The organism is Agrobacterium sp. SORGH_AS 787, from assembly GCF_030819035.1.
GTDB lineage: Bacteria > Pseudomonadota > Alphaproteobacteria > Rhizobiales > Rhizobiaceae > Agrobacterium > Agrobacterium larrymoorei_B.
In genome coordinates this window covers 1,050,515-1,107,609 of the sequence record NZ_JAUTBG010000001.1, presented here as the reverse complement: position 1 = coordinate 1,107,609, position 57,095 = coordinate 1,050,515, and the positions used below count along the sequence as shown (strand labels likewise).

The window sequence follows — 57,095 nt, the reverse complement described above, 5'->3', positions numbered from 1 at the left end:
CCCGAGTCGAGGATCGTGCAGCCTGCGTTAAGATAGACCCTTTCCCCCAGGCTGATATTGACGCCGTAGCTGCAATGGAACGGCGCTTCGATGAAAGCAGTGTCAGCGACCGACTTCAAAAGACGGCGAAGCAACGCGCCTATCGACCCGCGCTCATCCGGTGGAAGCGTATTGTGCTGATGAACAGCGAAACGCGCCTTGATCCGAAGTGCGTCCAACTCGCCATCAAGGCATGAATACCATTCCCCGGAAGCCATTTTTTCGCGTTCGCTCAACATGGAAATCGTCCTCAAAAAGCATCGATGAAATGGACTGGCAGACGCAGCGGCAGAACAGCGACGATGTCGAAACGCGAGGATAGATTATGCGCATCGTGACGCCGCGCCAGCCACAAATCGGCAGATCCACGAATGCGCTGTTGCGATTGAAAACTTACCGCATCCACAGCGTCCTTTTCCGAGCGACGGGCCTTCACTTCGATAAAGGCGACGACATCCTTGCGCCGGGCAATGAGATCGATTTCACCAAGTGGGGTGCGATAGCGCAGCGCTAGAATCCGGTAGCCTTTAAGCATGAGATAAAGTGCCGCCCAGTATTCGGCAGCGTGGCCCCGCTTTTCCGCGCGGCGTCTTTTCACATGCCGTGCGTCAGCCGCCATTGCTATCCTTCATGTCGAGCAGTCGCTGATAGAGTTCCTTGCGCGGCAGGCCCGTAAGTTTCGCCGCCTCCGCGGCCGCCTTGGCCGCCGGCATGGTGGACACCAGATCCTTCAACAGCTTTTCGACATCTTCAATATCGGGGATATCGTCATAGGATGGCGGCTCGACGAGAAGGACGATCTCACCCTTCACCGTGCGATCTTCGTCGTAATAGTCGGCAAGCTCGCCCAAAGTTCCGCGGCGGAATTCCTCAAAGGTCTTTGTCAGTTCGCGACAAACCACAGCACGGCGCTCGCGCCCTAGCACCTCGGCAGCGACGCGGACGGACGCGCCGATGCGATGCGGGGATTCGAAAAAGATCAGCGTTGCCGGAATTTTGGAAAGCTCGGCAAAGCGATCGCGCTTGCCACGATCCTTCACGGGGAGGAACCCGGCAAACAGGAAAGCGTCGCTCGGCATGCCCGATCCGACGAGGGCGGCAAGCGGTGCGGACGCGCCGGGAATGGGCACGACGCGAAAGCCCGCTTCGAGCGCCAACTGTCCGAGCCGGTAACCGGGGTCGGACACAAGCGGCGTTCCGGCATCGGAAACGAGAGCGACCGACTTGCCCGCCTCCAGAGCCGCAATCAACCTCGGCCCAACCTCCTGGGCATTATGCTCATGATAAGCGTAAGGGCGGTTGCGGATGCCGTAGCGCTCTAAAAGAATGCGGGTGACGCGTGTGTCCTCACAGGCGAGAACATCGGCGGAGCTCAAAGTTTCGAGTGCCCGCAAGGTGATATCGCCCAGATTGCCGATGGGGGTGGCCACGAGATAGAGCGCGTTCTCCAAAGGCCGCGCTGGGACCGAAACGCCTGCGATACGAAAGCTCTTGCCCGAAGACGTCTCCGTCTGGTCATGGTTGATTTCGTCTGTCACGGGTCAGTCCAATCTATTTTGCCATTCCACGGAAGCACTTATGGGCAATTGGAAGCGGCGGAACAAGCGCAAGATGTCACTCTTATCTGTGGATCATGCGCGATAGCGTGGAATAGGGAGGACTAGCGAATGTAGGCCTCTTGCATTTTGCACGATAACTCTGCCATTTTGCCTGTCCCATTATCCGGCATCAGGCCGGGAAAGACTATCTTGCCGATCCGGCACCGCCGGGTCGCAACGGTTGAAAGCGGTAGCGTCCATGCGTATTACTCTCGAGCGGTCCAACCTTTTGAAGTCGCTGAACCACGTGCATCGCGTGGTCGAACGGCGCAACACCATTCCGATCCTGTCGAACATTCTACTGCGCGCCTCCGGCGCCAATCTGGACATGAAGGCGACCGACCTCGATCTGGAAGTCACAGAAGCGACACCGGCCATGGTGGAACAGGCAGGTGCGACGACCGTACCGGCCCATCTGCTTTATGAAATCGTCCGCAAGCTGCCGGACGGTTCGGAAGTGCTGCTCGCGACCAATCCCGACGGCTCGTCGATGACGGTGGCGTCCGGACGCTCCAAGTTCTCGCTCCAGTGCCTGCCGGAAACGGATTTCCCCGACCTGACCGCGGGCACCTTCAGCCACAGCTTCAAGCTGAAGGCCACCGATCTCAAGATGCTGATCGATCGCACGCAGTTCGCCATTTCCACCGAAGAAACCCGCTACTATTTGAACGGCATCTTCTTCCACACGATCGAAAGCGGTGGCGAACTGAAGCTGCGCGCCGTTGCGACGGACGGCCACCGTCTCGCGCGCGCCGATGTCGATGCGCCGTCCGGCTCCGAGGGCATGCCGGGCATCATCATTCCGCGCAAGACCGTGGGTGAGCTGCAGAAGCTCGTCGATAATCCCGAACTCGAAGTGGCCGTCGAAGTGTCCGACGCCAAGATTCGTCTGACCATCGGCGATATCGTCATGACGTCAAAACTCATCGACGGCACCTTCCCCGACTATCAGCGGGTGATCCCGACCGGTAACGACAAGGAAATGCGCGTCGATTGCGGCAGCTTCGCCAAGGCCGTGGACCGCGTATCCACCATTTCTTCGGAACGGGGACGCGCGGTCAAGCTGGCCTTGACCGACGGGCAATTGACGCTGACCGTCAACAACCCGGATTCAGGAAGTGCGACGGAAGAAGTAGCGGTCGGTTACGAGAACGACCCAATGGAAATCGGCTTCAATGCCAAATATCTCCTGGATATCACCGCGCAATTGTCGGGCGAAGATGCGATCTTCCTGCTGGCCGATGCAGGCTCGCCCACGCTGGTGCGTGATACAGCGGGGGATGATGCGCTCTACGTCCTGATGCCGATGCGGGTCTAAGACAACATTCCTGAAAAAAGCCGGCGGAATTTTCCTCCGGCTTTTTTTCGCTCCAGAGGTGAGATAAGTTTTTCCAAATGCGACATTTTGATTTTGATTTGCGCCGTTCGAGACAAGATGTCGCCATAGTTTCAACAAATGGTATTTGACGACAAATAAGGGGACAAGACATGGGACTGAGCCTGAAAGAACGCTTCGGCCGGAAATTCGAAGAAGAGATCCGCTTCTTCAAAGGAATGGTCAATCAGCCGAAAAAAGTCGGCGCGATCGTTCCAACCTCCGGCATCACCGCGCGGCGGATGGCGAGCGTCATCAACCCTCACTCAGGCCTGCCCGTTCTTGAACTCGGACCCGGAACCGGTGTCATCACCAAAGCCATCCTCGGCAGGGGCCTCAGGCCCGACCAGGTGACGGCCATCGAATATTCGACGGATTTCTATCAGCAGCTTCTACGCAGCTATCCCGGCGTCAACTTCATCAATGGCGATGCTTTCGATCTGGATAAGACGCTGGGCGACCAGAAGGACCAGATGTTCGACTGTGTGATTTCCGCCGTTCCCATGCTGAACTTTCCGATGGCCGCCAGAATCAAGCTGCTGGACGAGCTGCTGAACCGCATTCCGCATGGCCGCCCTGTTGTTCAGATTTCCTACGGCCCGGTCTCACCGATCGTGGCGCAGCCTCATCTTTATCATATTCGCCATTTCGACTTCGTGGTGCGCAACATTCCGCCTGCGCAGCTGTGGACCTATACCCGCAGCTAGTCTACTCTTTGGGGATGTACGCTCTCTACATAACCCATCCGCAGGTTCGCATCGATCCGAAGGTTCCCGTTCCTGAATGGGGACTATCGGACATAGGAGCAGAGAGGGCGAAAAGGGCCTTCTCGCAGCCTTGGGTTCGCAACTTGCGCCGTATCGTCAGCAGCACCGAGACGAAAGCGATCGAAACGGCGCAATATCTTGGCCGTGCGAGTGGTCTTGAGGTTGAGCGCGTTGATGATATGCACGAGAACGACCGGAGCGCGACCGGTTTTCTTCCGCCTGACCTGTTTGAAAAAGCTGCCGACTGGTTCTTCGCCCACCCGCACGCAAGCTACAAAGGCTGGGAAACCGCAGCCGACGCACAGGCTCGCATTGTAAAGTCAGTGGAAACCATCCTCGCCGCCCACGATCCCAGCCAGCCCATTGCCTTTATCGGTCATGGCGCAGTCGGAACACTTCTCAAGAGCCACCTCAGCCACGATGTGATCCGACGCAGCACCGACCAGCCGCCCGGCGGTGGCAATCTTTTCAGATTCGACCTTGCGGACCGGAAAGTGACATGCGACTGGACGCCCATCGAAAACTGGCAGGGGTGAAGATGATGACCACGAACGAGCGCCTGATCGTTGGCCTGGATGTTGCAACCGTCAAGGAGGCCGAGGCGATCGTTACCGCCATTGGCGACGATGTCATTTTCTACAAGATCGGTTATCAGCTGGTCTTTGCCGGTGGACTGGAATTTGCTCGCGAGCTTGCCCAAAGCGGCAAAAAAATCTTCCTCGACATGAAGCTGCTGGATATCGACAACACCGTCGCTTCCGGCGTGGAAAACATCGCCAAGATGGGCATGTCGATGCTGACCCTGCACGCCTATCCAAAGGCCATGCGCGCCGCCGTTGCCGCAGCCAAGGGCTCGGACCTCACCCTTCTCGGCGTCACGGTTCTGACCTCCATGGACAATGCCGACTTAGTGGAGGCAGGCTACCAGGGTGATGCCCGCTCGCTGGTTCTCAAGCGCGCCGAACAAGCGAGAGAAGCGGGCATGGGCGGCATCGTCTGCTCTGCCGAAGAATCCGCCGCCGTCCGCGACATCCTCGGACCCGACATGGCGGTTGTGACCCCTGGCATTCGCCCAACCGGTGCAGACGCTGGAGACCAGAAGCGTGTGGTCACACCTTTCGACGCCATTCAGGGCGGATCTAGCCATCTGGTCGTCGGACGCCCTATCGTCAAGGCGACCGATCCGAAGGCAGCCGCACGCGCCATTCTGGACGAAATGCTGCGCGCCAGCTTCCCAGCCAATCGATAAGGACGAAAACCATGACCAAAGCCTACTGGATCGCACGCGTGGATGTTCGCGATGCCGAGCGCTACAAGGATTATGTCGCGACAGCCAAGCCAGCCTTCGAACGCTACGGTGCAAAGTTTATCGCTCGCGGCGGTGCATTCACGGAGCTGGAAGGCCAGGCACGCGCCCGCAATGTCATCATCGAGTTCCCTTCGATGCAGCACGCCGTCGATTGCTATAACTCGCAAGAGTATCAGGCCGCAGCGAAAATCCGCCAGGAAGTGGCCGATGCGGAAATGGTGGTCGTCGAGGGAATCTAACGACGCCAAAGGCTGCTTTTTCAACGGCCATCCTGCTCAGCGCTGTTCTCTCTTCCCGTGCGCCCGGCTTTCAGCTAAGACACCAGAATATATCCATTAACGCTTCGCAGGAGCCGTCTCATGCCCTTGGCCAACCTTCCTCCTCTCGTCACCGTTTTTGGCGGCTCGGGCTTCGTCGGGCGGCATGTGGTGCGCACGCTGGCAAAACGCGGCTATCGCATCCGCGTTGCAGTTCGCCGCCCGGATCTTGCCGGTTTCCTGCAGCCGCTCGGCAATGTCGGCCAGATTTCCTTCGCCCAGGCCAATCTGCGTTACAAGGACTCGATCGTTCGGGCTGTCGAAGATGCCGATCATGTCGTCAACTGCGTCGGCCTGCTGTTCGAAAATGGCCGCAACACCTTTGATGCCGTGCAGGAATTCGGCGCGCGCGCCGTTGCAGAAGCTGCCAAGGCGGCAGGTGCGACGCTGACCCATATTTCGGCAATCGGCGCCGATGCGAATTCTTCGATCGGATATGCCCGCACCAAGGGCCGTGCCGAAGCCGCGATCCGCTCCATTTTGCCCGACGCCATTGTTCTGCGCCCGTCCATCGTCTTCGGCCCTGAAGACAACTTCTTCAACAAGTTTGCCGGCATGGCGCGCACGCTTCCCTTCCTCCCTTTGATCGGTGGCGGCAAGACGAAGTTCCAGCCCGTCTATGTCGAGGATGTCGCGGAAGCCGTCGCCCGCAGCGTCGATGGTCAGTTGAAGCCCGGCGCCACCTACGAGCTTGGCGGCCAGGACGTCTTGACCTTCCGCCAATGTCTTGAGGCGGTGCTGGAAGCAACATACCGCGAACGCCCGATGGTCAACCTGCCCTTTGGCATTGCGTCATTGATGGGTTCGGTCGCCTCTCTCATTCCTCTGATCAAGCCTCCCTTCACCTCCGACCAGATTGCCCTGTTGAAGAAGGACAATGTGGTGTCGGCAGAAGCGGCAAAGGCTGGCCTGACGTTGGAAGGAATGGGGATCACGCCCGTTCGCATCACCTCGGTTCTCTCGTCTTATCTGGTCAGCTACCGCCCGCACGGCCAGTTCAGCAACGCCGGAAAGGCTGCTTAAGGCGTCACCCGTCCTTTGGAAGCAGGAACGGTGCTCTCGCTGTTCGCGCCAACGCCTCGTGCGTGCCCGGCGTCGATTCCGATTTAGGGCATGTCGCGCAAAAGTGCGCAGCGGTTTTGCGATCACGACATGCAATAACAAAGACCTAGAGCGTATGAGCGAATCTGAAAGATCGCGACACGCTTTAGGGCCTATGCACGGGGCTTTTTTCAAGCGCATTGCAACCAAAAATTACGTCGACCGTTATGATCCCAACGAACTGGGCAACGTTGAATTCGTTGCCACGTTCAAGGGGTGGGAATGTCGCGGAAACGCGTGGGGAATGCCGCAAGCGTGGCGCAAGGGCAACGGTGGAAAAGTCTTCACATTAACCCGGTGTTCAGCAACGTCAGTTATTGGTAAACGCCACAATCACGACACATCCTCCATCGAACAACCAACCAGCGGCGTGACCGCTCGTATTTTAATTTTGAAAGGCAATGAGAAATGGGCAGGTCTATCGCACTCTTTTTTGCGTGTGCGGCGTTGGTTGTTCTGGCAGGTTCGTTCATGGCTCCGGGCACGGTTGCCGCAGGCAAGACCGGTTGCTCTCCCGCCTATGGGGTTGACCCATGTGCAACGAGCTCCATCTCTGCACAGTGAGGCTGGTGGCCTGATGGCCGTTGCATGAAAAGGCTAAGCGCCCGGAGAAAAAATCCAGGGCGCTTTTTTATTGCAGCCGCTCACCACCCACCCACAGACTGTGGTGCAACGCAGCATTAAAGTTACGTTAAAAAAGCTTTGTCTATTATTTCCTGCCAAAGCCGCACTTTGAGCTTGTTTCCACCACAGATAAGCAACCGCAAGAAACACAAACCCTGAGCGCAAATGCCAACTCTTTATCATTCCTCTATGTCGACAGCGTCGCGGTTCGTCCGGCTGATCCTTGCCGAATATGGCTTCCAGATCGATCTCGTCGAGGAGCAGCCTTGGGAAAAAAGGCGGGAATTTTTAGCGCTCAATCCGGCTGGCACCTTGCCCGTCTATCTGGATGACAATATGCGCTCACTCTGCGGGCCTTATGTGCTTGCAGAGTTTCTGGATGAGGCGCATGGCGTGCTGAAGCGCGATCGTCGTCTTTTGGCGGAAGAGCCGTTTCAGCGCGCTGAGATACGCCGTTTGACCGAGTGGTTTTTGCAGAAGATGGAAAACGACGTCACCAAGCCCTTGGTGCGCGAGCGTGTCTACAAATTGCAGATGACGGCAGCCCAAGGCGGAGGTCCACCGGACTCGAAACTCCTGCGCACCGCGCGCTCGAACATTCGCCAGCATATGAAGTATCTCGAATGGCTTGCCGGGTCGCGTACCTGGATTGCTGGCGATCGTTTGAGCTATGCCGATCTCGCCGCGGCTGCATCGGTTTCCATTCTCGACTATCTCGGAGAGATCAACTGGCTCGAAGCGCCGATTGCCAAGGAATGGTACCAGCGGGTCAAATCGCGCCCATCCTTCCGGCCGCTTTTGGCAGAACGGGTACCACGTCTAGCGCCCTCCTCCCATTATGCCGATCTCGATTTCTAATCCTGTCGCGAGGCATTATAGATAACGTCTCAGTCGGCGCAGTGCCGGCAGGCGTTCCAGGAGAGAAGCAATCGACACGGTCTTGCAGAAGCAGGAGCTGCGTGCCCGCAAGCTGACGGATTTCGTTCGCGCGGAAGCAACGGCGCTTGGCTTCGACCTCTGTCGCATCACCTCGCCGGAGGCCATTCCGCTGGCTCCTGAACGCTTGCAGCAGTTTTTGGAAAACGGCTACCACGGCACCATGGGGTGGATGGCGGAAACGGCGGAGCGGCGAGCTTCTCCCAAGACCCTGTGGGGCGATGTCCGCTCCATCGTCATGTTCGGCTTGAATTATGGACCGGAGGAAGACCCGCGCACAATCCTCGAAAAGCCGGACAAGGCCGCGATCTCTGTCTACGCCCGCAACCGCGACTATCATGATGTGATCAAAGGACGGCTGAAGGAGATCGCAACGCGCTTCGCGGCCCGTGCGGGCGAGGACGTCAAGGTCTTCGTCGATACCGCGCCTGTCATGGAAAAGCCGCTGGCGGCGGCTGCCGGTCTTGGCTGGCAAGGCAAGCACACCAATCTCGTCAGCCGCTCCTTCGGCTCATGGCTCTTTCTCGGCAGCATGTTCACCACCGCCGAACTCTGTCTTGACGAGCCTGAGCGTGATCACTGCGGCTCCTGTCGCGCCTGTCTCGATGCCTGCCCGACCAATGCCTTTCCGGCGCCTTACAAGCTCGATGCGCGGCGCTGCATCTCGTATCTGACGATTGAGCATAAAGGGCCGATACCGCACGAATTCAGGCCGATGATCGGCAACCGCATCTACGGCTGCGATGATTGCCTTGCGGCCTGTCCCTGGAACAAGTTTGCGGCAAGCGCTTCAGAGATGAAGTTGCAGGCCCGCGAGGATCTCAAGGAGCCTCGGATCGATTTTCTTCTTGGGCTCGATGATGCGACCTTTCGGGCCTTCTTCAGCGGGTCGCCGGTCAAGCGGATTGGCCGTAACCGCTTCGTCCGCAACGTTCTGATCGCAGCCGGCAATTCGAAGGATTGTCGCTTTATCGAACAGTGCAAACAACTCACAGCGGATGCGTCGCCGGACGTGCGCGGCATGGCTGTGTGGGCGCTGTCGCAGTTGATGGACAGGCAAAGCTTCCATGCTTACGCTGCGGCGCACACGGCTGAAGACGATTCGGACGTGCAGGAAGAATGGCGTATCGCAGGGGTATAGATGTCGCAGCTGATGATTTTCGGTGCTGGATATTCCGGCAGAGCGATCGCCAAAAGTCTTCAGGACAGCATGGTGCGGGTGTGCGGTACCACGCGAAGCGCCGAACAGGCCGATAAGCTACGCAGCCTCGGCATCACCCCCTTTATCTTCGACGGCGAGACGCTTGACGGCGCTATACGGAGCGAACTCTCAACAGTCACGCATCTGGTCCAATCGATTGCTCCCGGCAGGACGGGTGATCCCCCGATGCGCCTGTGCGGCGGGGATCTGAAGTCGCTTATGCCCCAGCTGGAGTGGGTCGCCTATCTTTCCACGGTCGGCGTTTACGGCAATCACGACGGTGCCTGGGTGGATGAGGAAACGCCTTGCAAGCCTGTCTCCGCGCGCTCGCTGGAGCGAGTAGAGGCCGAACAGGCGTGGACAAAAGCGGCGGATGACGCTTTCGTGCCTCTTTGTATTCTGCGTCTCTCGGGCATATATGGACCGGGGCGCAATGGCTTCATGAACCTGGAGAAGGGAACCGCCCGGCGCCTTATCAAGCAGGATCAGGTGTTCAATCGCATCCGTGTCGAGGACATAGGGGCGGCAAGCGCCTTTCTCGTTTCACGCAACGCCAGCGGCATCTTCAACGTGACCGACGACGAACCGGCGCCGCCACAGGATGTGGTGACATTCGCCGCAGAGCTGATGGGGATCGAACCTCCCCCAGAACAATCTTTCGAGACTGCGGAATTGAGCCCCATGGCCCGGTCCTTCTATGGCGAGAACAAACGGGTCTCGAACGGCAAGCTCCGCGACATGGGCTTTTCGTTTCGCTTTCCAGATTACCGCGCATCGCTGCGCCAATTATGGGAGAGCGGGGCGTGGAAAGATGAATGGACGTTCATCTAAGAAGGGTGAAAAATCCATGCAAACGGCCTTTTGAGGATGTTTATCATCGTCAAATTTGTCTTTAACGTTTTATTAATGTGCAAATTTAGGAGAATTTTTCAGCTTTTAGAAAATTATTTCACCCGGCTTTTGTGAACTCGAGAGTGTAATACGCCTGCGGCAACCCCTCTATGCTTGCAGTTTGATTCTAAACAAATTTTTCCAAAACCATAGACGGCTATCTAAAATCGAGTCTCCCATTATCGATCACGAATGTTACAGTCTGTAACAGTTCGTGATTGGATCAAGGCAAGTTTTTGCCATTTTTCCGCGGCCCTAAACTCTCCGCAATTCATTCGGCGCGGGGCCGAGTATCAGGGAAGCACAGTTTGACGACTATCCGACGCATGACTATTGCGGCAGCAACTATCGCCGCCTGCTGTTTTATCGCTCCTCTTCAAGCCAATGCTGCAAATGGTTGCGGCGGCGCATCTTGGTATGCTCTCACCTCCAAGACTGCTTCCGGCGAGAGGATGAACCCTTCCAATCTGACTGCGGCGCATCGCTCCTTGCGGTTCGGCACCAAGGTCAAGGTGACCAATGCCCGCAATGGCAAAGCCGTTGTCGTTCGCATCAATGACCGTGGCCCGTTCATCAAGGGTCGTGTTCTGGACCTGTCCAGGGCTGCAGCCAAGAACCTCGGCATGGTCAGCTCCGGCACCGCCAAGGTTTGCTACGAGATCGTCGCCGCCAAGTAAGACTTGTTTTGCCGCATGTCGTTCTCGCGAAATCGTTTTAGACATTTAACGCGAACCATGCTTTGATTTCCGAAGCGCTTTTTCGGGAATTCCAGCCTAAGCCTTGCCCTCGCCGCCATTCGCGTCTACCAACCGGGCATTCACTGAAATGAGGTAGACAATGCGTTTGGGCGGGCGTTTGGCCGGAGCAATCGAAGTGTTGGCAGATATCGAGGCGCGCAGACGCCCCGTCGCCGACGCACTGAAAGACTGGGGACTGGCGCATCGTTTCGCTGGTTCCGGCGACAGGGCCGCCATCGGCAACATCGTCTACGATGCCCTTCGCATGAAACTGTCCCACGCATGGTTGATGGATGACGATAGCGCGACCGCCCTTGGCTATGCCGTGATGCTACGCCAATGGGGTAAAACGCCGGAGCAATTGGCACAGGAATTCGAAGGCGACAAGTTTGCCCCTCCACCTCTGTCCGACAACTCACTGACTGCGCTGACCACCCGCCCGCTCGCCGACGCGCCTCTCCATATCCAAGGCGATATTCCGGAATGGGTTCAGCCATCGCTCGAAGCGGCTTTTTCCGACGACTGGCTTCGCCAGGCACAGGCGCTGAATGAACGCCCGACACTCGATCTTCGCGCCAACACGCTGAAGGCAAACCGTGACAAGGTGCTCAAGGCGCTGGAGGACAGCGGCGCGGTCGCGACCCGCATCGCTCGCCAGGGTGTGCGTATCCCAGCTGGCGAAGGTCCGTCGCGCTTGCCCAATGTCACAGCCGAGCTTTCCTTCCAGAAGGGCTGGTTCGAGGTGCAGGACGAGGGTTCTCAGATCGTCGCCGATCTCGCCGGAGCCACTGAAGGCGAACAGATCCTCGATTATTGCGCCGGCGGCGGCGGCAAGACGCTGGCTATGGCCGCGTCCATGAACAACAAAGGCCAAGTTCACGCTTTCGACGCGGACAGAAAGCGTCTGGCACCGATCATCGAGCGTCTGAAGCGGGCCGGTACGCGAAACGTTCAGGTGCATGATAGACCAGCCGGGCTGGACGCCTTCCGGGAGAAGTTTGATCGCGTACTGGTGGACGCTCCTTGCACAGGCACAGGCACGTGGCGCAGACGCCCGGATACAAAATGGCGTCTCACGCAGCGAAATATTGAAGAGCGCGTCGGTCAGCAGGCCGAAGCACTAGATCAGGCAAAGGCCTTTGTGCGCCCGGGCGGTGAACTGCTCTACGTCACATGCTCTGTGCTACCGGAAGAAAACGAGCGTCAGGTTCGTCGCTTCTGCGCCGAAAACCCGGAATTCTCCATCGTCTCAGCACTCGACCGGTGGACAAAGACCTTCGGACCGGCGGCGGCCAAGCCTTACTCCGCAGATGGTGAAACGGTAACTCTGACGCCAGCGACGACAGACACGGATGGCTTCTTTTTCTGCGCCATGACCCGCAAGGCATAGAAAGCATTTTCTCATATAAACGCTGCTGCACGGCGATGCGGTCGCCGGCAGTCCGTTTGTTGGAAATCTTCTAAACTAGAATATTTGACACCAGTTTACGATTGGTTCAGAACTCGCCTTCACAGCCTCGTTACCGCAGTGCTGGACAGGAGAGAGCATGTTTCGCAAAACCGTTCTGAGCGCCAGCATGGCGCTTCTCGCTGCATCGTCAGCATTCACCGCGGCTCCAGCCAGAGCAGCAACCGATCCCGCTGCCGTGGTCAAGCACTATGCCGAACTGGCACAGGCGAAATATCAGGATTCGTTGACCACAGCAGAGGCACTGGACAAGGCGATCGATGCGTTGATCGCCACGCCAAGCGAGGCAACGCTCAAGGCTGCACGCGACGCCTGGATCAAGGCACGCGTTCCCTATCAGCAGTCGGAAGTCTACCGTTTCGGCAACCCGATCGTTGATGAGTGGGAAGGCAAGGTCAATGCATGGCCGTTGGACGAAGGCCTCATCGATTATGTCGATAGTTCTTATGGCACGGAAAGCGATGAGAACGAGCTTTACACAGCCAACATTATCGCCAACAAACAGCTGACCGTTGGTGGCGAAGTCGTCGACGCATCGAAGATCACGCCAGAACTGATCAGAAGCCTTGCGGAAGCCGGTGAGGTGGAAGCCAACGTTACCACGGGTTATCACGCCATCGAGTTTCTGCTGTGGGGTCAGGATTTGAACGGCACCGGCCCGGGTGCAGGCAACCGCCCCTACACCGACTACGATACGAAGAACTGCACAGGCGGTAATTGCGACCGCCGCGCCGATTATCTGAAAGCCGCGTCCACCCTGCTCGTCTCAGACCTGAAGGAAATGGCCGCGAACTGGGCGCCGGACGGCGAGGCGACGAAGAATGTCGAGGCCGATCCCAAAAAGGGCCTGACCGCCATTCTCACCGGCATGGGCTCGCTGTCCTATGGCGAGCTTGCGGGCGAGCGCATGAAGCTCGGCCTGCTGTTGCACGATCCTGAAGAAGAGCATGATTGCTTCTCCGACAACACCTATAACTCGCACCTCAATGACGCGATCGGCATCGCCTCGGCCTATACCGGCGAATACACACGCGCCGACGGTACCAAGATGAGCGGGCCTTCGCTTTCCGATCTCGTTTCCGCCAGCGACAAGAAGCTGGACGACGAGATGAAAGCGAAGCTCAACAAGACTCTCGATGCCATGCACGCCATGGAAAAGCGCGCCCAGACCGTTGAGGCCTACGACCAGATGATTGGCGAAGGCAACAAGGAGGGCAACGCCGTGGTTCAGACCGCCATCGACGGCCTTCTCGACCAGACCAAGACGATCGAACGCGTCATTGCCGCTCTCGATCTCGGCAAGATCGAGCTTGAAGGCTCTCAGAGCCTCGACAATCCGAACGCTGTCTTCAAGTAAGATTGCGTATTCCAAAATCGGATGAGGCCTTCTTTCAAGGCGGCCTCATCAACTCTTTTTCTTTGTCGCAGCCGGATCATCGTGAGCCGAGGACATGAAGCGCACTGATCTGTATCGGCTCTTTACGCCCATCCTCGCCCTTCTCGTGTGCGGCCTTCCGTCACTGGCTGCCGATACAGCTCGCCGTGACATTTCCCAAAGCGATCTTAATCGCGTTCGCGCGGTCACAGCGCCCACCACCGACTTCTCCAAGGCCGAACCATTCGAGGCCATGTCTGCCGGTGCCGCGACAACCAAGGTCGCTCCGGGCAATACGTCCTTCTCCCAACCATCCGCCACCATCGACCTGGAGCAGGGCCAGAACTTCAAGCTCGGTCACGCGCTGTTCCAGAAGCTGTGGGTGTCGGCCCCCTCTTCGACACAGGCCTCCGATGGGTTGGGGCCGCTCTATAACGCCCGCTCCTGTCAGACCTGTCATATCAATGACGGGCGTGGCCGCCCGCCCCGAGACGGAGAGGACGCAGTGTCGATGATCGCCCGCTTTGCTCGCCCTGCACGCACGCCCGCCGAAGAGACGCTGTTCCAGGACCATCGCGTGCTGAACTTCCCGGATGTTACCTATGGCGCGCAACTGCAAAACCTTGCGGTGCCTGGCTTGCAGGCGGAAGGAAAATTGACCGTTGCCTATGAGGAGCGGGAGATGACGCTTGGCGACGGTGACGTGGTGTCACTGCGCAAACCGACTTATCGCGTCGATGGCTTGGCTGATGGCCCCCTCGAAGCAGCAACCTCCATCTCCCCCCGGATCGCGCAGCCCACCCTTGGCCTCGGCCTGATCGAAGCGATCGCGCAGGAAGACATTCTCGCCAACGCCGATCCTGAGGACAAAAACCGCGATGGGATATCCGGCAAGCCCGCCTGGGTTCGCGATCATCGCTCAGGCGCGCTGGCGCTCGGTCGTTTCGGCTGGAAGGCGCAGAATGCCACGGTGCGGGATCAGGCCGCCATGGCCTTCTCACACGATCTCGGCATATCGACACCTGACGCGCCGAATGCCTATGGGGATTGCACCGAGCGGCAGACGGACTGTCTCGCCATGCCGACCGGCGTACAAAAACGACTGGGAGATACCGAAGCGCCATCCCCGGTTCTCGATCTCGTGACCTTCTACACCGAAAACCTGAGTGTTCCGGCCCGACGCAATGTGGATGCCCCCAATGTCCTGCGCGGTAAGCAGATGTTCTACGACAGCGGCTGCGCGTCCTGTCACACACCTAAATTTGTGACCAGACGCAACGCCGAAGATCCGCTTCACTCCTTCCAGCTGATCTGGCCCTACTCGGATTTCCTTCTGCATGACATGGGCGATGGTTTGGCGGATGGACAGCCAGTCGGCGATGCAACGGGCAATGAATGGCGCACGCCGCCGCTCTGGGGGATCGGCTTGACGGGCGCCGTCAACGGTAACGATTTCTATCTGCATGACGGGCGGGCGCGCAGCCTGACTGAAGCCATTCTCTGGCATGGCGGTGAGGGGCAAAAAGCGCGCGACGCCTTTGCCGCCTTGCAAAAATCTGACCGGCAGGCATTGCTGACATTTCTGGAGTCTCTTTGATGGACATTTCGATGCGCAAACTTATCGCAGCCCTACCTCTGACGATGCTTCTCTTCGTCGGTACGGCTAAGGCCCAGGATGTCGAACTGATGCCGCCGCCACCGCTCGACCCAGTCAAGGTGCGTGCGACGATGGAAAAGGCGGTCGATGGCTTCATCCGCCCCGGCTATGAGACCTTCCGCGACAAGGCGAGCCTGCTGGAAGGCACGATGAAGGCGCTGTGCGCTGACCCATCGGCCGACAGGATGAAGGATGCCAAGCAGGGCTTTGCCGATACGGTCGATGCATGGTCGCATATCGAAGTCGTTCGTGTCGGTCCGGTGATCGAGCAGAACCGTTTCGAGCGCATTCTCTATTATCCGGACAAGAAGGGGCTGGGCTTGAAGCAGGTGCAGCGCTATCTCACTGACAAGGACGAGAGCGTCACGACGGCAGAAGGATTGAAGACAAAGAGTGTCGCGGCACAAGGGCTTGGCGCTCTGGAGTTCGTCCTCTACGGCACCGGTGCTGATGCGCTGGCATTGCAGAAGAACGATTTCCGCTGCCGCTATGGCGCGGCAATCGCCGGTAATCTCGCCAATATCGGAAACGAACTGGTGGCGAGCTGGACGGCTCCGGACGGCACCGCGAAAAACTGGAAGGAGCCGGGACCGGACAATCCCGTTTTTCGCGACGAGCGCGAGGCGCTGGTGGCCATGCTGGGCATTCTCGTCCACGCCTCGGAAGCGATCCGCGACCAGCGCATCGAGACCTTCTATAAGGGGCCGGACAATGTGAAATTTCCACGCACCGCCATTTACTGGCGCTCCGGCCTCACCTGGAAAAGCATCGGCGACAATATCGCTGCCGTTCAGGATCTGCTCCACACCGCGCAGATGGGCGATCTCCTGCCGCCGGATCAACGCTCGATCATCGGTTCCATCGACTTCATCGCCAAGTCCATGGTCCGCGTCTCCGGCACCATCAATCCCGATGTCGAGAAAGCCTTGGCTGACGACAAGGAGCGCGCCAAGGTCGATTACCTGCTGTTGAACGGCAAGGACCTGATCTACCGCATCAACGACCAATATGGCGGCGCCATTGGTCTAAGCTCGGGCTTTTCCTTTTCGGACGGAGACTGACGTGGACAAGGATCGGCGTCTCCTGATCGACAGGCGCAGCTTTATCAAGGCAGCAGGTATTCCCTTTCTGGCATCGCTCGCGCCGCGTTCGCTCTTCGCGCTGGAGCGCACGGATGCCGTCTTCGCCTCCGCCTTCCGGGCTCGTGACGGCGCCTATGGTGTCGCGACGTTGAGCGAGGCTGGCGAGATCATCGACAGGGTCGCCTTGCCGGCACGAGCGCACGGCATGGCTTTCAGCCCCGAGACGGGTATGACGGTCGCTTTCGCTCGCAGGCCAGGCACGTTCTTCGTCGCCTTCGATCCTGGCGGTCGCAGCACGCCGGTCGTCGTCAACACCCCGGAAGGCCGTCACTTTTACGGACATGGCCAGTTTTCACCGGATGGCACGATCCTCTATGCCAGCGAGAACGACTTCGACGGCAATCGCGGTGTGATCGGCCTTTATGATGCGCGAGACGGCTTTCGCCGCATTGGCGAATATGACGCATATGGGATTGGTACTCACGACATGACGGTGAGTGCCGATGGCACCATGATCGTGATTGCCAATGGCGGCATCGAGACCCACCCGGATTTCGGCCGCACCAAGCTCAACATCGACCGCATGGAGCCCTCCCTCGTGCTTCTGGACGCTGCGACGGGCAGCCTTATACAGAAACACGCACTTCCGGAGCGGTTGAAGCAGCTTTCCACCCGCCACGTCGATCTCGGCAATGACGGTCGAATCTGGTTTGCCTGCCAGTATGAAGGCCCGCGCAATGACGTGCCGCCACTCGCCGGCCATTTCTCCAAGGGCGAAGATCTACGCTTCGTTTCTCTTCCCGATGAAACGACCGCCCGACTTGCCAACTATGTCGGCGCCATCGCCGTCAACCGAGAGGCAGGCATAGTCGGGCTAACGTCTCCCAACGGCAACGCCTTCGTGACACTGAACGAGAAGAACGGCGCGGTACTGACGCAGACGACACTCCGGGAAGCGGCAGGCGTCGCCGCATCGGATCACGGCGTCATTGCGTCCTCCTATGATGGGGAATTTGCGGGCAGGGTGAGCGGGGTTTCATGGGATCAGCATATTGCGCGAATCTCACGCTAATTTGTTGAAATAGCGCGGGAACCAAAGCCTGTTGCCACCATTCTTCCGGCATGAAGCACGCGCTCGTCGTCTATCTCGTCTTTATCGTTGTCGTTGTTACATGTGGCGCGTTGATTGGCATCAACAACGTGCCGGGCGACTGGTACCAGTCGCTGAACAAGCCGCCATTCAATCCTCCCAACTGGATTTTTGGTCCCGTCTGGACAACGCTGTATGTGATGATTGCGATCGCCGGCGCGCGCACGTGGCTTCAGAGCCGCATGGGCGGACGCATGCAGCTTTGGGGCAGCCAGATGCTGCTGAATTTCCTTTGGTCGCCGATGTTCTTCGGCATGCAGAGCCCGGCCGCAGGCCTGATCATCATCGTTCCGATGCTCGTCTGCATCATCGCCTTCATCATCATGGCGTCCAGCCGCGACCGCCTGTCCATGTGGCTCTTCCTCCCCTATGCCGCTTGGGTCTCTTTCGCCACGCTGCTGAATGCAAGCATCCTCTACTTGAACTAATCGCAAGACTGTTCCACTCCGCGACAACCATTGAAAGCGTCGGAGTGGAAACCTTAGCCGAAACTGGCTAAGATCGCTTCGAGAGCCATGGGAGGCGGCGATCGAAAGCCGAAAATCTATGAATGTTTCGGATCACATAAAAGAAATCGAGCATGCCGCGGATGGCCGGAACACTGGCCGCGATGCAGTCGTGTTGGAATCCTGGCGACGCTGCCTCGATACCTACCAGTTGGATCCGGCAAAAGCGCGTGAGGCCGTGATCGTGTCGGAGACGCGCCTGCGCGAACATCGTCAGCGCTCTGAAGATCTTGTGCATATTGCCCGCTCCGCCCTGGAGGGGCTTTACCGGCAGGTGGCGGAGCAGAATTACGTGCTTCTTCTGTCCGATCGGCAGGGAGTGACGGTCGAATTCCTCGGCGATCCCTCCTTCAACAACAATTTGCGCAAGGCAGGACTTTACCTCGGATCGGAATGGTCCGAGCCCCGCGCTGGCACTTGCGCTGTGGGAGCCTGTATTGCGACCGGCGAAGCGCTGACCATTCACCAGACCGACCATTTCGATGTCACGCATACGCCGCTCTCCTGCACGGCCGCGCCCGTCTACGATACGCAATGTGTTCTTGCGGCGGTGTTGGATATCTCGCTTTTGAGTTCTCCCATCCTCAAGACAAGTCAGAACATGGCTCGGCACCTCGTGTCTTCGACGGTGCGGAGAATAGAACTGGCAAACCTGATGGCCAGCAGCCGGCATGATCTCGTCCTGCGTTTTGCGGGCGCGCCGGAGTTTTTGGATATCGATCCGGAAGCGGCACTCTCCGTCGATGGCGCCGGCCGGATCACCGGCATGACCCATGGCGCTGCCCGCTTCCTTGCCGCATCGAGAGGTCTCGATTGGCGGAGGTCGGAAGACATTCTCGGACAACGCGTCGAAGAGTTTTTCGAAGCCGACCTCGATGAGCTTGCCTCGCATACCCGTTCCAGCCTTCCACAGGACAGGCAGATCATGGTGAAGGGCGGAGCCGTATTGTACGCCCACGCAATCGAACCGCAGCAGAGCAGATCGGGCATAGCACTGACACGGTCGAAACCTCGGACGACGATTTCAAGGATCGGCGAAAGCGGACTGGCAGTCCAAAACCTTCAGCGGAAGGTGGCGAAACTTGCTCCTTCAAGACTTCCGATCCTTCTGCAGGGCGAGACCGGCACCGGCAAGGAGCATCTGGCGCGCATCATTCATGATGCAAGTGGGCTCTCCGGCCGGTTTGTCACCGTCAATTGTGCTGCTATTCCCGAACAGCTGATTGAGAGCGAGTTGTTCGGCTATCTTCCAGGCGCTTTCACCGGCGCCTTGCCAAAGGGGCGCAAGGGGCTTGTGGAAGAAGCGGATGGCGGAACGCTTTTCCTGGATGAAATTGGCGATATGCCGCTGACTGCCCAGAGCAGGCTGCTGCGTGTTCTGGCGGAAGGAGAGGTTCTCCCCGTCGGCGGATCGACGCCGCAAAAGGTCGATTTCCGGGTGATCTCCGCGTCACACCGCCCCTTGAGTGAGATGGTGCGCGCTCGAGATTTCCGCGAAGATCTTTACTACCGACTGAATGCCGCCGTTATGACCTTACCGCCGCTGAGAGAGCGCGAGGACTTTCCATGGCTTCTCGACAGGACATTGGAGAAGCACGGCGCACCAGATCGCCCGCTTGCCCTCTCCAACGCCGCGCGTGTGGCGCTCGTCCATCATCGCTGGCCCGGGAATATTCGCGAGTTGGACAATACCATCGCTTTTGCTGCAGCGCTCTGCGACGACGGTTTGATTACGGTGGACGATCTCCCTGAGCACCTGATTTTCACATCCGTGACCCCCGCGATTGACGACGGGGATTCCGATCTTCGCGCGCTGCTGGCCGCTTGCAACGGCAACATATCCGAGGCGGCCAGACGGATCGGTGTGGATCGCACGACGCTGCATCGAAGGATGCGGAAGCTCGGCATCAGTAAGCCTCACTAAGTGAGGCGTTTGCCACAACTGTTGCACCACAGCTGTGGCGGAATGCAAAACCATCCTCTAGCGAAACCCCTACAATCCCGGCATCTCAGCCAATGACTGCTTCTGGCACGGTCGTTGCACCTTCCTTGGCATTAGACGCCATGGAGGACAAAATGCGCGCCCTTAGATTTCATGCGGCCAAGGATCTGCGGATCGAAGACGTTCCCGATCCCAAACATCCCGGACCGGGACAGGTTCTGGTCCGCAACCGCTTCGTCGGCATATGCGGCACCGATCTCCACGAATATAGCTACGGTCCGATCTTTATTCCTACAGAGCCGCACCCTTTCACGGGCGCGCATGGCCCACAAATCCTGGGCCATGAATTTGGTGGCGTGGTCGAGGCGGTTGGTGAAGGCGTGACCTCCGTTCGCGCCGGTGATCGCGTATCGATCCAGCCGCTCGTCATGCCGCGATCCGGCGATTACTTCGCCGATCGCGGCCTCTTCCACCTCAGCCCTCAACTGGCCCTCGTCGGGTTGAGCTGGGATGGCGGCGGCATGGCCGAGGCCGCGCTGGTCAACGAATACAACGTCCAGAAAATTCCAGACGGCATGACCGATGAGGAGGCCGCGCTCGTCGAGCCGACGGCAGTTGCCGTCTATGCCTGCGATCGTGGCGGCGTGACCGCCGGCAACAGCGTCCTGGTGACCGGTGCGGGACCGATCGGCATGTTGACGCTTCTCGCCGCCCGCGCCGCCGGTGCGGCACAGCTTTTCGTCTCCGATCTCAACGATGCACGCCTCGAGCTGGCTCGCAGCGTTATTCCCGACGTCATCACGATCAACCCGAAGCGCGATCATGTGGGTGATGTTGTGCGCTCGGCGACCGAAGGACTGGTCGGCTGCGATGTCGCGATCGAATGCGTCGGCAACGAACATGCTTTGAAAGCCTGTGTCGATGCGGTGCGCAAGCAGGGCGTCGTTGTGCAGACGGGTCTCCACCCGCATGAAAACCCGCTCGACTGGTTCCAGGTGACCTTCCGGGATCTCGAGATCAAGGGCTCGTGGGCTTACCCGACCCATTACTGGCCACGCGTGATCCGCTTGATTGCCTCTGGCCTGTTACCCGCCACGAAGATCGTCACCAAGCGCATCACGCTGGATACCGCTGTTTCGGAGGGCTTCGATGCCTTGCTGGATCCAGCCGGTACGCATCTGAAGATCCTCATCGATCTTTCGAAGTAGCATTCTCTGTCGCAGGCCGGGAAGAGGAGCCCGGCAGGCGGCAGGCCATTGGCTTGCAGGCGGGAAGACCGCCGCTTGCCACAAGACCCAAGCAAAACCATGGAGGAGATGAATATGCTTGATGTCAGTCCCGTCACCAAAATCGACACCGCCCTTTCCAAGCTCGGCAAAGCGCTGGAAGCCGGTGACATCGATGCCGCCGTCCACATGTTTCAAGCCGATTGCTACTGGCGCGATCTGGTGACGTTCACCTGGAACCTGAAGACGCTGGAAGGCCGCGAAGAGATCCGCGGCATGCTGGAGAAGCAGCTTGCGGCCATCAAGCCTTCCGGCTTTGTCCAGGATGGCAAGGAGCCGGCGTCGGAAGGCGGTGGCGTCACCGAGGGCTGGTTCGAATTCGAGACGGCCAAGGCGCGTGGGTACGGCCACATCCGTCTGAAGGATGGGCTGATCTGGACCTTGCTGACAACAATGAGCGAGTTGAAGGGTCACGAAGAGCCGAAAGGCGTTCGCCGTCCGATGGGCGCCGAACATGGTCATGACCGCAATCGCAGGACCTGGAAGGAGAAGCGCGAAGCCGAGGCCACAGAACTCGGTTATTCTGAGCAACCCTATGTCGTCATCATCGGCGGAGGCCAGGGCGGCATTGCGCTTGGAGCGCGTCTTCGTCAACTCGGCGTTCCCGCGATCATCATCGAAAAGAACGAGCGGCCGGGCGACAGCTGGCGCAAGCGATACAAGTCACTCTGCCTGCACGATCCCGTCTGGTACGATCATCTCCCCTATATTCCATTCCCGGAAAACTGGCCGGTCTTCACTCCCAAGGACAAGGTCGGTGATTGGCTGGAGATGTACACCAAGGTCATGGAGCTGAACTACTGGGGCTCGACCACCTGCAAATCGGCGCAATATGACGAGGCTAAGGGCGAATGGACAGTCATTGTCGACCGCGCCGGTGAGGACGTCGTGCTGCGGCCGAAACAGCTCGTGCTGGCCACCGGTATGTCCGGAAAACCCAACATTCCGAAATTTCCGGGGCAGGAGATCTTCAAGGGAGAACAGCAGCACTCGTCGCAGCATCCCGGCCCGGATGCCTATGCCGGAAAGAAGGTGGTCGTCATCGGCTCCAACAACTCGGCCCATGATATTTGCGCGGCCCTTTGGGAGGCAGGTGCCGATGTCACCATGCTACAGCGGTCATCCACCCATATCGTCAAATCGGACTCGCTGATGGAAATCGGTCTCGGTGATCTTTACTCCGAACGCGCAGTGGCAAGCGGCATGACGACGCGCAAGGCCGATCTCATCTTCGCCTCGCTCCCCTACAGGATCATGCATGAGTTTCAGATCCCGATTTACAACCGGATACGGGAAAAGGACGCAGACTTTTATGCCGCACTGGAGAAAGCAGGTTTCATGCTGGACTTTGGGGATGACGAATCCGGTCTCTTCATGAAGTATCTTCGCCGCGGATCCGGCTATTACATCGACGTCGGCGCTTGCGATCTGGTGATCGACGGGTCGATCAAATTGAAGTCCGGCGTGGATGTCTCTCACCTCACGGAAAATGCCGTGGTGTTGAAGGACGGCACGGAGCTGCCGGCCGATCTGGTGGTCTACGCGACCGGTTATGGCTCGATGAATGGCTGGGCGGCAGATCTCATCTCCCGCGAGGTGGCAGACAAGGTGGGCAAATGCTGGGGCCTCGGCTCCAACACGACGAAGGACCCCGGCCCCTGGGAAGGGGAGCAGCGCAACATGTGGAAGCCGACCCAACAACAGGCGCTGTGGTTCCATGGTGGCAACCTGCATCAGTCGCGCCACTACTCGCAATATCTGTCGCTTCAACTGAAGGCGCGCCAGGTCGGGCTTGAAACCCCGGTCTATGGTCTGGAGCAGCCCCATCACCTTGCGTGATGTCAAATCGGCCTCGATCCGTCGGTTGGCAAGAACCGGCGGATCAGCCACCCTTGTCTTGCGCGTGAACGGACGCCATGTCATTTTTGCGTAAAAATGAGAGGCAGGGGAATGGCATTCACCGATCCTGGCGATTTTCGCCAGCGCATTGAAAAGAGCTTTGCACGCCAAGGCGTCGTTCAGGCAATCAGGGCCGAGCTTTCGCGTATCGAGCACAGGCTGGTCGAAATCGAACTGCCTTTTCACCCCAAGCTCACTCAGCAACACGGGATATTGCATGCGGGCGTCATCGCCGCCGCACTCGATACCGCCTGCACCTATGCCGCCTACACTATCGTCGAGCCCGAAGCGTCCCTGCTGACGATCGAGTTCAAGGTCAATCTGATGTCCCCGGGGCGCGGCGAGCGTTTTCTCTTCCGCGGTGAAATCACCAAGCCCGGCAGCAACATCATCGTTGCCGACGGGCGCGCCTACGCGATCTCCGACGGACCGGCCAAGCTGATCGCGTCCATGACAGGCACAATGATGGTTTTGAAGGGCCGCGAAGGGTTCAACGAAAATGAGCTATGAACTGGTCGAGATCGACGGCAAGCGCCTTCTCTTCGTCATGGCCGCCGATGCCGAGTATGGTCCACATCTGAAAGCCCGCTTCCGGCCACTGATGACCGGCGTCGGTCCGGTGGAGGCTGCCGTTTCCCTGACGGCGACACTCAGCGATCTCAACGGTCAGGCGCGCCTGCCGCATCTCGTCGTTTCGCTTGGCTCCGCCGGGTCGCGCAAGCTGGAACAGGCGGAGGTCTACCAGGCGGTCAGCGTCTCCTATCGGGATATGGATGCCTCGGCCTTCGGCTTTGAAAGAGGGCGAACACCCTTTCTCGATCTCCCGGCAGAGGTGCCGTTACCCTTCGAAATACCCGATATCCCGACCGCCCGAGTTTCGACCGGCGCCAATGTCGTGTCCGGTACTGTCTATGATGCCATCGATGCGGATCTGGTGGAGATGGAAACCTTTGCAATCTTACGCGCGTGCCAGCGCTTTGACGTACCGCTGATCGGTTTGCGCGGCATTTCCGATGGCAAGGCGGACGTCCACCATATCGATGACTGGACCGAGTATTTGCATGTCATCGATGAGAAACTGGCCCAAGCCGTCGACAGGCTGCAGGACGCGATAATGGCCGGAGACATTCCACTCTAGCGCGCCGTGCATCCATTTGGGCGCGTAAAGGAAGCTCTGTGTTTTTTGAGCCTACGCATCGTGCTTTCCGAAAATCGGTTCTGATACTCGGGTCGATGCCGTAGCGCTTGCACTGCAGCCCATTTTCTGGCTTTTCAAGGCATCTGCCGGGTTGCCTTACGCCCGGCAATTCTTTAAAGGCTCGCCATGACCCAGATAGCCCATCCCGACAGCATCCTCATCATCGATTTCGGCAGCCAGGTGACGCAGCTGATTGCGCGCCGCATCCGCGAAGCCGGGGTCTATTGCGAAATTCACCCGTTCCAGAATGCCGCAGAGGCCTTCGAGAAAATGCAGCCGAAGGGCGTCATCTTCTCTGGCGGTCCGGCATCGGTCACGGCAGAGGGAAGCCCGCGCGCACCGCAGGCGGTGTTCGATGCAGGCATCCCGATCCTTGGCATTTGCTACGGCCAGCAGACACTCTGCACCCAGCTTGGCGGTACGGTCGAAGGCGGTCACGCTGCGGAGTTCGGCAGAGCCGATATCGAAATCAAGAAGGCAAGCCCGCTCTTCGAAGGCTTCTGGGAACTTGGCGGCCGTTATCCGGTCTGGATGAGCCACGGCGATCGCGTCACGCAATTGCCGGCCGGTTTCGAAGTGGCTGCGACCTCGGAGAACGCGCCCTTCGCCATCGCAGTCGATGAGAAGCGCCGTTACTACACCACGATGTTCCATCCTGAAGTGGTTCATACACCAGATGGCGCGAAGCTGCTCTCCAACTTCGTCCACAAGATCGTCGGTCTCAAATCCGATTGGACCATGGCGGCCTATCGCGCCGAGATGATCCGCAAGATCCGCGAGCAGGTCGGCGATGGCCGCGTGCTCTGCGCGCTGTCCGGGGGCGTCGATTCCTCGGTTGCGGCGATCCTTATCCATGAGGCGATCGGCGAGCAGCTGACCTGCGTCTATGTCGATCACGGTTTGATGCGTTTGGCCGAAAGCGAGCAGGTCGTCGGCATGTTCCGCGATCACTACAACATCCCGCTCGTGCACGTGGATGCCTCCGACCTATTCCTGACGGAACTGGCCGGCGTTTTCGATCCGGAAGTCAAGCGCAAGACCATCGGTCGCCTCTTCATCGAGACCTTCGAGGCCGAAGCTGCGAAGATCGCCGCGGATGGCAAGGGCGCTCCGGCATTTCTCGCACAGGGCACGCTCTATCCCGACGTCATCGAAAGCGTTTCCTTCTCGGGCGGTCCTTCCGTCACGATCAAGAGCCACCACAATGTCGGTGGTCTTCCCGAGCGCATGAACATGAAGCTGGTCGAACCGCTCCGTGAACTGTTCAAGGACGAGGTTCGCGCTCTTGGCCGCGAACTCGGCCTGCCGGAAAGCTTCATCGGCCGCCATCCCTTCCCCGGCCCCGGCCTCGCAATCCGTTGCCCTGGCGTCGTGACCCGCGAGAAGCTCGATATTCTGCGCAAGGCGGATGCGATCTATCTCGACGAAATTCGCAAGGCTGGCCTCTATGACACCATTTGGCAGGCCTTTGCCGTTCTGCTGCCAGTCCAGACTGTTGGCGTCATGGGCGACTACCGTACCTATGACTTCGTCTGCGCATTGCGCGCCGTCACTTCGGTCGACGGCATGACGGCGGATTTCTACCCCTATGACATGAACTTCCTCGGTCGTGCGGCCACCCGCATCATCAACGAGGTCAAGGGCATCAACCGCGTGGTCTACGACGTGACGTCGAAGCCACCCGGCACCATCGAGTGGGAATGATCAAGAGTCCTCCCAATGCGATGACATAATGATTTCGAGCCGCCGGTGTCTGTGTTCAGAGACCGGCGGCTTTTCATTTTGGAGATATCTTTCCTGCGTCAGCCCTAGCTAAAAAACGGTCTCGATGACCTCACCTGCGCGAAAAAGTGCTCAACGCTTCGCGATTTTTTCTTCCCCATCGATCAACCTTTCATCCGCACAGCGCGTTAGGGACCCATTGTTCCCAGCACCGCGGACCCGCCATGCCTTCAACTTTCCGATTCGATCTGCTCGCCAAGAGTGGTTACGCCGCACGCGGCATCGTCTTTATGCTCGTTGGTGGACTGGCGCTGCTATCCGGTGTCGCAGGCGAGAAAACCGAAACGAAGTCGGCGCTCTCGACGCTTTTGAGCCAGCCTTTCGGGCGCATCTGGGTCGGTGCAATCGGTATCGGGCTTCTCGGCTTCGTCTGTTGGCGCTTGACACAAGCCATCGCCGATACGGATGATCACGGCACCAGCGCAAAAGGCCTTGTCGTTCGTACGGCGCTGATCGGAAGTGCTGTCACCTATCTCGGACTTGCCGGCTTTGCGCTCGGCCATAGCTTTCTTGCCGGTGGTGGCAATGAAGGATCGGGTGAAAAAGATCTTGCCCAATGGATCATGTCGCAGCCCTTCGGATCCTACGTTCTGATCGCGGTCGGCGCGGGCTTCGTTATCGGCGGTGGCGTCACTGCTGCGAAGGGGCTGACGCGGAAATTCGAGCGCTATCTTCACATCCCGGACCAAAACGCTATCGCCACCTGGATTTGCATCTATGGGCTTGTTGCACGCGGTCTGGTGTTTGCGATCATCGGCATTCTGTTCATCACGGCTGGAATGAAGGTCGATCCTCAAGAGGCCGGCAGTATGGGCGATGCGATGCAGTGGCTGAGGCAGATGCCATTTGGCAGCGCTCTCTACATTTGCGTCGCCGCAGGGCTCGCCGCTTTCGGTGTCTACAATCTGATTGAAGCCCGCTATCGCACGATCCCCAGCCCTTCCTTGAGTGCAGTGAAGCGATCCGTACGCTCCGCCTTGCCCGGCCGCTGACGAAATACGCTCAAGACCTTCCGATCGTCCACGTTTAAGAAAAGGAAGCCTTCCATGGCGAGCAAAACAATCGAAGACATCGCTTCAACGATGAAGAAGATCGACTTCTGCATGATGGCGACCCACGGTTCATCCGGCGCGATCACCAATCGCCCGATGAGCAATAATGGCGATGTGGCTTACGACGGCGATTCCTGGTTCTTTTCCCTGAAGGACACCAACAAGGTTTCCCACATCAACCGCAATGCTCAAGTGACGCTTTCCTTCACCGAACCGCCCAGCCTGCTCGGCAAGCCCGGCATGTTCATCTCGATCGAGGGCGCGGCAGAACTCATCGACGACAAGGCCGCTTTCGAGCGCCACTGGGTTTCCGATCTCGATCGCTGGTTCACCGAAGGTGTCGATACCCCAGGCCTGGTTCTGATCAAGGTGCGCGGCGTGCGTGTGCAATATTGGGACGGGGAAGAAAACGGCACGATCGATCTCTAGGTCGCTACGGCGCATAAGGGAACGGCTGGAGTGTCGGTGGTGAATCCTATGTTTCCCATCGACACTCAGCTCTACGCCCCACCTCCTTATCCGGCCGATTGGATCGAGATCGTCAGGCGCCGCCAATTCCTTCGGACATGCCCTTTGCGATTGCCTGCAACTGCGCTCCGAGTTCCGCCGTCCTGTCATCGCTTGCTTCGCTGCGCAAAATGCTGATCGCAATCCCGGCGACTGCGGCCCCGGAGTGGTCTCGAACTGCAGCCCCTATACAGATCATGCCGTCGCGGATTTGCCCGTCATCGATGGAAAAGCCCCGCTCTCGCGTGAGCTCAAGCTCTTTCTCAAGCTCCTCGACTGTGCGGACGCTCCGCCTTGTCAGGGGCTTGGGAAAATCAGCGAGCAGATGGCCGAGCTCAGCCGGTTTGAGATCCGACAGCAGCATCTTTCCAGTGGCTGTAAAAGGCGCTGGCAGTCTCATGCCAATGCGGAAGGTCTGCCCCAGCGGCTGATCTGAATTACGACAGCCGACATAGACGACTTCTGCACCCTCGCGAACCGTCAGCGTCACCGTGTAAGGATCAAGCTTGCGGTCCCGCGCAAGCACTTCCTGGAAGGTCGTGACGATATCGAGCTGGGACAAAAAGGCATTTGCCCATCTCAGCGGATGAGGTCCGATCCTCAACGTTCCATCCGGTGTTTTCGCCACCAGATCGAGCTCGCTCATCACCGCCAGCAGTCCGTGCGCCGTGCTCTTGGGAAGACCAAGTGCTCGGGCGATTTCGGCCGCCGTCAGATTTTTGCCTGTAGCGAGAATATCGAGAATGCCAACCGCCCGGCGCAAGGCCGGTACTGTTTGGGCAGACGATATGTCGAACGCGTCTGTTTGCATTTCATCTCCTTGACAGGATCGGCGCCAGCCATCATAGTTCAATACACGGATCACAGTTCAATTAGTTGAACTTAACTGGAGATCACGCAGTGCTCAAGTTGAAAAATCCTCGCCTTCTCACCGATGCATGCCTGATCAACGGGAACTGGATTCAATCGGATAGGTCCGAAACCATCAAGGTTGAAAATCCGGCAAACGGCGAGGTGATTGCTGAAGTCCCCTCTCTGACGCCGAGCCAAGTGGAGCGCGCGGTTGAGGCGGCTGAAAATGCCTTTGTCAGCTGGAGGAACCGCTCCGCCAAGGAGCGCGCAACTGTGCTGAGGTGCTGGTTTGACTTGATGGTGGCAAATGCCGACGACCTTGCAACACTGATGACAGCAGAACAGGGCAAACCGCTTGCCGAGGCCAAAGGTGAAGCGCTCTATGCGGCGTCTTTCGTCGAGTGGTTTGCCGAGGAAGCAAAACGGGTCTACGGCGAGACCATCCCTGCCCCCACAACAGACAAGCGGATCACGATCCTGAAGCAACCTATCGGCGTCTGCGCGGCGATCACGCCTTGGAATTTTCCAGCGGCCATGATCACCCGCAAAGCCGCGCCGGCGCTTGCCGCGGGCTGCACGATGATCGTCAAGCCTGCCGAACAAACCCCGCTTACCGCGCTCGCTCTAGGCGTTCTTGCCGAAGAAGCAGGCATTCCGGCAGGGGTCTTTCAGGTCGTGACGGGCGAGGCGAGGGAGATCGGCAAGATTTTCACCGAGAGCGACACGGTGCGAAAAATATCCTTCACCGGATCGACGGAAGTTGGACGCGTGCTGATGGCGCAGTCGGCACCGACGATCAAGAAGCTGTCGCTCGAGCTCGGCGGCAATGCGCCCTTTATCGTCTTCGACGATGCCAATATCGACGCCGCGGTCGAAGGTGCGATCGCATCGAAGTATCGCAACGCCGGACAGACATGTGTGTGCAGCAACCGCATCTATGTTCAGGACGCAATCTTCGACAGTTTTGCAGAGAAACTGGCGGCAAAAGTGAAGACCATGAAAGTCGGATCCGGAACCGAGGACGGCGTGACGATCGGGCCGCTAATCGATGAGGGCGCCGTCAAAAAAGTCGAGGATCACGTCGCTGACGCCCAGGCGAAGGGTGCTACCGTCATCACCGGCGGAGGACGACATGCTCTTGGAGGCACGTTCTTCGAGCCGACCGTGATTGCCGGCGCGACGCAGGCAATGAAGGTCGCCCGCGAAGAAACCTTTGGGCCCGTTGCGCCACTTTTTCGTTTCGAGACGGAAGACGAGGTGATTGCCATGGCGAATGACACGGAGTTTGGCCTCGCAGCCTATTTCTACACCGAGAGCTTCAGCCGCACATGGCGCGTCGCGGAAGCACTGGATTACGGCATGGTTGGCCACAATACCGGATTGATCTCCAACGAGGTCGCTCCTTTTGGCGGCGTCAAGCAATCGGGCCTTGGCCGCGAGGGATCCCACTTCGGGATCGATGAGTATCTTGAAATCAAATATCTCTGCTCGGCTCTCAGCTGAGACGTGATTGGGAGGATAAAATGACGATGAACCCGTTCGAGTTTCGAACCGTTCCTTCAATGCAGGTCGTGTGGGGCGGGGCCGCAAAGCTTGGAGACATCCTGGCTGGCCGGTTTTCGCAGCGGAAAGCGCTTCTCATTACTGACAGTGGTCTCGTAAAGGCAGGGCTTATTCAACCGATCACCGAAGCCCTGTCTGCCAGTGGCTTTTCCGTCGAGACCTTCGACAAGGTGGTGGCCGATCCGCCCGAACATGTGGTTGCGGAATGCGCCTCCTCCGCCAAAGCCTTCGGGGCGGATATCGTCATCGGCCTCGGCGGCGGGTCGTCGCTCGATATCGCCAAGCTGGTGGCCGTGCTTCTGGTTTCCGATCAGTCGCTCGCCGACATGTACGGCATCGGCAACGTCAAGGGATCACGCGCACCGCTGGTGCTGGTACCGACAACAGCGGGAACGGGCTCCGAGGTCACCAATATCTCGATCATCACCACCGGCGAGACCACCAAGATGGGTGTCGTTTCGCCCCAGCTTTTTGCCGATTTCGTGCTGCTAGACGCCGAGTTGACGGTGGGCCTGCCGCAGGTCCACACCGCTGCCACCGGCATTGATGCGATGGTTCACGCAATCGAAGCCTATACCAGTAAGCACAAGAAGAACCCGCTCTCCGATTGCCTGGCGCGCGAAGCGCTTCGTCTTCTTGGAGACAATCTGGTCGCCGCCTGCAAGGACGGTGCGAACCGTGAGGCGCGCGAGGCCATGTTGCTCGGCGCCACCCTTGCCGGCCAAGCCTTTGCCAACTCGCCGGTTGCGGCTGTCCATGCTCTCGCCTACCCGCTAGGGGGCCACTATCACGTTCCGCACGGCCTCTCCAACGCGCTGATGCTTGGCCCCGTTCTTCGTTTCAATGCCGCCGCTGCTGCACCACTTTATGCCGAGCTTGCCGATGTACTGAAGGTGCCAGGCGAAGGTGATGCCACAGCCCGTTCGAACGCCTTCGTTCAGCATATGGAAAGGCTAATGGATGAGAGCGGTGCACCACGCCGTTTAAGAGATGTCGGCGTCACCGACAACAGCCTGGCCATGCTGGCATCGGACGCCATGAAGCAGACGCGTCTGCTCGTCAACAACCCGGTCGAGGTCCGCGAAGAGGATGCGCTGGCGCTTTATCGGGAAGCATTCTGATCACCTATCCATTCAGGAAATGTGTTCGTAGGGAGGAAACGTTTATGACTGATATCAGGCTCTATATGCTTCAATCCGGGACCTTGAAATGCAAGGTCCACAACATCAAGATGAACCAGGGAGACGGCGCGGATTACGAAATCCCCGTTCCTTTCTTCCTGATCACCCACCCGGATGGGCATACCGTCATCGACGGCGGAAACGCGATCGAAGTCGCCACCGACCCACGCGGTCATTGGGGTGGCGTTTGCGATGTGTACTGGCCGGTTCTGGACAAGGACCAGGGTTGCGTCGACCAGATCAAGGCGCTCGGATTCGACCCTGCGGATGTCAAATACGTCGTCCAATCCCACCTGCATCTTGATCATACCGGCGCGATCGGCCGCTTCCCGAATGCGACACACATCGTCCAGCGCCGGGAGTACGAATACGCCTTCACGCCGGACTGGTTTGCGGCAGGCGGTTATATCCGCAAGGACTTCGACAAGCCGGGCCTCAAATGGCAGTTCCTGAACAGCACCGATGATGATTTCTATGACATCTATGGCGATGGCACGCTGACGACCATCTTCACGCCAGGCCATGCCCCCGGCCACCAGTCCTTCCTAGTGCGTGTACCGGACAGCAAGCCGCTGCTACTGACCATCGATGCCGCCTATACGCTCGATCACTGGGAAGAAAAGGCGCTGCCAGGGTTCCTCGCCTCGACGGTGGATACTGTACGCTCCGTACAAAAGCTCAGAACCGTCGCAGAAAAGGCGGATGCGATCGTGGTGACGGGACATGATCCCGATGCCTGGTCGACCTTCAAGAAGGCCCCGGACTATTACGGCTGAGACGCCATTCTCATTTGCGACGGTGGCGCGCATCTTCGTCGCTGGTCTAAAACAGAAAAGCCGGGCGCTGCATCAAGCGCGCCCGGCTTTTGAAGCTGGACTAAGAGACGCGCAGCCCGTCAGGCGCGCGATCGTATCTTACAGCTGAACCTTATCGAAAGCCTTGGGATCGATGCCAAGCGCATTGAGATCAGAACCGGCAGGCTTGCGGTGCGCGCGCACAACGGCGGAGACCGAAACGGCAGCGCCGAAAACGGCAAGGGTTTCACTCAAAAACTTATGCGATGTCTTTGCAACCGAACGCATTTCTTTCTCCTTTTGGGTTGTCCTGAATATGGGAAAAAACCCATAATCTACAACTCATGATATAGAGAAGGAGCCATGCGGCAGAGCTCGAACTCCTTTAGATGACAGTCCCGACAAATTTGCATGGGTCGAGAGTCTTTGACTGAAACAGAGATTTTGTTAATCCATAACTAGCAACGGAGACTGAAAGCATGACGGTGGTCATTTACGGCATCAAGAACTGCGATACGATGAAGAAAGCGCGCAGTTGGCTGGAAGCGAATGGCATCGAAGCGGAGTTTCACGACTACAAGACCCAAGGCATCGATCGCGACCATCTGGAAGCTTGGTGCAAAGCGGCTGGATGGGAAACCGTTCTGAACCGTGCCGGCACGACATTCAAGAAGCTGGATGACGCACAGAAGTCAGATCTGACACAGGAAAAAGCGATCGGCCTCATGCTGGAGCAGCCCTCAATGATCAAGCGCCCGGTTCTGGAAAGCGAAGGCAAGATCACGATCGGCTTCAAGCCTGACATTTACGCTTCGATTTTCGGCAGATAGTCCATGTCCAAAACGACCCGCGCGACACAGATGCTGACCAAGGCCGGCGTGGCTTTTACCACCGTAACCTATGAATACGATCCGAATGCCGAACGTATCGGTCTCCAGGCAGCCGAATCCATTGGCGAGCCGCCGCATCTGGTGTTGAAGACGCTGATGGCCGAAGTGGACGGCAAGGCCGTCTGCGTCGTCGTCCCTTCCGACCGGGAAGTCAGCATGAAAAAGCTCGCAGCAGCCTTCGGCGGCAAATCCGCCCATATGATGAAGCCGGCCGATGCGGAGCGGGCGACCGGTTACCACGTGGGCGGCATCAGCCCCTTCGGGCAGAAGAAGGTCGTTCCGACGGCGATCGAGGTTCAGTCGATGGACCACCCTCACGTCTATATGAATGGCGGTCAGCGCGGTCTGCAAATCCGCCTCTCACCCAAAGATGCGCTCACTGCTTTGAAGGCGAAGGCCGCACCCCTCGTCGCCGATTGAGCCACGCCCTCTGGAAGGTGGTTGGCTTTCCCGATGGATGGTCTATTGTCCAGACCCGTTCAAGCAGACATGTGAAGGCAGATCATGAGCGTTTCCCCTATCGATCCCGTCAAACTCGAAAAGCTGGCCGAAGTCGCCGTCAAGGTTGGACTTCAACTCCAGAAGGATCAGGATCTGGTGATCACGGCGCCGCTTGCGGCATTGCCGCTGGTGCGCCAGTTGACCAAGCACGCCTATATGGCAGGCAGTGGTCTGGTCACGACCTTCTATTCCGACGAGGAAACCACCCTTGCTCGCTACCGCCATGCAAGTGATGCCAATTTCGACAAGGCATCCAGCTGGCTTTATGAGGGCATGGCGAAGGCCTATGCGAACGGCGCAGCCAGACTGGCGATTTCTGGTGACAACCCCTTGCTTCTGTCTGAGCAGGACCCGGCTAAGGTGGCGCGTGCCAACAAGGCCAACTCCACGGCCTATAAGCCCGCGCTCGAGAAGATTTCCAACTTCGACATCAATTGGAACATCATCTCCTACCCTAACCCATCCTGGGCGAAGCAAGTCTTCCCTGGCGTCAGCGAAGATGAAGCGGTTCGAAAGCTGGCGGATGCGATCTTCGCGGCATCGCGTGTGGATGTTGCCGATCCAGTCGCTGCCTGGGCCGAGCACAACGCCAATCTCGCCAAGCGGTCCAAGTGGCTGAATGGCGAGCGGTTCGCCTCGCTGCACTTTACCGGTCCGGGCACCGACGTCACCATCGGCCTTGCGGACGGTCATGAATGGCATGGCGGCGCTTCGATGGCGAAGAACGGCGTGACCTGCAATCCGAACATCCCGACCGAGGAAGTCTTCACCACGCCGCATGCGCTGCGCGTGGATGGGTATGTTTCCAGCACCAAGCCGCTTTCCCATCAGGGTACGCTGATCGATGATATCCAGGTGAAATTCGAGGGTGGCCGCATTGTTGAAGCCAAGGCTTCCAAGGGCGAGTCCGTGCTGAACAAGGTACTCGATACAGACGAGGGTGCACGACGCCTAGGCGAAGTGGCACTGGTGCCGCATTCGTCGCCGATTTCGGCAAGCGGTATCCTCTTCTACAATACGCTGTTTGACGAAAACGCCTCCTGCCATATCGCGCTTGGCCAGTGCTACTCCAAGTGCTTTATCGACGGAGCGGCGCTCAGCCAGGATCAGATCAAGGCGCAGGGCGGCAATTCCAGCCTGATCCATATCGACTGGATGATCGGCTCCGACAAGGTCGACATCGATGGTATCAAGCCTGATGGCTCCGCGGTGCCGGTCATGCGCAAGGGCGAATGGGCCTGATCTCGGCACGGGCCTCTTAGCGATGAGAGGCCCTGTCCGCCGTCGCGGTCCGAGAAGTTGCCGACGGTGATGTTGGCAGATCATCGATCATGCCTTAGCGATCGCCTTTGAAGGGCTCGGGCCTATTAGACTAAAGTCATAAGCCAAAAGCATCGCTCTTCCTTTCGTTAAAATTCTGTCACTTTGCAATCAGGTGCATCGTGCCCGAAAAGGCCAGTTCGAGGGGAGTCGAGCTGTTCGATGCGTCTTCTTGATTTCTGTGGAGGACAGACGATGGCAAATATAGCAGCGACGGGCGTGGAAAAAGCCCGCCCCATGACGGGGGAGGAGAAGAAGGTCATTTTCGCCTCTTCTCTCGGTACGGTCTTCGAGTGGTACGACTTCTATCTCTATGGTTCGCTCGCCATCTATATCGGCGCGAACTTCTTCAGCCAATATCCGGAAACGACGCGCAACATCTTCGCGCTGCTGGCCTTTGCCGCAGGCTTCCTTGTCCGCCCCTTCGGCGCTCTGGTATTCGGCCGTCTTGGCGATATCGTCGGACGCAAATACACCTTCCTCATCACCATTCTCATCATGGGCTTCTCGACCTTTGTGGTCGGCATTCTGCCCGGTGCGGCGCAGATCGGCATCGCCGCGCCCATCATCCTCATTCTTCTGCGCATGCTCCAGGGCTTGGCGCTCGGCGGCGAATATGGCGGTGCTGCGACCTATGTGGCCGAGCACGCGCCGAATGGACGTCGCGGCTATTACACCTCATGGATTCAAACCACGGCAACGCTCGGTCTCTTCCTGTCGCTGGTCGTCATTCTCGGCGTTCAGTTCAGCGTCGGCAAGGAAGCCTTTGCAGCCTGGGGCTGGCGTATTCCCTTCCTGCTTTCCGTCATTCTGCTCGGCGTATCGGTCTGGATTCGCCTGAAAATGAATGAATCCCCCGCCTTCAAGAAGATGAAGGAAGAGGGCAAGACCTCCAAGGCCCCGCTCAGCGAAGCCTTTGGTCAATGGAAAAACGCCAAGATCGCCATCATCGCACTTCTCGGTGCGGTCGTCGGTCAGGCCGTCGTCTGGTACACGGGCCAGTTTTACGCCCTCTTCTTCCTCCAGAGCATTCTGAAGGTGGATGGCCAATCGGCAAACATCATGGTTGCCTGCGCTCTCCTGCTCGGCACTGGTTTCTTCGTTCTCTTCGGTTGGCTGTCCGATAAGGTCGGCCGTAAGCCGATCATCATGGCTGGCCTCGTTCTGGCGATGCTGACCTACTTCCCGCTGTTCAAGGCTCTCACATGGACGGGCAATCCGGCCCTTGCAGAGGCCCAGGCAACCGTCCGCGCAACGGTGACAGCCGGTCCCGGCGACTGCAAGTTCCAGTTCAACCCAACGGGCACAGCGAAGTTCACGACATCCTGCGATATCGCAACGTCGTTCCTGACCCGCAACTCCGTGCCTTACGATGTGGTCGAGGGGCCCGCCGGACAGCCTGCCACGGTCAAGATCGGCGAAGCGACCGTCACCAGCTACGACGCTGTGGCAGCTGGTGCAGATGCAGCGGCCAAGGATCGCGCTTTCCAGAAGCAGATCAACATTGCCCTGCATGACGGCGGCTATCCGCTGGCTCGTGGTGCCGCTCAGGTTCCAGCCGCAAAGCTCGACGCTTTTGTTGCCGCAAACCCTGAATTGGCGCTCAACGCCGATGCCATCCGGGCGACGCCCGCCAAAACCGTGCCAGTGGACAAGCTCGTCGCCGACAAGCTGCTGACACCGGCGGAAGCCAATGGCGCTACCGAAATGGCCGTCTATACGGTTCCAGGCGGCGGCGCCTTCACCATGGTTGCCGATCCGGCGGCCGTGAACTGGGTAGTCATCATCGCGGTTCTGACGGTTCTCGTCATCTATGTGACGATGGTCTACGGCCCGATCGCAGCGCTTCTGGTGGAACTCTTCCCGACCCGCATCCGCTACTCCGGTATGTCCCTGCCCTATCACATCGGTAACGGCTGGTTCGGCGGTCTTCTCCCTGCAACGGCCTTCGCGATGAGCGCTGCCAAGGGCGATATCTACTACGGTCTCTGGTACCCGATCATCTTTGCGGGCCTCACGCTCGTCATCGGTCTGCTCTTCCTGCCGGAGACAAAGGACCGCGACATCCACAAGATGGATTGAGTATCCCTTAGATTTAAAAAGAAAACCCGGCGAGACGATCGCCGGGTTTTCTGTCGTTCAGGACTTGAAAGCTCAGGCCTTCAGGCTCTGCAATTCGGCATTGACGCGGTCGCGCCACGCACGGTTCTGGACGAGTGCCGCTGGAAACAGTCCGTCGATAGCAAAGAAGGAGGCCGAGGGATCGCTCGGATCGACGTTACCCGCGGCAGCAAGGATTTCCTCACGACGCGGATCGTCAAGATTTCCGCGCTTGTGGATCGAAGCAATCCAGAGCGCGATCACATAGGCAAATTCTGCTGCATCCCGGCCAGCTTCCAGCGGTTCCACGGTCGCTGCCAGAACGCGCTGCGGCAGCTTCTGGCTGGTGTCCATGGCGATCTGGATATTCTTGTGCGCAATGGTCGGATTGGCGAAGCGCTCGATAAGCTCGTCCATATAGGCGGGCAGGTCGATACCCGGAACCGGATCAAGCGTCTTGACCGCGGCCTGCATATGCCGCCTGACCTTCTCGACGAATTCCGGAACCGCCATCACATCGCGCACGAATTCCAGATCGTTGAGAATACCGAGATGGGCAATCATCGTATGCGGGCCGTTGAGAAGACGCAGCTTCATCTTCTCATAGGGTTCGACGGCCTTTGCAAAGACGGCACCACCGGCTTCCCAAGCGGGCCGACCAGAGACGAAATTCTCTTCGATGACCCACTGCATGAAGGGCTCGGTTTCTATCGACAGCTTGTCTTCAACACCGAGAAGAGCCTCAGCACGTGCGCGGCTTTCGGCTGTTGCTGCCGGCACGATACGGTCGACCATGCTGCAGGGGAATGCACCCTTCTCGGCAATCCAGCGTGCCAGTTCGGGATCGCGACGCTCGGCCATGTCGAGGACGAGGCGACGAACCACATGACCATTGGAGGGGAGGTTATCGCAACATAGCACCGTGTAAGGAACGATCCCCTTTTCGCGACGCTTGGCAAGACCTTCGACGAGGAAACCAATAGCGCCGATCGGTGCATGAGGGTTGGCAAGATCGGCCGCGACGGAGGGATGCTTCAGATCCAGCCCGCCGGTGACGGGGTCAAGACCATAGGCCTTCTCGCTGACGGTCAAGGTCACGATCTTGATGGTCTCGTTGCCGAGATAATCAAGCACCTCCGTGCCGCGTTCCGCGGCGCAAAGCCAGTCGACCGTGGCGCCAATGACCTCCGCACTATCGCCCTCGGCGTTGCGGACGATGATCGAGTAGAGACCATCCTGTTCGGCAAGCGCTTCCACCGGATCGGGCGAGCGCAGGTTGACGGCAACGATGCCCCAAGGGCCGAACTGTTCCGACAAAGCGCGCTGCGTATAAACGGCCTGATGGGCGCGGTGGAAGGCGCCAAGACCCATGTGCATGATGCCGGGCTGCAAATTCGCGCGGTCATAGGAAGGGGTTGAAACAACGTCGGGCAATAGAGTGGAAGAAGACAATCTGCTCATAATCAAATGATTCCGTAGTTGGGATGAGAAAGAGTGCGCTCGATACCGCGAAGCTCCGCCAGCCCCTTAAGGCGGCCGATAGCCGGATAACCGGGCTGGGCGCCGCGGGTCACATCGTCCAGGATTTCCTGTCCGTGGTCCGGTCGCATGGGTATTTGATGATCGGAGAGACCGGCATCCAGGCGGCGCTTCTCTTCTGCGAGAAGGGCGGCAATCACGGCAACCATATCCGTTCCCCCTTCCAGATGCTCGTCCTCGAAGAAGGAGCACGGCACGGTATCGGTGTCGCGGGTGACGTTGCGCAGGTGAACGAAGTGGATGCGGTCGGCAAAGCGCTTGGCGATGAAAGGCAGGTTGTTATCCTGTCGCGCGCCAAGCGAGCCGGTGCAGAGCGTTACGCCATTCGCATGGCTGTCGACGGCATTCAGCATATGCGCGTAATCGTCTTCCGTGGAAAGAATGCGCGGCAGACCAAGCAGCGGCCACGGCGGATCATCGCCATGGGCGCAGAGATTGATACCCACTTCTTCGGCCACCGGTACGACCTCGGAGAGGAAATCCACGAGGTTTTGCTGCAACCTTGCCCGATCGATACCGTGATAGCTGCGCAACTTCTCCAGAAGCTGGTCAAGCGTGTAGCCGTCGGCAGAGCCCGGCAAACCAGCGCCGATGTTTCTGCCGAGCGCGGCAATTTTCGCGTCCGGCATATCGGCAAAGCGCCGCGCCGCCTCCTCTACCAACCAATCGGGATAATCGGAAGCAGCGTCCGGGCGCTTGAGGATATGAATATCAAAGGCAGCGAAATCCGTCAGATCGAAGCGCATTGCCTTTGCGCCATGGCGGGTCTCCCATCTGAAATCCGTTCGCGTCCAGTCCAGTACCGGCATGAAGTTGTAGCAGACGGTGCGAATACCGCTGGCTGATAGGTGGCGAAGCGTTTCCTGCCAGTTGGTGACGTGTTGCTTCCAGTCGCCCGTCTGTGTCTTGATGTCCTCTGACATCCAGACACTTTCCACCACATCCCAATAAAGTCCGCCCGCCTTGATTTCCTCATGACGCTTGTGAATTTCATCGACGGGCCAGACATCACCCGTCGGAATGTGATGCAACGCGCTGACGATGCCAACGGCACCAGCCTGTGCGGCATCCTGAACCGTTACTCTGTCCACTGGACCGAACCAGCGCCATGTGTGTCTCATGATCGTATCCTCTGAAATTTAGTGTCGGTCGCTGAAGGTGATCTGCACCTTGCAGGCCACCTGGCGGTCACCGGCCTGTTCGAAGGCCGCAACGGCCTGTTCAAGCGGAAAATGATGCGAAATGATCGGGCGCACATCGATGGCGCGAGACGAGATCAGCGAGACAGCCTCACCAAACTCGGCGTCGAAGCGTTGCGAGCCACGCCAGATGATTTCCTTGCTCACCAGAAGGTTGAGCGGAATGGTGATGTCACCCGTGACTCCCACCTGTACGAGCGTGCCACGCGGCTTGATGGCGCTGAAGGCGGATCGTAGCGCAGGGGCGGCGGCCGAACAATCGAACACCACGTCGAAGCTGCCTTTGTTCTCCTGATAAGGGGCTAGCGCCTCTGGATTGGTGGCGACGTTGATTGTTCCTGTCGCCCCCATCGCCGGTGCGCGGGCAATCGCCGCATCTGTCAGGTCGGTCACGATGATTTTGGCTGCACCGGCGTGTTTCGCAGCGGCAACGGTCAGAAGCCCGATCGGCCCCGCCCCGGTGACGAGCACGCTTTTGCCCGAAAGATCGCCGGCTTGTGAAACGGCATGCAGGCAAACGGCAAGCGGTTCGGCGCAGGCAGCCTCATGGGCTGTGACATCTTTGGCAAATACGAAACATTGCTTTGCAGGTACGACCAGATGGTCGCGGAACATGCCCTGCTCATGCGGCAGCCGCATGGCGCTTCCCATAAAGCGCATGTCGAGGCAGTGGATGGGTTGCCCCTTGAGGCAGTATTCGCACTGGCCGCAGGGCTGCGATGGGTTAACCGCAACCAGCGCCCCGACCGTAAGGCCGCTGACACCGGAGCCGAGTTTCTCGACATAGCCTGAGGCTTCGTGACCGGAAATGATCGGCTCGCGCACCTGTACAGGCCCGAATCCGCCATGCTGATAATAATGCAGATCCGATCCGCAGATGCCGCCGGATGCCATGCGAAGAAGGACCTCGCCCTCCCTCGGCTCGGAATATTGCTGCGTTTCGACCTTGAGGTCTCTTTTGCCGTAAAGACGCGCCACGCGTGTCAGCATTTCCAGTCGACTTTCCTTGTCGTGAAAGAGGATGGCCGCGCGGGCCTAAACCCGCGCGGACCGTTCTTATAACCTATCGGATCAGACCCATTTCCGTTGGCAGCCACAGCGTGATTGCGGGAATGAAGGTGATCAGGATCAACGCCACGAAGAGCGGAACGAGCCATGGCAAAATCGCAATCGTCGTACGCTCCACCGAAAGCTTGGCGACACGTGATAGAACGAAGAGCACCATGCCAAGCGGTGGATGCAACAGACCGATCATCAGGTTCAACGTCATGATCAGACCGAAATGCACCGGATCGATGTGGAACTGCAAGACCAGCGGCAACAGGATCGGCACGAGGATGGTGATGGCTGCAATCGTGTCGAGGAAGCAGCCGACAAACAACATCAAAAGGTTGACCAGTACCAGAAAGATCCACTTGCTGTCGGTCAGCGTCAGTATTGCTGAGGACAGCAACTGTGCTGCCTGGCTGACAGTCAAAAGCCATGCGAAGACCGATGCCGCTGCCACGATGAACAGCACCGATGCCGTTGTTTCGATCGTGTCGAAGGTTGCCTTCGCAAGCGTTTTGAACGTCATCGTCCGATAACGGACGAGACCGAGGAAGAGCGACCAGAGCACCGCCGCAACCGCTGCTTCCGTCGGCGTGAACCAGCCCATCGTCATACCACCGATCAGAATGACCGGCGTCATCAGTGCCATCACGGCTGAGAAGTCGAAGTACCAGTCGCAGAAGATCAGTATGGCAAGCACGATCAGTATGGAGAGGTTCAACGACAGGCCGAGCAGGGTCAGCACATAGATGCTGACGGGAACGAGCATGACGACGAGGACTTCAAGCGAGGCCCCGAAGATGGTGCGCAGACTGAACGGCGTGTCCGAACCCCATTGCTTGATATAGGCAAAGACCGCAACCGTGATCATCATCAAAAGCGTCATGACGACACCCGGAACGATGCCAGCCATAAACAGCGCGCCGATGGAAACGTTCGCCATCATGCCGTAAATGACAAAGGGCAGAGACGGCGGAAAGATGGGCCCAAGCGTTGCAGAAGCGGCGGTGACGCCGACAGCTGCTTCCACCGGATAGCCGTGATCCTTCATCGCCTTGATTTCGATCGTGCCGATACCCGCGGCATCTGCCAAGGCTGTACCGGACATGCCGGAAAAGATCACCGAGCCGATGATATTGACCTGTGCCAGACCACCCTTCATCCAGCCGACGAGCGCTACGGCGAAGGAATAGATGCGGCCCGTCACGCCTGCCGAGTTCATCAGGTTTCCGGCCAGGATGAAAAAGGGCACCGCAAGAAGCGGAAAGCTTTCGACGCCTGCGATCATGCGTTGGGCCGCAATGATATCCGGCGCGACATTATAGAAGACGATGTAGAGCAGCGACGACACTGCCATGGAGATGGCCACAGGCAGGCCTACGACCATCAGAAGGAGGAAAGAACCGATCAGCAGCAGCATCTCAAATCTCCTCGCTCGTCTGGAATTCTTCCGGCCGCTCGAGAACGGAGTAGCCGCGACGCTGATTGGCCACGAAGACCTGGATCGAGCGCAGGAACATCAGGACGAAGGCACCGAAGACGGTGTAGAAAACGATGTTGCGCGGCAGAGCAACCGTGACCATTTCTTCATCGGCGACGATCTCCAGATAACGCCACATCAGCCACGAGCCGTAAGCGAAGAAACCGATGCGGATGATATCGACCGCGATCGCCATGATGCGCGTCACATGCGGCGGCAGGTAGTGATAGAGCACATCGACCTGGATGTGGCGCGACATGCGCACGCACATGACCGAGCCAAGGAAGACGACCCCGATCAGGCAGTTGACGGCGATTTCTTCGGTCCAGGCATAGCTGTCATTGAGGACGTAACGGGTGAAGAACTGGAGAAAGACGCATCCCGTCATCATCCAGAAAAGAGCGAGCGTCAGCCAGTCCTCGAAGGCATAAACGGAAAGGTCGGTATCGGGAGGCGCCTCGTCAAAGGTGTGGGCAAGCTCCTCGGGCGTAACCTGAGTATGGATTTCCTGCGTCATTGAAATGTTCCGGTTGGAGCATCGGCGCGAGCAGCAGATTCCCAATGCGCTCGTCTGCCGGTGCTGAAAACGACAAGGACGGCGCGGAGACGAGCCCCGCGCCAGGCGCAATTTACTGAACGGCGCGGATCGCTTCCCAATCGGCCTTGCTGTATCCGAAGTCTTCGAACTTCACCTTGTCGAGCACATTCTTTTCGAAGTCGGCCTTGTCGACTTCCGTTACCGTCAGGCCACGCTTCTTGAAGTCGTCCACAAGTGCCACTTCACGCTCCTCAATGATCTTGGTCGTCTTGGTCGCGGCCTCCTGCATCACGTCGACGAAGATTTTCTTGTCTTCGTCTGACAGGCTCGCCCAGCGAGACTTGGAGATCACGGTATTGAGATGGTCGACGATATGGCCGGTCAGAACGATGTTCTTCTGCACTTCGAAGAACTTTTTTGCCTCAATGGTCGTCAGCGGATTTTCCTGCGCATCGACGGTGCCGTTTTGCAGCGCGAGGTAGACTTCGGCAAAAGCAATCGGCGTGGTGTTAGCACCGCAGGCGCGCGGCATGGCAAGGTAGGCCGGCACATCCGGAACGCGCATCTTCACGCCGTTCAGGTCGCTGCATTTCTCGATGGGCTTGTTCGATGTCGTGTGACGCGTACCGTAATAGCTCACCGCCGCAATGACGTTACCGGTCTTGTCCTGATAGCCCTTGGCCAACCGCTTGAAGACATCGCTTTTTGTATAGGCGATGAGGTGCTCAGGATTGCGGAAAATGTAAGGGAAGTAGGTGACGCCAATCGGCTTGGAATCGCGGGCTGCAAAGCTCGATCCGGAAATGATGATATCGACCGTGCCGAGTTTCAGGCCCTGGTTGATATCGGCTTCCTTACCAAGCTGGGATGCCGGGAACACATCGATCTTGTAGCGACCCTCCGTGCGCTTCTCGATCTCCTTCGCCGCCCAGACGGATTCGGTGTGGAACGGTTCTGTTGTCTCATAAACATGGGCCCATTTCAGCACGGTCTGTGCTTGCGCAGACAGCGCAGAGGCCATGATGATGGCCGTGGCACCCAGCAGGCTTCTCAATCTGAACGTCATTTCTTCTCTCCTCCCGAAATAGTGTCAGATGTTCATTCTCTACCGCCCTCACGAAAAGAGCGGCATCGTCCCTCCCCTCAAGCCTCCTCTCCGAAGCTTTGAGAAAATCTCTTCTGCGACTGGCTAAGATGTCGCTGCATGGCAGCTTTCGCCGCCTCCGGATCGTTCGCGGCAATCGCGTCACGGATCAACACATGCTCCTCAAGCGCCAGACGCCACGTGCGCGGCCCCTCGAAATGGCTGGCAAGGCGCTCGAAATAGGGCGTCATGCGGCGGTCGAAGATGTGCCCGGTGAAACGATGAAGTGTGACATTGCCGATGATGTCGGCAATCGCCAGATGAAAGGCGCGGTCATGAACCAGCATCTCCACTGCATCGCCAATGGCGTCTTCCATCCGATTCAAATTCTCGTCGAGAAGAGCGACATGCGATGCTTTGGCCCGCTTTGCCGCCTCTTCGGCAATGCCACCTTCGATGATGCTGCGCGCCTGGAGAATTTCGAAAGGTCCGTCGCTATCGTCCGCCGGCAGGATCAACAGCGCCTTCGGACGTTGGCTCACATAGACGCCCGAGCCCATGCGGATCTGGATATAGCCTTCGACTTCCAGCACGATCAGCGCTTCGCGAACAGTTGGCCTTGAAACAGCGAAACGTTCGGCAAGATCGCGCTCCGCCGGAAGCTTGGCCCCGTCGGCGATTTCACCTGCCTCGATCAGCGACCTGATTTGATCCGCCACCTGCCTGTGGAGGCGACGCGGCTCAAGCGCCACAAACATGATGTCCCCTCCCCGTAACCGCATTGGTCAAGTGGTCTTACCAATCGCGTTCATTAAGGCTGATTGAATGACGAAGTCAACTGTCAAACTTGCCTCCGCCGTTTCAAGCCCGTCACATCAGCTAAATGGTTGCGTGATCCCAAACCGATTGGCCAAATCTGCAAATGACTGCCGGGTCGCCGGATCCAGGACGACTCCCTGGCGCTCCCTTTCGGCCGCAACCTCCCATTCGCGGTCTCCAGGCGCCATCACCCGCGCACCTTTACGCGCCGGCGAGTTTCGCAACGTTTCGAGGTAACGCGTCATCGCTCCTTCGAAGACGCTCTTCTCCAGAAATGCCTCAGGCTTCAGCGCCAGAACGAAAGCACCCATGCCTCGCGGTGTCGAAAAATCCGGCCCACCCATGGAGGCGATATCGAAGCTGAGTTTCATGCCGGTCAGCACCGCGCTGAATATCTCCGCCACACCGCCAAGTGCTGCGCCCTTGAATCCAAACTCACCGCCAAGCGGCGCAAGCATCGCCGCGGCATACGGATCCTTGGTGTCATGGCCGCCTTCATCCGAAGCGGTCGCATCGGGCAATGGCTGACCAAGGCTGCGATAAAGAAGCACACGGTTATACGGAATAGAACTCGTCGCCATATCCAGGAGCCAAGGGTTGTCCGCACCGGACGGAACACCGACCGCAATCGGGTTTGTGCCGTGAAAGCGCTGCGCGCCATCATGCAAACGCACAAAACTATCGGAGTTGCAGAAGGTGATGCCGATAAATCCCTGCTTCGCGGCTTCAAGTGAATAGGCACCCGCCGGGCCGAAGTGAGAGGTATTGCGAATGGCAACCGCGCCGATGCCGAACTGCGTTGCCAATTCGGTTGCATGGGCCATCGCCGTATAGGCAGCAAGCGCGCCATGCGCATCATCCGCATCCAGTGTCTCGACCGCGCCAAATCCCGCCACCTTGCAAAGGCGCGGTGTGCGGTTGATCCGTCCACCCTGCATGGCGGTCACGTAGTGGTCGAGCAAACGGACACCATGACTGTCCACGCCATAGCGTGTTCCATGCATCATCGCGCGCGTCGCAGCATCCGCCGTCGGCGCATCCGCACCACAGGCTGCGAAAACTGCACGGCAGAACCGATCCAGCAATGTCAACGGGACATGGGCGCGCACCTCATCTTGCAGCATCCCGACTCCTCCTTCTCAAAATGTCTTATGCATACACTAGACATTGTTTTTGGGCCGTGCAATCCCTGTCAGGCTAAAAGCGATCACTGGTCGGCAACGAGACCGAAGGTGAGAGAGGAGAACGATGAAGAGCGCCACGACTGGCATCGCGCCCCGCCTATACCGCAGAGCCTGCGACCTTTTGGCTGCGGACATCGCCAATGGCGTCATCGTTCAGGGTACGAGGCTGACCGAAACCATGGTCGCCAACCGCTTCGGCATCAGCCGCGCACCGGCACGCCAGGCGCTGGCGGAACTGGAGCGTCTTCATCTCGTGCGAAAGACCGAGAGCCGCGGCTATGATGTCGTGGCAAAAAACAGATCGGTGCAGCAAACGGGGACGGCCGATGAGAATTCGGTCCCCGCCGCCGACACAATGCGCATGCAGCCGCGATCCAGCTGGGAACTCATCTACGACAATATCGAGATCGAGATCGTCTCGCGCACCTCACTCGCGGCTTGGCGGATCAACGAAGCGATGCTTGCGAAACATTACGGCGTCAGCAGAACCGTGGCACGCGATGTCGTCGCTCGTTTGCAGCAGCGCGGTATCGTCCACAAGGACGAGAGCGGGCGATGGTATGCGCCGGCGCTGACGGCCAAGCATATCGATGAACTTTACGAGCTTCGCTGGATCCTCGAGCCGATCGCGCTGGAAAAGGCAGTCCCCAATCTACCGGATGGCCTGCTGATTTCCTTGGGCAAGAATGTCGCAGACGCCATCCAGTCGGTCGATAAGATCGACGGCGAGATGCTCGATGCGCTCGAACAACAGTTGCATGTCGAGCTTCTCGGCTACTGCCAAAACGCCTCGCTGATGCAGGCCATCAGCCTGCCGCAGGCGCTGCTTGTCGCCCACCATTTTCTCTATCACTGGACCATGGAGCTCTTCGACACCGAGCCCTTCCTGCCGGAACACCTGGCGATTTTCGACAGCCTTCTGGCGGGTGATATCGAGGGCGCGAAGTCCGCGCTCGTCCGTCACCTGCAAATCTCCAGAAGCCGCGCAATGAAGCGCATCACGGCTGTCGCGGAAGTCATTTCGCCTGACGAACTGCCCTATCTCGAGAAGATGGAAGGCGGCTAACAGCAAAGCCCGCAAGACATATCACCCGATAACCGGAGGAGGGTTATCCATCATGAAAATCGCATCAGTCCATCCCTTCATTCTTCATTTGCCACTGACATCCGATTCCATTTCCGACTCGACGCATTCCATCACCCACTGGGGCGTGGTCGGCACGAAGATTGTCACCACGGATGGGCTGGAGGGCTACGGCTTCACCGGCACCCATGCGCATCTCGCTTCAGACCGACTGATCACCTCCTGCATCCGCGATTGCTATGAGCCGCTTCTGATTGGCGAGGATGCCAATGACCATTCGCGCCTCTGGACCAAGCTTGCCCGTTATCCATCGCTGCAATGGGTTGGCCGCGCGGGCATCACACATCTGGCGCTTGCTGCCGTCGATGTCGCGCTCTGGGACCTGAAGGCGAAAAAGGCGGGGCTACCGCTGTGGAGCTATCTCGGCGGAGCCCGGACCGACAAGCTCGAGGCTTATAATACCGATATCGGCTGGCTTTCTTTCACGAAGGACACTCTGATTGAGGGGTCCGCAAGAGCCGTCGAACAGGATGGATTTACCCGGCTAAAGATCAAGGTTGGACACGACGATCCCAACGTGGATATCGATCGGCTGACGGCGGTTCGCGAACGTCTCGGCGGGTCGGTGCGCATCGCTATCGATGGAAACGGCAAGTGGGATCTGCCGACCTGCCAGCGTTTCTGTTCGCTCGCGCGTGATCTCGATATCTACTGGTTCGAAGAGCCGCTCTGGTATGATGATATCGGCGGCCACGCAACGCTTGCCCGCAATACCTCGATCCCGATCGCGCTTGGGGAACAGCTTTACACGGTCGATGCGTTCCGCTCCTTCATCTCCGCCGGCGCGGTCGCCTACGTCCAGCCGGATGTGACCCGCCTTGGCGGCATAACCGAATATATTCAGGTGGCGGATCTGGCACTGGCGCATCGCCTGCCCGTCGTGCCCCATGCAGGGGAGATGAGCCAGGTCCATGTACACCTAAGCTACTGGCACCCGGCCTCGACGATCCTCGAATATATCCCTTGGATCAAGGACCACTTCGAGGAACCAGCGGATGTGCAAGGCGGCATCTACAAGCGGCCGGAACGCCCAGGTGCGGGTACGACCGTACTGGAAGAAAGCTTCTCCCGTTTTGGCAAAAGCATAGGCTGAGGCAATGGTGGCGTGACTAGAGCGTGCGATAAGCGCGCTTGAAATAGATCAGCGCCTCTTCGCCCTCACCGATGGCAGTATCGACCACATCGCAAATAATGATGTCGTGGGTGCTGCCATCATGGATCGCGCGAACACGGCAATCGAAGGAAGCGAGAGCGCCTTTCAGAACCGGTGCGCCGGTCTCGAGCGACGACCACTCCCCGCCTGCGAAACGCTCTTCCATCGGGGTCTTGCCGCCGAAAAGCTGGCTCAACGGCTGCTGGTCTGCCGAGAGTGTGTTGACGCAAATCACGGCATTCTCAAATAGCATCCGGTATGCGGAAGAGTTGCGATTGATACAGACGAGCAGCGTCGGGGGATTGTCCGATACGCTACAGACTGCGGTGGCGGAAAACCCCGCCCTGCCCGCTGGGCCATCCGTCGTGACGATGTTGACGGCGCCGGCAAGCTGCGCCATTGCGTTTCTGTAGTCCAGGCTGCGTTCTTCCGCAGTCTTGATTCCCATTGCGGCTTCCCTCTTAAAAGACATGGCTTTGCATCTAAGCCTTGCTTTCCTAACAAGTTATTCACCCAAGCATACAGAGAGAGACTTTCGCAGCAATAGCAGGTTTCGGAATGACTGCCGCGAGGCCCCGGATTTAGCGCATGACAGACATGCCTCCAGTGCAATGCAGCAGTTCGAGCGAGAGGTTGGTCTTTGGACACATCGCGATTTGCGCCCTGCTCGCTCCCCATTTCTTCGCCTCTGTCTCACACGGGATCGCCCCGGCGGACGAATGTAAAACGCCGCGCCTGCAAGCAGGCGCGACGATTAATCTAGCCACAGTGAATCAATCCATCTGGACGTTGGCTTCTTTCACCACCGGACCCCATTTGGCGATTTCTTCGGACACATGGGTCTTCAGTTCTTCCGGTGATGATCCGACAATCTTGGCGCTGAAATCCGCCATCCGCTTTGCAACATCTGGATCCGCCAACGCTGTCTTGGCAGCTTCGTTCAGCTTGGCGATCGCCTCAGGTGGCGTTCCAGCCGGTGCGAAAAGTGCATTCCAGGTATAGGTTTCATAGCCCGGCACGGTCTCGGCAATGGTCGGCACATCCGGGAAGGAGGAAGCTCGTTCGGCGGTGGTCACACCCAGCGCCTTCAAGGTACCGGATTTGATATGCGCGGATGAGGATGGCAGGTTGTCGAACATGATCGAGATCTGGTTGCCCAGGAGATCGTTCAGGGCCGGGCCAGAACCCTTGTAGGGCACGTGCTGCATGTCAACGCCAGCCATCGTCTTGAACAGCTCACCGGAAAGGTGGAGCGGCGTACCATTGCCGGACGAAGCGTAGGCGTGTTTGTCCGGCTCTTTCTTCAGAAGCGCGATCAACTCGGCAACAGTGTTGACCGGCAGTTGCGGATTAATGACGAGGACGTTCGGAACGACAACCAGCAGTGAAATCGGTGCGAAATCCTTTTCAGGATCATATGGCTTCGTCTTGAGAATGAGCGGGTTGAGAGCATGCGTTGCCACTGTGCCCATCAGGATCGTGTATCCATCCGGCTCCGCGCGCGCAACGCGGTCGGCACCAAGATTACCGCCGGCACCGGCGACATTCTCCACGACGATCTGCTGGCCGAGAGCGTCACCCATCTTCTGCGCAATGACGCGCGCGACGACGTCGGTCGAGCCGCCTGCCGCGAAAGGCACCACGAGTGTGATGGTGCGCTCAGGATAGGCCTGCGCGTAAGCACCTGCGCTGAAAGACAATAAAGCTGCCGCAGATGCGGCAAGCATCAAAGCTGCGCGGCGTTTCAAAGATACAATTTCCATAAAATCTCCTCCTCACGGCCCGACGGCCCCGGAGGCATAGTACTGAAAGCAATATCCGTAGCAACCTCTACATGATATCTGGGTATGACAACCAGTCAATTGACGATGAAATACACGTATCGCGGGTTTTCACCGGATTAGGACGTGGTCATGGGAAAATAAAAACCCGCCGTGAAGGCGGGTTTCGATATTGCGAATGACGATGGCCCCATTACGCGCGGAGCACGCCGCCCGTGGTCTTTTCCACATTGCCGACGATCTTTGCCGTCAAGGCTTCGAAGTCCTCATCCGTCAGGGTCTTGTCCGTCGGCTGGATCTGAACCTCGATGGCAATCGACTTCTTGTTCTCACCCAAGGAAGCCCCTTCGAAAACGTCGAAGACGTTGACAGCTGTGACGAGTTTACGATCGGCGCTGGTTGCCGCCTTGATGATAGCGCCCGCTTCGACCGACTTGTCGACCACGAAAGCGAAGTCGCGTTTTACCGCCTGGAACGGTGAAAGCTCCAACGCCGGCTTCGTGCGCGTTGCCTTCTTCTTCGGTTCAGGCATGGCGTCGAGATAGATCTCGAAGCCGCAATAAACGCCAGATACGTCGAGCGCGGCCAGCGTCTTCGGATGGAACTCGCCGAAATGACCGAGAATAACCTTCGGACCCATCTTGATCGTGCCAGAACGGCCAGGATGGTACCAGGACGGAGCACCGGCCTCGATCTGCACATTCGCCATCGGTAGACCGCAGGCTTCGATGACGGCCAGAGCATCGGCCTTGGCATCGTAGACATCGACGGGCTTTCCGCCGCCCTTTGCTGTGTTCGACCACATGCGGCCTGCACCGGCAAGCGATGCGGTGCCGCGGCGAACACCGCCGGCGACGCGCCGCTGGCCCTCCGGCGTATCGCCTTCATAGGTACCCGACACTTCGAAGATAGCGACATCGCCATAGCCCTTGTCGGCATTGCGCTGCGCTGCGGTCAAAAGTCCAGGCAACAAGGACGGCCGCATGTCGGACATGTCGGCAGCGATGGGATTGGCGAGTTTCAGTGCGGAGGAACCGCCGCCGAAGAGCTTCGCCTGCGCTTCTGGAATGAAGGACCATGTGACCGCTTCCAGCATGCCACGGCTGGCAAGCGCGCGGCGCGCCGTACGCGTGCGGATTTGTAGCGTCGTCAAAATGCGTCCGTTGACGGCACCGAGGCTATCAAGCGGTTCCGGCTTGATGTTGTCCACGCCGTGGATACGCATGACCTCTTCCACCAGATCCGCCTTGCCATCGATGTCCGGACGCCATGAGGGCACCGAAACGGAAACACGCTCACCGGAGCCTTCGATGCCGAAGCCGAGACCCTTGAGGATCGAAAGGCTTTCGTCTGCTGAAACCTCAAGACCCGTCAGGCGTTTCACCTCGGAGAGCGGGAAATCGATCCACTTCGGCTCATAACCCTTGTAGCCGACGACCTTGGCTTCCCCGGCAACGCCACCGCAAAGCTCGAGCACCAGTTCCGTCGTACGCTCGAGGCCCGGCACCATATATTCCGGATCGACGCCGCGTTCGAAACGATAGCGCGCATCGGTGATGATACCAAGTGAACGACCGGTCTTGGCGATATTGATCGGATCCCAGAGCGCCGACTCGATCAGCACGTCCACCGTGGTCTCATCGCAACCGGAATGCTCGCCGCCCATTACGCCACCAATGGACTCGAGCCCATTGTCGTCGGCAATCACCACATTGTTCGGACCGAGCTTATATTCGCGCTGATCGAGAGCAAGAATCGTCTCGCCTTCTTTCGCGCGCCGCACGATGAGATCGCCCTTGACCTTTGCCGCATCGAAGACGTGCATCGGACGGCCCTGATCGAAGGTCATGTAGTTGGTGATATCGACCAGTGCGTTGATGGGGCGCAGGCCAATTGCGAGAAGGCGCTGCTGCATCCACTTCGGGCTCGGGCCATTCTTCACGCCACGCACGATGCGAAGCGAAAATCCGGGGCAGAGTGCAGGGTCATCCAGCTCGAGCTTCACGTCCACCGGCGTCGCGCCTTCGACCTTGAAGCTTGGTGCAGGCCACGTCTTCAACGTGCCGAGACCGGAGGCCGCCAGATCGCGTGCGATGCCGTAGATCGACGTGCAGTCTGGACGGTTCGGTGTGAGATTGATTTCGATGACCGGATCGTCGAGCCCGGCGTAGGACGCGAAAGACGTACCGACCGGCGCATCTTCGGGCAGATCGATGATGCCGTCGTGATTGTCGGACATGTTGAGCTCCTTTTCGGAACACATCATGCCGTGACTTTCGACTCCACGGATCTTGCCGACAGAGAGCGTCACGTCGATGCCCGGAACATAGGTCCCCGGACGTGCCAGCGCGCCGACCAGGCCAGCACGCGCATTCGGCGCGCCGCAGACGATCTGCACCGGCTTGCCATCACCGGCATCCACCGAAAGCACCTTCAGCCGGTCGGCTTCCGGATGCTTTTCCGCCGACAGGACCTTGGCGATGACGAAAGGCTTGTAAGCCGCTTTGTCATCGACATCCTCGACTTCGAGACCGATTGCCGTCAGGCGTTCGCAAATCTGCTCCAGAGACGCATCCGTATCGAGATGCTCTTTCAGCCAGGAGAGTGTGAATTTCATGATCTATTGCTCCTCGACTTGACCGATCAGACGCTCAGACCGCCGAACAGCGTCGGCATGTCGAGCGGGCGGAAGCCGTAATGGTTCATCCAGCGAACATCGGCGTTGAAGAAATCGCGCAGGTCCGGCATGCCGTATTTCAGCATGGCGATGCGGTCGAGACCCATGCCCCAGGCAAAGCCCTGATATTCGTCCGGATCGAGCCCACCGGCACGCAGCACATTGGGGTGAACCATGCCGCAGCCGAGGATTTCCATCCAGTCCTTGCCCTCGCCGAACTTGACGATCGGGCCGGAGCGGTCGCACTGAATATCCACCTCGAAGCTTGGCTCGGTGAAGGGGAAGAAGGACGGGCGAAAGCGCATGACGACGCTATCGACCTCGAAGAAGGTCTTGCAGAACTCTTCGAGAATCCAGCGAAGGTTTCCGACATGCGCTTTCTTGTCGATCACAAGGCCTTCGACCTGGTGGAACATCGGCGAATGGGTCGCATCGGAATCCTGGCGGTAGGTCTTGCCGGGAATGACGATGCGGATCGGCGGCTTCTGCGCTTCCATCGTGCGCACCTGAACAGGCGAGGTATGCGTGCGCAGAACCTTGCGTTCACCCTTTTCATCCGGCTGGAAGAAGAACGTGTCGTGCATTTCGCGGGCAGGATGCCCTTCCGGGAAGTTCAATGCCGTGAAGTTATAATAGTCGGTTTCGATATCCGGGCCTTCGGCAATGGAGAAGCCCATGTCGGCGAAGATTGCCGTGATCTCATCGACGATCTGGCTGATCGGGTGGATACGACCGCGTTCGGCCGGAGACTGACGAACCGGCAGACTGACATCGAGCGTCTCGGCCTTCAGCCGCGCTTCGATGGCTGCATCCTTCAACTCGCTCTTGCGAGCGGTCAAGAAGTCCGTCACTTCATTCTTCAGCTGGTTGATGGCAGCACCGCGTGTCTGGCGCTCTTCCGGCGTCATCGTGCCAAGCGTTTTCAGAAGCTCGGAGACCGAGCCTTTCTTGCCCAGTGCCGACAGGCGCACGGCCTCGATGGCCGCCTCGTCTGCCGCCGCAGCGATTTCCGACATCAGTTGCGATTTCAAAGTGTCCAGTTCAGTCATCTTTTCCTGCCCTGCCAGAGGTCTTGGCTCCGACATCGGTTTCAACAGCATTCTTTAGAAAGTCGGTCGCCACGATAAAGCGTCGCAGATCACTACCCATCTGCACGCGGCCAATCAACCGGGCGAGCGGCAAAAATCGGCCAAGCACACGCACCAAGCGACGCAATTCATCAATGGTCGCCCGCGGCGCACGGGCGGCCCATCCGCGATAGGCGGCATCAAGCGTTGCCTCGGTGTTTTCGGCAAAGGCACTCAATGGCAGGAACAGCAGCCAGAGGTCGCGCGCCTGAGCGCTGGCAAGCGGCATGACCGCCTGCGGCTCTTCCTCGAAATCCATGAAGCCGATCCGGCCGCTTTTGAGGAAAAAGTCGCGAATATGTGGCCGTCCATGGCAAAGACCGGCAGCGTGAAGTTCGCCAAGCTCGATCGCCGACTGAACCAGCAACTGATCCGGATGACCTTCGCTCCCCTTGGCCGCCACGATACCTTGGATGGTGGGTCCCACGTCCTCCAGCACGATTGCGGTGTCGGAGGAATAGATGATCGCCGGAACGGTAAAGCCTGCGCTGCCGAATTCGATCATCCGGCGCTTTTCGCGCGCCATCATCTCGACGGGTGAGAGAACGGGAGACGGTCTGAGGAAAGCGTAGGGAAGAAGGCGGGCGGCAAAGCCCTGCAACTTGCTCCACAGCCGTGGTTCTTCGGTACCCTGGCGCTTGATCCACACGGCACCGGAACTCAGTTCCAAGCGCTGAATGCGCTTTTCGCTCATCAACAGGGTCTGCATAAGCGCAGCAATATCGGCATCTTCCAGATGAACATGGAAGCCCTTTTCCCTCTCGCTCGCATTGGCAACCTGAAGCATGATCGTCCCGTCGGCGCCAAAGCGCCCCAGAGCGCTTCCTTCTGAGAAGGAAGCATTTCAAACGTAAAACCCGCCCCGGTTGCCCGGCGCGGGTTTCAAATGAACAACAATTTGTCCGCGCCGTAATTACTTTACAGCGGATTCAAACTCGTTGGCCGTACCTGCGTCCTTGAGATACTCAAGAGCCTTCTTCGCAGCGTCGACGAGTGCGCCGAAAGCTGCCGGCTCATGGATAGCCATGTCGGACAGAACCTTACGGTCGACTTCGATGCCAGCCTTGTTCAGGCCGTCGATGAAGCGGCCATAGGTCAGGCCGAATTCGCGAACAGCAGCATTGATACGCTGGATCCACAGAGCGCGGAAGTTGCGCTTGTTGACCTTGCGGTCGCGGTAAGCGTACTGCTTGGAACGGTCAACCGCTGCCTTTGCTGCGCGGATGGTGTTCTTGCGACGACCGTAGAAGCCCTTGGCTGCCTTGAGTGTCTTGGTGTGCTTGGCGCGGGAAGTTACGCCACGTTTTACGCGTGCCATGTCATGATCTCCTTAAAGTGTCCAAAAATGCGGAAAAGTCTTAGAGACCGTTCGGCAGGTAGTTCTTGACGACCTTTTTGCCGTCAGCTTCGGCCAGAACCATGGTTCCGCGCGCGTCGCGAATGAACTTGTTGGAACGCTTGATCATGCCGTGGCGCTTACCGGCGGCGGCTGCGAGAACCTTGCCGGTGCCAGTGATCTTGAACCGCTTTTTTGCAGCGGATTTCGTCTTCATCTTGGGCATTTTGCTACTCCGTTATTTTGTATCGAAACAGGCAGACGAAGCCCGCTTCAAGCTATTCAGGAACGGCCACGGCATGCCCTGCCGGACCGTTCGGACGCGCGCTTATAACCGCAGTTATGAAAAAGCGCAACGGGGAAGGCAAACTTCCCCTGCGAGAGTGGAAAACGCTGGGCCTAACGCCAGCGCGCCACGCATTACTTCGGTGCAAGCACCATCATCATCTGGCGGCCTTCGAGCTTCGGCTCGGCCTCCACCTTGGCGATTGTCAGGGTATCTTCCTTCACCTGCTGAAGCAGTTTCATGCCGAGCTCCTGGTGAGCCATTTCGCGGCCACGGAACTTCAGCGTTACCTTTACCTTGTCACCTTCTTCAAAGAAACGGTTCATCGCCTTCATCTTCACCTCATAGTCATGGGTGTCGATATTGGGACGCATCTTGATTTCTTTGACTTCGACGATCTTCTGCTTCTTGCGCGCTTCGGCCGCCTTCTTCTGCGTCGAATACTTCAGCTTACCGAGATCGAGAATCTTGCAAACAGGCGGTTCTGCGTTCGGCGAAATCTCGACAAGATCAAGACCGGCCTCTTCTGCCATCTTCAACGCCTGATCCGTCGGCATAACACCGAGGTTCTGGCCTTCTTCATCAATCAGCTGAATTTTGGGAATGCGAATTTCCCTGTTGGAGCGCGGGCCCTCCTTGACGGGGGCATCGGCTTTGAACGGTCTGCGAATGGTCGTATTCTCCTGATCTGTTTCGGTATCGCGTCGGCAAAAACAGCTTGTCGGTGCAAATGGCTGAAATGTCGTGAACGCCGCTGGGAAGTCAATAGCACGCCTTTGCAAAAAAATCACCTCCTGTCGTGGTTTTTACGAATCTGCTCTACAGGGGAAAGAAACGTAAGGAGAATGAGATGACGCAGGCACACGAAGCCCTAGAGTATATTGTCGTTGGCAGCGGTGAGGCCGCACGTGAGATCGCTATCCTTTCTCGCGCAGCGCAAAACTTGGATCATCGCCCTGCCCTCGTCTGGCTTGGCGGATATCGCTCCGACATGACGGGCACAAAGGCCGTCGAGCTCGACCGCTTTGCGCAACAGGAGGGGCTTTCCTGCATCCGCTTCGATTATTCTGGCCATGGCGCTTCCAAGGGCGAGTTCACGAAAGGCACCATTTCACGATGGCTGGAGGAATCTCTTGCTGTCCTCGACGACAAGGCACCCGAAAGCGCCATCCTCATCGGGTCATCCATGGGTGGATGGATTGCGCTCAGACTGATCGAGGAACTGCGCAAGCGTGGCAAGGGCTCGAAAGTTGCCGGTCTCGTTCTCATCGCCCCGGCGCCGGACTTCACCGCAGAACTAATCGAGCCTAATCTGACCGAAGCCGAAAAAGCATCGCTCACGGAGCGCGGCTATTTCGAGGAGCCATCGGAATATAGCCTTGAGCCCAACATCTTCACCCGCGATCTGATGGAGGACGGCCGCGACAATCTGGTATTGAAAGGCGTGATCGATACCGGCTGCCCCGTTCACATTCTGCAGGGCATGCGCGATGAGGACGTCCCTTATCAACATGCGCTGCGGCTTATGGAACACCTGCCTGCCGACGACGTGGTCTTGAGCCTTATCCGTGATGGCGACCATCGGCTTTCGCGTCCCCAGGATATCGAGCGAATGCTCGCCGCGGTCAAAAGCCTTGTAGCCTAGGGCGCCGCGTCCCTTGGACCCGCAAGGGACGCTCTCTTCCTTTGAATCCAAGC

The 57,095-nt window shown here is 58.4% G+C and carries 56 protein-coding genes (1 of these 56 cut by a window edge); 35 read left to right on the top strand and 21 right to left on the bottom strand.

From position 1 onward, the window contains the following. The 3 genes in view from QE435_RS04845 to rsmI are tightly spaced (at most 11 nt apart) and all read right to left on the bottom strand, a layout consistent with a single transcriptional unit that may run on beyond the window. Positions 1–278, bottom strand: the 5' portion of a protein-coding gene (locus QE435_RS04845) for a sugar O-acetyltransferase (RefSeq protein WP_349040452.1). It extends 277 nt beyond the left edge of the window; 278 of the gene's 555 nt are visible here — the first part of the coding sequence; its start codon is at positions 276–278; the stop codon falls past the left edge of the window. A gap of 11 nt (positions 279–289) precedes the next feature. Continuing rightward, the gene (locus QE435_RS04840; protein ID WP_349040451.1) at positions 290–658 is read right to left on the bottom strand and encodes a YraN family protein; all 369 of its coding nucleotides are present in this window, start codon (positions 656–658) and stop codon (positions 290–292) included. Beyond that, the gene (gene rsmI / locus QE435_RS04835; RefSeq protein ID WP_349041132.1) at positions 648–1,565 is read right to left on the bottom strand and encodes a 16S rRNA (cytidine(1402)-2'-O)-methyltransferase; all 918 of its coding nucleotides are present in this window, start codon (positions 1,563–1,565) and stop codon (positions 648–650) included. Before rsmI ends, QE435_RS04840 begins: the two co-directional genes overlap by 11 nt. Before the next feature lie 271 nt (positions 1,566–1,836). Between rsmI and dnaN the strand changes: the two genes are divergently transcribed. From dnaN to QE435_RS04710, 25 genes are all read left to right on the top strand, one after another. Continuing rightward, entirely contained in the window at positions 1,837–2,955 is a 1,119-nt protein-coding gene (dnaN, locus tag QE435_RS04830) for a DNA polymerase III subunit beta (protein WP_349040450.1), read from the top strand. A 170-nt stretch (positions 2,956–3,125) separates the two neighbouring features. Next, positions 3,126–3,719: a phospholipid N-methyltransferase PmtA gene (gene pmtA / locus QE435_RS04825; RefSeq protein WP_306929133.1), complete on the top strand. Its 594-nt coding sequence runs from the start codon at positions 3,126–3,128 to the stop codon at positions 3,717–3,719. A 14-nt stretch (positions 3,720–3,733) separates the two neighbouring features. Then, positions 3,734–4,315: a histidine phosphatase family protein gene (locus QE435_RS04820; RefSeq protein WP_349041131.1), complete on the top strand. Its 582-nt coding sequence runs from the start codon at positions 3,734–3,736 to the stop codon at positions 4,313–4,315. A gap of 5 nt (positions 4,316–4,320) precedes the next feature. Next, on the top strand, positions 4,321–5,028 hold the full coding sequence (pyrF, locus tag QE435_RS04815; protein WP_349041130.1) for an orotidine-5'-phosphate decarboxylase: 708 nt from the start codon (positions 4,321–4,323) through the stop codon (positions 5,026–5,028). An 11-nt stretch (positions 5,029–5,039) separates the two neighbouring features. Beyond that, positions 5,040–5,327 carry a DUF1330 domain-containing protein gene (locus QE435_RS04810; RefSeq protein ID WP_309769793.1) on the top strand — a complete coding sequence of 96 codons (288 nt, stop codon included), beginning with the start codon at positions 5,040–5,042 and terminating at the stop codon, positions 5,325–5,327. A gap of 120 nt (positions 5,328–5,447) precedes the next feature. Continuing rightward, entirely contained in the window at positions 5,448–6,428 is a 981-nt protein-coding gene (locus QE435_RS04805) for a complex I NDUFA9 subunit family protein (RefSeq protein WP_349040449.1), read from the top strand. Between the two features lie 154 nt (positions 6,429–6,582). Further along, on the top strand, positions 6,583–7,098 hold the full coding sequence (locus tag QE435_RS04800; protein WP_306930268.1) for a hypothetical protein: 516 nt from the start codon (positions 6,583–6,585) through the stop codon (positions 7,096–7,098). A gap of 197 nt (positions 7,099–7,295) precedes the next feature. Further along, positions 7,296–7,988 carry a glutathione S-transferase family protein gene (locus QE435_RS04795; protein ID WP_062423668.1) on the top strand — a complete coding sequence of 231 codons (693 nt, stop codon included), beginning with the start codon at positions 7,296–7,298 and terminating at the stop codon, positions 7,986–7,988. Between the two features lie 82 nt (positions 7,989–8,070). After that, positions 8,071–9,207 carry a tRNA epoxyqueuosine(34) reductase QueG gene (gene queG / locus QE435_RS04790; protein ID WP_349040448.1) on the top strand — a complete coding sequence of 379 codons (1,137 nt, stop codon included), beginning with the start codon at positions 8,071–8,073 and terminating at the stop codon, positions 9,205–9,207. Next, entirely contained in the window at positions 9,208–10,098 is an 891-nt protein-coding gene (locus QE435_RS04785) for an SDR family oxidoreductase (RefSeq protein WP_349040447.1), read from the top strand. It abuts the gene before it with no gap. A 368-nt stretch (positions 10,099–10,466) separates the two neighbouring features. After that, on the top strand, positions 10,467–10,835 hold the full coding sequence (locus QE435_RS04780; RefSeq protein ID WP_306929121.1) for a septal ring lytic transglycosylase RlpA family protein: 369 nt from the start codon (positions 10,467–10,469) through the stop codon (positions 10,833–10,835). Between the two features lie 160 nt (positions 10,836–10,995). Next, positions 10,996–12,285, top strand: coding sequence for an RsmB/NOP family class I SAM-dependent RNA methyltransferase (locus QE435_RS04775; RefSeq protein ID WP_349040446.1), 1,290 nt, complete (start codon positions 10,996–10,998; stop codon positions 12,283–12,285). A gap of 157 nt (positions 12,286–12,442) precedes the next feature. Continuing rightward, complete coding sequence (locus tag QE435_RS04770; RefSeq protein WP_349040445.1) at positions 12,443–13,720, top strand: imelysin family protein; 1,278 nt, start codon at positions 12,443–12,445, stop codon at positions 13,718–13,720. Positions 13,721–13,814: 94 nt separating this feature from the next. After that, positions 13,815–15,335, top strand: a complete 1,521-nt coding sequence (locus QE435_RS04765) for a di-heme oxidoredictase family protein (protein WP_349040444.1) — start codon at positions 13,815–13,817, stop codon at positions 15,333–15,335. After that, positions 15,335–16,456 (top strand): imelysin family protein, encoded by a 1,122-nt coding sequence (locus QE435_RS04760; protein ID WP_349040443.1) that lies wholly within the window; start codon positions 15,335–15,337, stop codon positions 16,454–16,456. Before QE435_RS04765 ends, QE435_RS04760 begins: the two co-directional genes overlap by 1 nt. A 1-nt stretch (position 16,457) precedes the next feature. Beyond that, positions 16,458–17,549, top strand: coding sequence for a DUF1513 domain-containing protein (locus QE435_RS04755; protein WP_349040442.1), 1,092 nt, complete (start codon positions 16,458–16,460; stop codon positions 17,547–17,549). 50 nt (positions 17,550–17,599) lie between these two features. Continuing rightward, complete coding sequence (locus tag QE435_RS04750; RefSeq protein WP_306929110.1) at positions 17,600–18,055, top strand: TspO/MBR family protein; 456 nt, start codon at positions 17,600–17,602, stop codon at positions 18,053–18,055. A 118-nt stretch (positions 18,056–18,173) separates the two neighbouring features. Further along, positions 18,174–20,057: a sigma-54-dependent Fis family transcriptional regulator gene (locus tag QE435_RS04745; protein ID WP_349040441.1), complete on the top strand. Its 1,884-nt coding sequence runs from the start codon at positions 18,174–18,176 to the stop codon at positions 20,055–20,057. Between the two features lie 152 nt (positions 20,058–20,209). After that, complete coding sequence (locus QE435_RS04740) at positions 20,210–21,283, top strand: 2,3-butanediol dehydrogenase (protein ID WP_349040440.1); 1,074 nt, start codon at positions 20,210–20,212, stop codon at positions 21,281–21,283. A gap of 114 nt (positions 21,284–21,397) precedes the next feature. Continuing rightward, entirely contained in the window at positions 21,398–23,200 is a 1,803-nt protein-coding gene (locus QE435_RS04735; RefSeq protein ID WP_349040439.1) for an NAD(P)/FAD-dependent oxidoreductase, read from the top strand. 111 nt (positions 23,201–23,311) lie between these two features. Beyond that, entirely contained in the window at positions 23,312–23,770 is a 459-nt protein-coding gene (locus QE435_RS04730; RefSeq protein WP_306929103.1) for a PaaI family thioesterase, read from the top strand. Then, positions 23,760–24,398, top strand: coding sequence for a 5'-methylthioadenosine/S-adenosylhomocysteine nucleosidase (locus tag QE435_RS04725; RefSeq protein WP_349040438.1), 639 nt, complete (start codon positions 23,760–23,762; stop codon positions 24,396–24,398). Before QE435_RS04730 ends, QE435_RS04725 begins: the two co-directional genes overlap by 11 nt. Positions 24,399–24,584: 186 nt before the next feature. After that, positions 24,585–26,162: a glutamine-hydrolyzing GMP synthase gene (gene guaA, locus QE435_RS04720; protein WP_349040437.1), complete on the top strand. Its 1,578-nt coding sequence runs from the start codon at positions 24,585–24,587 to the stop codon at positions 26,160–26,162. A 242-nt stretch (positions 26,163–26,404) separates the two neighbouring features. Next, on the top strand, positions 26,405–27,232 hold the full coding sequence (locus QE435_RS04715) for a DUF1206 domain-containing protein (protein ID WP_349040436.1): 828 nt from the start codon (positions 26,405–26,407) through the stop codon (positions 27,230–27,232). A gap of 54 nt (positions 27,233–27,286) precedes the next feature. After that, positions 27,287–27,721, top strand: a complete 435-nt coding sequence (locus tag QE435_RS04710) for a pyridoxamine 5'-phosphate oxidase family protein (RefSeq protein WP_349040435.1) — start codon at positions 27,287–27,289, stop codon at positions 27,719–27,721. A gap of 112 nt (positions 27,722–27,833) precedes the next feature. Here QE435_RS04710 and QE435_RS04705 read toward each other — a convergent pair whose 3' ends face one another. Further along, the gene (locus QE435_RS04705) at positions 27,834–28,610 is read right to left on the bottom strand and encodes an IclR family transcriptional regulator (RefSeq protein WP_349040434.1); all 777 of its coding nucleotides are present in this window, start codon (positions 28,608–28,610) and stop codon (positions 27,834–27,836) included. An 89-nt stretch (positions 28,611–28,699) separates the two neighbouring features. Between QE435_RS04705 and QE435_RS04700 the strand changes: the two genes are divergently transcribed. Genes QE435_RS04700 through attM form a run of 3 tightly spaced genes read left to right on the top strand, consistent with a single transcriptional unit; the run spans position 28,700 to position 32,171 of the window. Next, positions 28,700–30,154 (top strand): NAD-dependent succinate-semialdehyde dehydrogenase, encoded by a 1,455-nt coding sequence (locus tag QE435_RS04700; protein WP_349040433.1) that lies wholly within the window; start codon positions 28,700–28,702, stop codon positions 30,152–30,154. Positions 30,155–30,174: 20 nt separating this feature from the next. After that, on the top strand, positions 30,175–31,335 hold the full coding sequence (locus QE435_RS04695; RefSeq protein WP_349040432.1) for an iron-containing alcohol dehydrogenase: 1,161 nt from the start codon (positions 30,175–30,177) through the stop codon (positions 31,333–31,335). 44 nt (positions 31,336–31,379) lie between these two features. After that, complete coding sequence (gene attM / locus QE435_RS04690) at positions 31,380–32,171, top strand: N-acyl homoserine lactonase AttM (RefSeq protein WP_349040431.1); 792 nt, start codon at positions 31,380–31,382, stop codon at positions 32,169–32,171. A 138-nt stretch (positions 32,172–32,309) separates the two neighbouring features. On the opposite strand, the gene QE435_RS04685 is transcribed toward attM, so the two are convergent. After that, positions 32,310–32,477 (bottom strand): hypothetical protein, encoded by a 168-nt coding sequence (locus QE435_RS04685; protein ID WP_349040430.1) that lies wholly within the window; start codon positions 32,475–32,477, stop codon positions 32,310–32,312. 191 nt (positions 32,478–32,668) lie between these two features. Here QE435_RS04685 and QE435_RS04680 point away from each other — a divergent pair, with 191 nt between their 5' ends. The 4 genes from QE435_RS04680 (at position 32,669) to QE435_RS04665 (ending at position 36,982) form a co-directional block, all read left to right on the top strand. Beyond that, positions 32,669–33,019 (top strand): ArsC family reductase, encoded by a 351-nt coding sequence (locus tag QE435_RS04680; RefSeq protein ID WP_349040429.1) that lies wholly within the window; start codon positions 32,669–32,671, stop codon positions 33,017–33,019. A gap of 3 nt (positions 33,020–33,022) precedes the next feature. After that, positions 33,023–33,499 carry a Cys-tRNA(Pro) deacylase gene (gene ybaK, locus QE435_RS04675; RefSeq protein WP_349040428.1) on the top strand — a complete coding sequence of 159 codons (477 nt, stop codon included), beginning with the start codon at positions 33,023–33,025 and terminating at the stop codon, positions 33,497–33,499. Between the two features lie 84 nt (positions 33,500–33,583). Next, positions 33,584–34,822 carry an aminopeptidase gene (locus QE435_RS04670; RefSeq protein WP_349040427.1) on the top strand — a complete coding sequence of 413 codons (1,239 nt, stop codon included), beginning with the start codon at positions 33,584–33,586 and terminating at the stop codon, positions 34,820–34,822. 273 nt (positions 34,823–35,095) lie between these two features. Continuing rightward, on the top strand, positions 35,096–36,982 hold the full coding sequence (locus QE435_RS04665; protein WP_349040426.1) for an MFS transporter: 1,887 nt from the start codon (positions 35,096–35,098) through the stop codon (positions 36,980–36,982). Positions 36,983–37,054: 72 nt separating this feature from the next. Here the strand turns inward: QE435_RS04665 and QE435_RS04660 are convergent, their stop codons facing one another. The 8 genes from QE435_RS04660 to QE435_RS04625 form a co-directional block, all read right to left on the bottom strand. Further along, entirely contained in the window at positions 37,055–38,461 is a 1,407-nt protein-coding gene (locus QE435_RS04660) for a mannitol dehydrogenase family protein (protein ID WP_349040425.1), read from the bottom strand. A 2-nt stretch (positions 38,462–38,463) separates the two neighbouring features. Beyond that, positions 38,464–39,660 carry a mannonate dehydratase gene (uxuA, locus tag QE435_RS04655; RefSeq protein WP_349040424.1) on the bottom strand — a complete coding sequence of 399 codons (1,197 nt, stop codon included), beginning with the start codon at positions 39,658–39,660 and terminating at the stop codon, positions 38,464–38,466. Between the two features lie 18 nt (positions 39,661–39,678). After that, positions 39,679–40,728, bottom strand: coding sequence for an L-idonate 5-dehydrogenase (locus QE435_RS04650; protein ID WP_349040423.1), 1,050 nt, complete (start codon positions 40,726–40,728; stop codon positions 39,679–39,681). A gap of 73 nt (positions 40,729–40,801) precedes the next feature. After that, on the bottom strand, positions 40,802–42,208 hold the full coding sequence (locus QE435_RS04645) for a TRAP transporter large permease (RefSeq protein WP_306929068.1): 1,407 nt from the start codon (positions 42,206–42,208) through the stop codon (positions 40,802–40,804). Between the two features lies 1 nt (position 42,209). After that, positions 42,210–42,785, bottom strand: a complete 576-nt coding sequence (locus QE435_RS04640; RefSeq protein WP_349040422.1) for a TRAP transporter small permease — start codon at positions 42,783–42,785, stop codon at positions 42,210–42,212. 112 nt (positions 42,786–42,897) lie between these two features. Beyond that, positions 42,898–43,872 carry a sialic acid TRAP transporter substrate-binding protein SiaP gene (locus QE435_RS04635; protein ID WP_349040421.1) on the bottom strand — a complete coding sequence of 325 codons (975 nt, stop codon included), beginning with the start codon at positions 43,870–43,872 and terminating at the stop codon, positions 42,898–42,900. 77 nt (positions 43,873–43,949) lie between these two features. Continuing rightward, complete coding sequence (locus tag QE435_RS04630) at positions 43,950–44,648, bottom strand: FadR/GntR family transcriptional regulator (protein ID WP_349040420.1); 699 nt, start codon at positions 44,646–44,648, stop codon at positions 43,950–43,952. A gap of 117 nt (positions 44,649–44,765) precedes the next feature. Further along, positions 44,766–45,833, bottom strand: a complete 1,068-nt coding sequence (locus QE435_RS04625) for an Ldh family oxidoreductase (RefSeq protein ID WP_349040419.1) — start codon at positions 45,831–45,833, stop codon at positions 44,766–44,768. 124 nt (positions 45,834–45,957) lie between these two features. Here QE435_RS04625 and QE435_RS04620 point away from each other — a divergent pair, with 124 nt between their 5' ends. Further along, the gene (locus tag QE435_RS04620) at positions 45,958–46,959 is read left to right on the top strand and encodes a GntR family transcriptional regulator (RefSeq protein ID WP_349040418.1); all 1,002 of its coding nucleotides are present in this window, start codon (positions 45,958–45,960) and stop codon (positions 46,957–46,959) included. Between the two features lie 52 nt (positions 46,960–47,011). Further along, positions 47,012–48,130, top strand: coding sequence for a mandelate racemase/muconate lactonizing enzyme family protein (locus tag QE435_RS04615; protein WP_349040417.1), 1,119 nt, complete (start codon positions 47,012–47,014; stop codon positions 48,128–48,130). A gap of 16 nt (positions 48,131–48,146) precedes the next feature. Here the strand turns inward: QE435_RS04615 and QE435_RS04610 are convergent, their stop codons facing one another. The 8 genes from QE435_RS04610 to infC form a co-directional block, all read right to left on the bottom strand. Then, positions 48,147–48,662: a flavin reductase gene (locus tag QE435_RS04610; protein ID WP_349040416.1), complete on the bottom strand. Its 516-nt coding sequence runs from the start codon at positions 48,660–48,662 to the stop codon at positions 48,147–48,149. 301 nt (positions 48,663–48,963) lie between these two features. Beyond that, positions 48,964–49,953 carry a tripartite tricarboxylate transporter substrate binding protein gene (locus tag QE435_RS04605; RefSeq protein WP_349040415.1) on the bottom strand — a complete coding sequence of 330 codons (990 nt, stop codon included), beginning with the start codon at positions 49,951–49,953 and terminating at the stop codon, positions 48,964–48,966. Between the two features lie 211 nt (positions 49,954–50,164). Continuing rightward, positions 50,165–52,588: a phenylalanine--tRNA ligase subunit beta gene (gene pheT, locus QE435_RS04600; RefSeq protein ID WP_349040414.1), complete on the bottom strand. Its 2,424-nt coding sequence runs from the start codon at positions 52,586–52,588 to the stop codon at positions 50,165–50,167. Positions 52,589–52,614: 26 nt separating this feature from the next. Then, a complete protein-coding gene (gene pheS / locus QE435_RS04595; RefSeq protein WP_349040413.1) occupies positions 52,615–53,697 on the bottom strand; it encodes a phenylalanine--tRNA ligase subunit alpha in 1,083 nt (360 codons plus the stop codon). Then, on the bottom strand, positions 53,690–54,562 hold the full coding sequence (locus tag QE435_RS04590) for a serine/threonine protein phosphatase (RefSeq protein WP_349040412.1): 873 nt from the start codon (positions 54,560–54,562) through the stop codon (positions 53,690–53,692). The genes pheS and QE435_RS04590 overlap by 8 nt, the downstream gene beginning before the upstream one ends. Before the next feature lie 126 nt (positions 54,563–54,688). Continuing rightward, a complete protein-coding gene (gene rplT / locus QE435_RS04585) occupies positions 54,689–55,093 on the bottom strand; it encodes a 50S ribosomal protein L20 (protein ID WP_027674723.1) in 405 nt (134 codons plus the stop codon). A 40-nt stretch (positions 55,094–55,133) separates the two neighbouring features. Next, complete coding sequence (gene rpmI, locus QE435_RS04580; protein WP_027674722.1) at positions 55,134–55,337, bottom strand: 50S ribosomal protein L35; 204 nt, start codon at positions 55,335–55,337, stop codon at positions 55,134–55,136. Between the two features lie 194 nt (positions 55,338–55,531). Continuing rightward, the gene (infC, locus tag QE435_RS04575; RefSeq protein WP_111847509.1) at positions 55,532–56,068 is read right to left on the bottom strand and encodes a translation initiation factor IF-3; all 537 of its coding nucleotides are present in this window, start codon (positions 56,066–56,068) and stop codon (positions 55,532–55,534) included. Positions 56,069–56,247: 179 nt separating this feature from the next. On the opposite strand from infC, the gene QE435_RS04570 reads away from it, so the two are divergent. Then, positions 56,248–57,042 (top strand): alpha/beta hydrolase, encoded by a 795-nt coding sequence (locus tag QE435_RS04570; RefSeq protein ID WP_349040411.1) that lies wholly within the window; start codon positions 56,248–56,250, stop codon positions 57,040–57,042. Positions 57,043–57,095 lie beyond the last annotated feature (53 nt).

What these genes read in the sequence shown, in the direction of transcription:
- QE435_RS04840 (WP_349040451.1), bottom strand. Translation starts at nt 658, where the DNA reads ATGGCGGCTGACGCACGGCATGTGAAAAGACGCCGCGCGGAAAAGCGG.
- dnaN (WP_349040450.1), top strand. Translation starts at nt 1,837, where the DNA reads ATGCGTATTACTCTCGAGCGGTCCAACCTTTTGAAGTCGCTGAACCAC.
- pmtA (WP_306929133.1), top strand. Translation starts at nt 3,126, where the DNA reads ATGGGACTGAGCCTGAAAGAACGCTTCGGCCGGAAATTCGAAGAAGAG.
- QE435_RS04820 (WP_349041131.1), top strand. Translation starts at nt 3,734, where the DNA reads ATGTACGCTCTCTACATAACCCATCCGCAGGTTCGCATCGATCCGAAG.
- pyrF (WP_349041130.1), top strand. Translation starts at nt 4,321, where the DNA reads ATGACCACGAACGAGCGCCTGATCGTTGGCCTGGATGTTGCAACCGTC.
- QE435_RS04810 (WP_309769793.1), top strand. Translation starts at nt 5,040, where the DNA reads ATGACCAAAGCCTACTGGATCGCACGCGTGGATGTTCGCGATGCCGAG.
- QE435_RS04805 (WP_349040449.1), top strand. Translation starts at nt 5,448, where the DNA reads ATGCCCTTGGCCAACCTTCCTCCTCTCGTCACCGTTTTTGGCGGCTCG.
- QE435_RS04800 (WP_306930268.1), top strand. Translation starts at nt 6,583, where the DNA reads ATGAGCGAATCTGAAAGATCGCGACACGCTTTAGGGCCTATGCACGGG.
- QE435_RS04795 (WP_062423668.1), top strand. Translation starts at nt 7,296, where the DNA reads ATGCCAACTCTTTATCATTCCTCTATGTCGACAGCGTCGCGGTTCGTC.
- QE435_RS04785 (WP_349040447.1), top strand. Translation starts at nt 9,208, where the DNA reads ATGTCGCAGCTGATGATTTTCGGTGCTGGATATTCCGGCAGAGCGATC.
- QE435_RS04775 (WP_349040446.1), top strand. Translation starts at nt 10,996, where the DNA reads ATGCGTTTGGGCGGGCGTTTGGCCGGAGCAATCGAAGTGTTGGCAGAT.
- QE435_RS04770 (WP_349040445.1), top strand. Translation starts at nt 12,443, where the DNA reads ATGTTTCGCAAAACCGTTCTGAGCGCCAGCATGGCGCTTCTCGCTGCA.
- QE435_RS04765 (WP_349040444.1), top strand. Translation starts at nt 13,815, where the DNA reads ATGAAGCGCACTGATCTGTATCGGCTCTTTACGCCCATCCTCGCCCTT.
- QE435_RS04760 (WP_349040443.1), top strand. Translation starts at nt 15,335, where the DNA reads ATGGACATTTCGATGCGCAAACTTATCGCAGCCCTACCTCTGACGATG.
- QE435_RS04750 (WP_306929110.1), top strand. Translation starts at nt 17,600, where the DNA reads ATGAAGCACGCGCTCGTCGTCTATCTCGTCTTTATCGTTGTCGTTGTT.
- QE435_RS04745 (WP_349040441.1), top strand. Translation starts at nt 18,174, where the DNA reads ATGAATGTTTCGGATCACATAAAAGAAATCGAGCATGCCGCGGATGGC.
- QE435_RS04740 (WP_349040440.1), top strand. Translation starts at nt 20,210, where the DNA reads ATGCGCGCCCTTAGATTTCATGCGGCCAAGGATCTGCGGATCGAAGAC.
- QE435_RS04735 (WP_349040439.1), top strand. Translation starts at nt 21,398, where the DNA reads ATGCTTGATGTCAGTCCCGTCACCAAAATCGACACCGCCCTTTCCAAG.
- QE435_RS04730 (WP_306929103.1), top strand. Translation starts at nt 23,312, where the DNA reads ATGGCATTCACCGATCCTGGCGATTTTCGCCAGCGCATTGAAAAGAGC.
- QE435_RS04725 (WP_349040438.1), top strand. Translation starts at nt 23,760, where the DNA reads ATGAGCTATGAACTGGTCGAGATCGACGGCAAGCGCCTTCTCTTCGTC.
- guaA (WP_349040437.1), top strand. Translation starts at nt 24,585, where the DNA reads ATGACCCAGATAGCCCATCCCGACAGCATCCTCATCATCGATTTCGGC.
- QE435_RS04715 (WP_349040436.1), top strand. Translation starts at nt 26,405, where the DNA reads ATGCCTTCAACTTTCCGATTCGATCTGCTCGCCAAGAGTGGTTACGCC.
- QE435_RS04710 (WP_349040435.1), top strand. Translation starts at nt 27,287, where the DNA reads ATGGCGAGCAAAACAATCGAAGACATCGCTTCAACGATGAAGAAGATC.
- QE435_RS04705 (WP_349040434.1), bottom strand. Translation starts at nt 28,610, where the DNA reads ATGCAAACAGACGCGTTCGACATATCGTCTGCCCAAACAGTACCGGCC.
- QE435_RS04695 (WP_349040432.1), top strand. Translation starts at nt 30,175, where the DNA reads ATGACGATGAACCCGTTCGAGTTTCGAACCGTTCCTTCAATGCAGGTC.
- attM (WP_349040431.1), top strand. Translation starts at nt 31,380, where the DNA reads ATGACTGATATCAGGCTCTATATGCTTCAATCCGGGACCTTGAAATGC.
- QE435_RS04685 (WP_349040430.1), bottom strand. Translation starts at nt 32,477, where the DNA reads ATGCGTTCGGTTGCAAAGACATCGCATAAGTTTTTGAGTGAAACCCTT.
- QE435_RS04680 (WP_349040429.1), top strand. Translation starts at nt 32,669, where the DNA reads ATGACGGTGGTCATTTACGGCATCAAGAACTGCGATACGATGAAGAAA.
- ybaK (WP_349040428.1), top strand. Translation starts at nt 33,023, where the DNA reads ATGTCCAAAACGACCCGCGCGACACAGATGCTGACCAAGGCCGGCGTG.
- QE435_RS04670 (WP_349040427.1), top strand. Translation starts at nt 33,584, where the DNA reads ATGAGCGTTTCCCCTATCGATCCCGTCAAACTCGAAAAGCTGGCCGAA.
- QE435_RS04665 (WP_349040426.1), top strand. Translation starts at nt 35,096, where the DNA reads ATGGCAAATATAGCAGCGACGGGCGTGGAAAAAGCCCGCCCCATGACG.
- QE435_RS04660 (WP_349040425.1), bottom strand. Translation starts at nt 38,461, where the DNA reads ATGAGCAGATTGTCTTCTTCCACTCTATTGCCCGACGTTGTTTCAACC.
- uxuA (WP_349040424.1), bottom strand. Translation starts at nt 39,660, where the DNA reads ATGAGACACACATGGCGCTGGTTCGGTCCAGTGGACAGAGTAACGGTT.
- QE435_RS04650 (WP_349040423.1), bottom strand. Translation starts at nt 40,728, where the DNA reads ATGCTGACACGCGTGGCGCGTCTTTACGGCAAAAGAGACCTCAAGGTC.
- QE435_RS04645 (WP_306929068.1), bottom strand. Translation starts at nt 42,208, where the DNA reads ATGCTGCTGCTGATCGGTTCTTTCCTCCTTCTGATGGTCGTAGGCCTG.
- QE435_RS04640 (WP_349040422.1), bottom strand. Translation starts at nt 42,785, where the DNA reads ATGACGCAGGAAATCCATACTCAGGTTACGCCCGAGGAGCTTGCCCAC.
- QE435_RS04635 (WP_349040421.1), bottom strand. Translation starts at nt 43,872, where the DNA reads ATGACGTTCAGATTGAGAAGCCTGCTGGGTGCCACGGCCATCATCATG.
- QE435_RS04630 (WP_349040420.1), bottom strand. Translation starts at nt 44,648, where the DNA reads ATGTTTGTGGCGCTTGAGCCGCGTCGCCTCCACAGGCAGGTGGCGGAT.
- QE435_RS04625 (WP_349040419.1), bottom strand. Translation starts at nt 45,833, where the DNA reads ATGCTGCAAGATGAGGTGCGCGCCCATGTCCCGTTGACATTGCTGGAT.
- QE435_RS04620 (WP_349040418.1), top strand. Translation starts at nt 45,958, where the DNA reads ATGAAGAGCGCCACGACTGGCATCGCGCCCCGCCTATACCGCAGAGCC.
- QE435_RS04615 (WP_349040417.1), top strand. Translation starts at nt 47,012, where the DNA reads ATGAAAATCGCATCAGTCCATCCCTTCATTCTTCATTTGCCACTGACA.
- QE435_RS04610 (WP_349040416.1), bottom strand. Translation starts at nt 48,662, where the DNA reads ATGTCTTTTAAGAGGGAAGCCGCAATGGGAATCAAGACTGCGGAAGAA.
- QE435_RS04605 (WP_349040415.1), bottom strand. Translation starts at nt 49,953, where the DNA reads ATGGAAATTGTATCTTTGAAACGCCGCGCAGCTTTGATGCTTGCCGCA.
- pheT (WP_349040414.1), bottom strand. Translation starts at nt 52,588, where the DNA reads ATGAAATTCACACTCTCCTGGCTGAAAGAGCATCTCGATACGGATGCG.
- pheS (WP_349040413.1), bottom strand. Translation starts at nt 53,697, where the DNA reads ATGACTGAACTGGACACTTTGAAATCGCAACTGATGTCGGAAATCGCT.
- QE435_RS04590 (WP_349040412.1), bottom strand. Translation starts at nt 54,562, where the DNA reads ATGCTTCAGGTTGCCAATGCGAGCGAGAGGGAAAAGGGCTTCCATGTT.
- rplT (WP_027674723.1), bottom strand. Translation starts at nt 55,093, where the DNA reads ATGGCACGCGTAAAACGTGGCGTAACTTCCCGCGCCAAGCACACCAAG.
- rpmI (WP_027674722.1), bottom strand. Translation starts at nt 55,337, where the DNA reads ATGCCCAAGATGAAGACGAAATCCGCTGCAAAAAAGCGGTTCAAGATC.
- QE435_RS04570 (WP_349040411.1), top strand. Translation starts at nt 56,248, where the DNA reads ATGACGCAGGCACACGAAGCCCTAGAGTATATTGTCGTTGGCAGCGGT.